General features: G+C 63.5%; 47 protein-coding genes (1 of these 47 running past the window's edge). 15 read left to right on the forward strand and 32 right to left on the reverse strand.

From position 1 onward, the window contains the following. Positions 1-26: 26 nt before the first annotated feature. From nirD to BN1132_RS15740, 8 genes are all read right to left on the reverse strand, one after another. Positions 27-344 carry a nitrite reductase small subunit NirD gene (gene nirD, locus BN1132_RS15705; RefSeq protein ID WP_042078725.1) on the reverse strand — a complete coding sequence of 106 codons (318 nt, stop codon included), beginning with the start codon at positions 342-344 and terminating at the stop codon, positions 27-29. Then, a complete protein-coding gene (gene nirB / locus BN1132_RS15710; protein ID WP_042078726.1) occupies positions 344-2,890 on the reverse strand; it encodes a nitrite reductase large subunit NirB in 2,547 nt (848 codons plus the stop codon). The genes nirD and nirB overlap by 1 nt, the downstream gene beginning before the upstream one ends. A gap of 291 nt (positions 2,891-3,181) precedes the next feature. After that, positions 3,182-4,270 carry an ABC transporter permease gene (locus BN1132_RS15715; RefSeq protein ID WP_042078727.1) on the reverse strand — a complete coding sequence of 363 codons (1,089 nt, stop codon included), beginning with the start codon at positions 4,268-4,270 and terminating at the stop codon, positions 3,182-3,184. Between the two features lie 2 nt (positions 4,271-4,272). After that, the gene (locus BN1132_RS15720) at positions 4,273-5,388 is read right to left on the reverse strand and encodes an ABC transporter permease (RefSeq protein ID WP_042078728.1); all 1,116 of its coding nucleotides are present in this window, start codon (positions 5,386-5,388) and stop codon (positions 4,273-4,275) included. Continuing rightward, complete coding sequence (locus tag BN1132_RS15725) at positions 5,385-7,124, reverse strand: ATP-binding cassette domain-containing protein (protein WP_042078729.1); 1,740 nt, start codon at positions 7,122-7,124, stop codon at positions 5,385-5,387. Before BN1132_RS15725 ends, BN1132_RS15720 begins: the two co-directional genes overlap by 4 nt. Continuing rightward, positions 7,121-8,089 carry a secretion protein HlyD gene (gene hlyD, locus BN1132_RS15730; protein WP_042078730.1) on the reverse strand — a complete coding sequence of 323 codons (969 nt, stop codon included), beginning with the start codon at positions 8,087-8,089 and terminating at the stop codon, positions 7,121-7,123. Before hlyD ends, BN1132_RS15725 begins: the two co-directional genes overlap by 4 nt. Then, positions 8,086-8,718, reverse strand: coding sequence for a TetR/AcrR family transcriptional regulator (locus BN1132_RS15735; RefSeq protein ID WP_042078731.1), 633 nt, complete (start codon positions 8,716-8,718; stop codon positions 8,086-8,088). The genes hlyD and BN1132_RS15735 overlap by 4 nt, the downstream gene beginning before the upstream one ends. A 257-nt stretch (positions 8,719-8,975) precedes the next feature. Then, positions 8,976-9,899, reverse strand: coding sequence for a LysR family transcriptional regulator (locus tag BN1132_RS15740; RefSeq protein WP_042078814.1), 924 nt, complete (start codon positions 9,897-9,899; stop codon positions 8,976-8,978). Positions 9,900-10,063: 164 nt separating this feature from the next. Between BN1132_RS15740 and BN1132_RS15745 the strand changes: the two genes are divergently transcribed. Further along, positions 10,064-11,488: an MFS transporter gene (locus BN1132_RS15745; protein ID WP_042078732.1), complete on the forward strand. Its 1,425-nt coding sequence runs from the start codon at positions 10,064-10,066 to the stop codon at positions 11,486-11,488. 144 nt (positions 11,489-11,632) lie between these two features. Here BN1132_RS15745 and hslU read toward each other — a convergent pair whose 3' ends face one another. The 4 genes from hslU to argS all read right to left on the reverse strand — a co-directional run bounded on the left by hslU (position 11,633) and on the right by argS (position 16,332). Beyond that, entirely contained in the window at positions 11,633-12,961 is a 1,329-nt protein-coding gene (gene hslU, locus BN1132_RS15750) for an HslU--HslV peptidase ATPase subunit (protein WP_042078733.1), read from the reverse strand. Positions 12,962-13,014: 53 nt separating this feature from the next. After that, positions 13,015-13,548, reverse strand: coding sequence for an ATP-dependent protease subunit HslV (hslV, locus tag BN1132_RS15755; RefSeq protein ID WP_042078734.1), 534 nt, complete (start codon positions 13,546-13,548; stop codon positions 13,015-13,017). 186 nt (positions 13,549-13,734) lie between these two features. Then, on the reverse strand, positions 13,735-14,583 hold the full coding sequence (locus tag BN1132_RS15760; protein WP_042078735.1) for an SPOR domain-containing protein: 849 nt from the start codon (positions 14,581-14,583) through the stop codon (positions 13,735-13,737). Between the two features lie 3 nt (positions 14,584-14,586). Continuing rightward, positions 14,587-16,332, reverse strand: a complete 1,746-nt coding sequence (gene argS, locus BN1132_RS15765; protein ID WP_042078736.1) for an arginine--tRNA ligase — start codon at positions 16,330-16,332, stop codon at positions 14,587-14,589. Between the two features lie 314 nt (positions 16,333-16,646). On the opposite strand from argS, the gene BN1132_RS15770 reads away from it, so the two are divergent. The 3 genes from BN1132_RS15770 (at position 16,647) to BN1132_RS15780 (ending at position 18,561) form a co-directional block, all read left to right on the forward strand. Then, positions 16,647-17,213 carry an LON peptidase substrate-binding domain-containing protein gene (locus BN1132_RS15770; protein ID WP_042078737.1) on the forward strand — a complete coding sequence of 189 codons (567 nt, stop codon included), beginning with the start codon at positions 16,647-16,649 and terminating at the stop codon, positions 17,211-17,213. A gap of 120 nt (positions 17,214-17,333) precedes the next feature. Next, entirely contained in the window at positions 17,334-17,903 is a 570-nt protein-coding gene (locus BN1132_RS15775; RefSeq protein ID WP_042078738.1) for a sigma-70 family RNA polymerase sigma factor, read from the forward strand. Continuing rightward, the gene (locus BN1132_RS15780) at positions 17,896-18,561 is read left to right on the forward strand and encodes a ChrR family anti-sigma-E factor (protein WP_042078739.1); all 666 of its coding nucleotides are present in this window, start codon (positions 17,896-17,898) and stop codon (positions 18,559-18,561) included. Before BN1132_RS15775 ends, BN1132_RS15780 begins: the two co-directional genes overlap by 8 nt. 61 nt (positions 18,562-18,622) lie before the next feature. Here BN1132_RS15780 and bacA read toward each other — a convergent pair whose 3' ends face one another. The 9 genes from bacA to BN1132_RS15825 all read right to left on the reverse strand — a co-directional run bounded on the left by bacA (position 18,623) and on the right by BN1132_RS15825 (position 29,675). Continuing rightward, complete coding sequence (gene bacA, locus BN1132_RS15785) at positions 18,623-19,438, reverse strand: undecaprenyl-diphosphate phosphatase (protein ID WP_042078741.1); 816 nt, start codon at positions 19,436-19,438, stop codon at positions 18,623-18,625. Positions 19,439-19,688: 250 nt separating this feature from the next. Further along, on the reverse strand, positions 19,689-20,684 hold the full coding sequence (locus BN1132_RS15790; protein ID WP_042078742.1) for an aldo/keto reductase: 996 nt from the start codon (positions 20,682-20,684) through the stop codon (positions 19,689-19,691). Between the two features lie 294 nt (positions 20,685-20,978). Next, positions 20,979-22,265, reverse strand: a complete 1,287-nt coding sequence (locus BN1132_RS15795; RefSeq protein ID WP_042078743.1) for a carbohydrate porin — start codon at positions 22,263-22,265, stop codon at positions 20,979-20,981. 1,061 nt (positions 22,266-23,326) lie between these two features. Then, a complete protein-coding gene (locus BN1132_RS15800; protein WP_052447038.1) occupies positions 23,327-24,334 on the reverse strand; it encodes a glycoside hydrolase family 43 protein in 1,008 nt (335 codons plus the stop codon). A 43-nt stretch (positions 24,335-24,377) separates the two neighbouring features. After that, complete coding sequence (locus BN1132_RS15805; RefSeq protein ID WP_042078744.1) at positions 24,378-25,478, reverse strand: ABC transporter ATP-binding protein; 1,101 nt, start codon at positions 25,476-25,478, stop codon at positions 24,378-24,380. Between the two features lie 71 nt (positions 25,479-25,549). Next, positions 25,550-26,377, reverse strand: a complete 828-nt coding sequence (locus BN1132_RS15810) for a carbohydrate ABC transporter permease (protein ID WP_042078745.1) — start codon at positions 26,375-26,377, stop codon at positions 25,550-25,552. A gap of 1 nt (position 26,378) precedes the next feature. Further along, a complete protein-coding gene (locus BN1132_RS15815; protein WP_226989652.1) occupies positions 26,379-27,218 on the reverse strand; it encodes a carbohydrate ABC transporter permease in 840 nt (279 codons plus the stop codon). A gap of 116 nt (positions 27,219-27,334) precedes the next feature. Then, positions 27,335-28,621 carry an extracellular solute-binding protein gene (locus tag BN1132_RS15820; RefSeq protein WP_244462955.1) on the reverse strand — a complete coding sequence of 429 codons (1,287 nt, stop codon included), beginning with the start codon at positions 28,619-28,621 and terminating at the stop codon, positions 27,335-27,337. A 55-nt stretch (positions 28,622-28,676) separates the two neighbouring features. After that, positions 28,677-29,675: a cellulase family glycosylhydrolase gene (locus tag BN1132_RS15825; protein WP_244462956.1), complete on the reverse strand. Its 999-nt coding sequence runs from the start codon at positions 29,673-29,675 to the stop codon at positions 28,677-28,679. Between the two features lie 397 nt (positions 29,676-30,072). On the opposite strand from BN1132_RS15825, the gene BN1132_RS15830 reads away from it, so the two are divergent. Beyond that, positions 30,073-31,110 (forward strand): LacI family DNA-binding transcriptional regulator, encoded by a 1,038-nt coding sequence (locus BN1132_RS15830; protein WP_042078747.1) that lies wholly within the window; start codon positions 30,073-30,075, stop codon positions 31,108-31,110. A gap of 301 nt (positions 31,111-31,411) precedes the next feature. Here BN1132_RS15830 and BN1132_RS15835 read toward each other — a convergent pair whose 3' ends face one another. The 7 genes from BN1132_RS15835 to galE all read right to left on the reverse strand — a co-directional run bounded on the left by BN1132_RS15835 (position 31,412) and on the right by galE (position 38,865). Next, positions 31,412-31,738 carry a SemiSWEET family sugar transporter gene (locus BN1132_RS15835; RefSeq protein WP_084203018.1) on the reverse strand — a complete coding sequence of 109 codons (327 nt, stop codon included), beginning with the start codon at positions 31,736-31,738 and terminating at the stop codon, positions 31,412-31,414. Between the two features lie 89 nt (positions 31,739-31,827). After that, positions 31,828-33,174, reverse strand: a complete 1,347-nt coding sequence (locus tag BN1132_RS15840; RefSeq protein WP_052447039.1) for an MFS transporter — start codon at positions 33,172-33,174, stop codon at positions 31,828-31,830. Positions 33,175-33,237: 63 nt separating this feature from the next. Beyond that, entirely contained in the window at positions 33,238-34,332 is a 1,095-nt protein-coding gene (locus tag BN1132_RS15845) for a cellulase family glycosylhydrolase (protein WP_042078749.1), read from the reverse strand. 306 nt (positions 34,333-34,638) lie between these two features. Then, positions 34,639-35,610, reverse strand: coding sequence for an aldose epimerase family protein (locus BN1132_RS15850; RefSeq protein WP_042078750.1), 972 nt, complete (start codon positions 35,608-35,610; stop codon positions 34,639-34,641). Further along, positions 35,610-36,758, reverse strand: coding sequence for a galactokinase (gene galK, locus BN1132_RS15855; protein WP_042078752.1), 1,149 nt, complete (start codon positions 36,756-36,758; stop codon positions 35,610-35,612). The genes BN1132_RS15850 and galK overlap by 1 nt, the downstream gene beginning before the upstream one ends. Further along, positions 36,755-37,801 (reverse strand): UDP-glucose--hexose-1-phosphate uridylyltransferase, encoded by a 1,047-nt coding sequence (locus BN1132_RS15860; protein ID WP_042078753.1) that lies wholly within the window; start codon positions 37,799-37,801, stop codon positions 36,755-36,757. Before BN1132_RS15860 ends, galK begins: the two co-directional genes overlap by 4 nt. Before the next feature lie 50 nt (positions 37,802-37,851). Then, entirely contained in the window at positions 37,852-38,865 is a 1,014-nt protein-coding gene (galE, locus tag BN1132_RS15865) for a UDP-glucose 4-epimerase GalE (RefSeq protein WP_042078754.1), read from the reverse strand. Positions 38,866-39,080: 215 nt separating this feature from the next. On the opposite strand from galE, the gene BN1132_RS15870 reads away from it, so the two are divergent. The 6 genes from BN1132_RS15870 (at position 39,081) to BN1132_RS15895 (ending at position 49,276) form a co-directional block, all read left to right on the forward strand. Next, on the forward strand, positions 39,081-40,085 hold the full coding sequence (locus tag BN1132_RS15870; RefSeq protein ID WP_042078755.1) for a substrate-binding domain-containing protein: 1,005 nt from the start codon (positions 39,081-39,083) through the stop codon (positions 40,083-40,085). A 520-nt stretch (positions 40,086-40,605) separates the two neighbouring features. After that, positions 40,606-43,680, forward strand: coding sequence for a beta-galactosidase (locus BN1132_RS15875; RefSeq protein WP_042078756.1), 3,075 nt, complete (start codon positions 40,606-40,608; stop codon positions 43,678-43,680). 218 nt (positions 43,681-43,898) lie between these two features. Then, a complete protein-coding gene (mglB, locus tag BN1132_RS15880) occupies positions 43,899-44,885 on the forward strand; it encodes a galactose/glucose ABC transporter substrate-binding protein MglB (RefSeq protein ID WP_042078757.1) in 987 nt (328 codons plus the stop codon). Positions 44,886-44,937: 52 nt separating this feature from the next. Continuing rightward, a complete protein-coding gene (gene mglA / locus BN1132_RS15885) occupies positions 44,938-46,458 on the forward strand; it encodes a galactose/methyl galactoside ABC transporter ATP-binding protein MglA (protein WP_042078758.1) in 1,521 nt (506 codons plus the stop codon). 15 nt (positions 46,459-46,473) lie between these two features. Continuing rightward, positions 46,474-47,484, forward strand: coding sequence for a galactose/methyl galactoside ABC transporter permease MglC (gene mglC / locus BN1132_RS15890; RefSeq protein ID WP_042078760.1), 1,011 nt, complete (start codon positions 46,474-46,476; stop codon positions 47,482-47,484). Between the two features lie 58 nt (positions 47,485-47,542). Further along, positions 47,543-49,276, forward strand: coding sequence for a methyl-accepting chemotaxis protein (locus BN1132_RS15895; RefSeq protein WP_042078762.1), 1,734 nt, complete (start codon positions 47,543-47,545; stop codon positions 49,274-49,276). A 779-nt stretch (positions 49,277-50,055) separates the two neighbouring features. On the opposite strand, the gene BN1132_RS20060 is transcribed toward BN1132_RS15895, so the two are convergent. Then, complete coding sequence (locus BN1132_RS20060; protein WP_152551730.1) at positions 50,056-50,232, reverse strand: hypothetical protein; 177 nt, start codon at positions 50,230-50,232, stop codon at positions 50,056-50,058. Between the two features lie 746 nt (positions 50,233-50,978). Here BN1132_RS20060 and arcA point away from each other — a divergent pair. The 4 genes from arcA to BN1132_RS15915 all read left to right on the forward strand — a co-directional run bounded on the left by arcA (position 50,979) and on the right by BN1132_RS15915 (position 55,801). Continuing rightward, positions 50,979-52,199, forward strand: coding sequence for an arginine deiminase (arcA, locus tag BN1132_RS15900; protein WP_042078763.1), 1,221 nt, complete (start codon positions 50,979-50,981; stop codon positions 52,197-52,199). A 61-nt stretch (positions 52,200-52,260) separates the two neighbouring features. Then, positions 52,261-53,187 carry a carbamate kinase gene (gene arcC, locus BN1132_RS15905; protein WP_042078764.1) on the forward strand — a complete coding sequence of 309 codons (927 nt, stop codon included), beginning with the start codon at positions 52,261-52,263 and terminating at the stop codon, positions 53,185-53,187. Positions 53,188-53,266: 79 nt separating this feature from the next. Continuing rightward, positions 53,267-54,271, forward strand: coding sequence for an ornithine carbamoyltransferase (gene argF, locus BN1132_RS15910; RefSeq protein WP_033114793.1), 1,005 nt, complete (start codon positions 53,267-53,269; stop codon positions 54,269-54,271). A 123-nt stretch (positions 54,272-54,394) separates the two neighbouring features. Continuing rightward, positions 54,395-55,801 carry a YfcC family protein gene (locus BN1132_RS15915; RefSeq protein ID WP_042078765.1) on the forward strand — a complete coding sequence of 469 codons (1,407 nt, stop codon included), beginning with the start codon at positions 54,395-54,397 and terminating at the stop codon, positions 55,799-55,801. 129 nt (positions 55,802-55,930) lie between these two features. On the opposite strand, the gene BN1132_RS15920 is transcribed toward BN1132_RS15915, so the two are convergent. The 3 genes from BN1132_RS15920 to pyrB form a co-directional block, all read right to left on the reverse strand. Next, a complete protein-coding gene (locus BN1132_RS15920; RefSeq protein WP_042078766.1) occupies positions 55,931-56,422 on the reverse strand; it encodes an arginine repressor in 492 nt (163 codons plus the stop codon). 220 nt (positions 56,423-56,642) lie between these two features. Further along, the gene (gene pyrI / locus BN1132_RS15925; RefSeq protein WP_042078768.1) at positions 56,643-57,107 is read right to left on the reverse strand and encodes an aspartate carbamoyltransferase regulatory subunit; all 465 of its coding nucleotides are present in this window, start codon (positions 57,105-57,107) and stop codon (positions 56,643-56,645) included. Positions 57,108-57,123: 16 nt separating this feature from the next. Further along, positions 57,124-57,671, reverse strand: partial view of an aspartate carbamoyltransferase gene (gene pyrB, locus BN1132_RS15930; RefSeq protein ID WP_042078770.1) — the 3' portion only. It continues 373 nt past the right edge of the window; only the last 548 of its 921 coding nucleotides appear in the window; the start codon falls outside the window, past its right edge; it ends in the stop codon at positions 57,124-57,126.

Raw genomic sequence — 57,671 nt, forward strand, 5'->3', positions numbered from 1 at the left:
GGGGAGGGCCGGGGTGGGGTCTGCTGTTAGACGGCGACCCAGACCTGCTGATCGCGCACTTCGACGGGGTAGCCCTGCACCGACATGGCTGCATTTTCGAGGCAGTGGCCGTCGCGCAGACGGAAGTGCTGCTTCTTGAGCGGGCTGGCGACCCAGAGCTCGCCCTCGTGCTCGCAGATGATGCCCCGCGACAGCACGTTGGCGGCGAAGAAGGGGTCCCGGTTGTCGATGGCGAACACCTCGGCCGCCGCGCTCGGGCGGAACAGGGCGATCTGACGCCCCTCGAGCAGAGCGCAGACGCCGGTGCCTGGCAGGATGTCGTTGAGTTGGCAGGCGAATTTCATCACTTTGCCTCCATATCGATTTGGTAGACGGGGATGCGCTCGGCCGGGGTCGCCGGTCGGTGCTGCGCGCGTTCACTGACGAACTGAACGTCCGGGTCGCGCTTGTCGCTGTTGATGAAGTGGCTGAAGCGCTGCAACGCCTGCTCTTCATTGAGGGTGCGCGACCATTCGCACTCGTAGCTGTCGATAAGGGTCTGGATATCGCGCTCCAGCGTCTCGGCCAGTCCCAGCTTGTCGTCGACGATCACCTCGCGCAGGTAGTCGACGCCCCCTTCCAGATTGCCGAGCCAGACCGAGGTGCGCTGCAGTTTGTCGGCGCTGGTGACGTAGAACATCATAAAGCGGTCGATCAGCTTGATGAGGGTCTCGCGGTCGAGGTCAGACGCCAGCAGGTCGGCGTGGCGCGGTTTCATGCCGCCGTTGCCGCCCACATAGAGGTTCCAGCCCGCGTCGGTGGCGATGATGCCGACATCCTTACCTTGGGCTTCCGCACATTCGCGGGTACAGCCGGAGACGCCGAACTTCATCTTGTGGGGGGTGCGAATACCCTTGTAGCGGTTCTCGAGGAAGACCCCGAGGCCGACGCTGTCCTGCACGCCGAAGCGGCACCAGGTGCTGCCGACGCAGGTCTTGGCCATGCGCAGCGCCTTGGCGTAGGCCTGACCGGTCTCGAAACCCGCCGCCAGCAGCTTGCGCCAGATGGCGGGCAGATCATCCTTCTGGGCCCCGAACAGGCCGATGCGCTGGGCGCCGGTGATCTTGGTGTAGAGCTGGTAGTCGCGGGCCACTTCGGCCACTGCCAGCAGCCCTTCCGGGGTCACCTCGCCACCGGCCATGCGCGGGATGACGGAGTAGGTGCCGTCCTTTTGCATGTTGCCGAGGAAGATGTCGTTGGTGTCCTGCAGCTGGGTATTGAGCGGGCTCAGCACATAGTCGTTCCAGCAGGAGGCGAGGATGGAGCCGACAGTCGGTTTGCACACCTCGCAGCCATGGCCGTGACCGTGCTTGGCCAGCAGCTCGTCGAAGCTCTTGATCCCCTCCACCTTGACCAGGTGGAACAGCTCCTGGCGGGTGTGGGGGAAGTGGCCGCAGAGGTGGTTGTTGACCTCGATCCCCTGCTTCACCAATTCTGCGTTGAGCACCTGGCTGATGAGCGGCACGCAGCCGCCGCAGCCGGTACCGGCCTTGGTGTGCTGCTTGATGGCGGCCAGCGTGGTGTGACCTTCGGCCACCGCCTTGGCGATGTCGCCCTTGGAGACGTCGAAGCAGGAGCAGATCTGGGCGCTCTCAGGCAGGGCATCCACCCCCAGGGTCGGCTTGGCCCCGGCGTAGGCGGGCAGGATCAGGGTGTCCGGGTGGCTCGGCAGGGGCAGGGCGTTGAGCATCATCTGCAGCAGGTTGCCGTAATCTTCCACGTCACCCACCAGCACGGCGCCGAGCAATCGGCTGTTGTCTTCGCTCACCACGATCTTCTTGTAGACGCCGGCCTGGTCATCCTGGAACACATAGCTGTGGCTGCCCGGGGTGCGGCCATGGGCATCGCCGATGGAGCCGACGGAGACGCCGAGCAGCTTGAGCTTGGCGCTCATGTCCGCCCCCTCGAAACGGCTGTCGCCGCCGAGCAGATGGTCGACGGTGATCTGGGCCATCTTGTAGCCCGGTGCCACCAGCCCGAAGAAGCGGCCCTGCCAGGCGGCGCACTCGCCGATGGCGTAGATGTCGGGGTCGGAGGTGAGGCAGTGATCGTCGATCAGCACGCCGCCACGGTCGGCAATGGCCAGTTCACAATAACGGCCCAGGGTATCCTGCGGGCGGATGCCGGTGGAGAAGACCACCACGTCTACTTCAAGCTGGCTGCCATCGGCGAAGGCGAGGCGGTGCTGGGCGTCGCGGCCGCCGTGCATCAGGATCTCGCTGGTGCTCTTGCTGGTGTGCACCTGCACGCCCATGGATTCAATCTTGCGGCGCAGCAGCTGGCCGCCCTGACCGTCGAGCTGCTCGGCCATCAGCACGGGGGCAAACTCCACCACGTGGGTCTCGAGACCCAGTGCCTTGAGGGCACCGGCGGCTTCGAGGCCAAGCAGACCGCCCCCGATCACCACCCCGCTCTTGCCGCTCTTGGCGGCGCTGCGGATGGCTTTCAGATCCTCGATGGTGCGATAGACGAAGCACTCGTGGTGCTGACTGCCCGCAATGGGCGGCACCCAGGGGTAGGAGCCGGTGGCCAGCACCAGCTTGTCGTACCCGACCACAGTGCCCTTGTTGGAGTGCACTTCGCGGTTGGCCCTGTCGATTTTTTTCACCGCTTCGCCGAGCAGCAGGCGGATGCCGTGCTTGTCGTAGAAGCCGGGTTTGACGAGGGAGAGATCTTCGCTGGTGTGATGGGAGAAGTAGGAGGAGAGATGGACGCGATCGTAGGCGGGGCGGGGTTCTGCACCGAAGACGGTGATCTCGTAGCGGCCCGGGTCGGCCCGCTCGATCAGCTCTTCGATGAAGCGGTGCCCCACCATGCCGTTGCCCACAACGACCAGTCTGACTTTGCTCATAGTTGCCTCAAGTTTGGAGTAATAAAACATCATTCTGAGGCTAGGCTACCCAGTTGGAGGGGGCGGCCAATTGATGCAAATCAAGTGTCCATTTATATATCTCATCAGGGGTAATTCGAGAAAATTCAGTGCTATACAAAAATAGGTATACCAGTTGATGATTTGTGGGCTTGGCCGGAGGGAGGCAATCGGGGGAAGAGTGATTTGCTGTATGGAGGGAGATGAAAACATCTACCGCCAACACGCCGGTCTCGCACTGGGTGAGACCGGCATCGCAAGTCGGGTGGCGCGTCAGGCGATATGGCGGCGGAACAGGGCGAGCGCGAGGGAAAGGCTGACGCCGCCGATGGCGATCAGGGGCCAGAGCAGGGGCCAGGCGGCCGACCAGCCCAGCCCCTTCAGGAAGACCCCCTTGAGCAGCACGATGAAGTGGGTCAGGGGGTCGATGGCGGCCAGCCACTGGAACAGGGTCGGCATGTTCTCCACCGGCGAGACATAGCCAGAGAGGATCACCGCCGGCACCATAAAGCAGAAGACCCCGAGAAACGCCTGCTGCTGGGTGGTGCAGAGGGAGGAGATGAAGAGACCGATCCCGGCGAGCGCCAGGCCGTAGCAGACCATGCCGGCCAGCAGCAGGGTCAGGCTGCCGGAAAAGGGCACCTGATAGACGAAGCGGGCAGCCAGCGCGACTATGGTGCCCTGTCCCACCGCCACCAGGATGCCGGGCACCGCCTTGCCCGCCATGATCCAGCCCGGGGTGAGGGGGGAGACCAGCAGCTGGTCGAAGGTGCCCTCCTCCCGCTCCCGCGCCACCGAGAGCGCGGTGACGATGAGGCAGCCTATGGTGGTGATGATGGCCACCAGGGAGGGGAGCACGTGCCAACGAAACTCGATGTTGGGGTTGTAGAGGTGGCGCACCGGCAGCTCGGGGGCGCCGCGCCCCTCGCTCTGCCAGCGGGCGATCACCTGGTTGATGTAGCCCGCCGCCACCTGGCCGCCGTTGGAGCGACGCCCATCGATGACAAGCTGCAGCGGGGCTGTGTCGCCGCGGGCCAGCCGGCGGGAGAAGTCGGGGGGGATGATCAGCCCGAGCAGCGCCTGCTGCCCGGTGATGGCCTCGGTCATTCCCGCCTCGCCTTGCACCGGAATGATGGTGGTGAAGGCGGGCATATGGGTGAGGCGCTCGATCAGCTCGCGGCTCTCGGCGCCGCCGTCCTGGTTGTAGACGGCCAGCGTGTTGCCGGTCACCTCCAGGGTGGCGGCGAAGGGGAAGAGGGCGGTCTGCAGCAGCACCGGCATGATCAGCAGGAAGCGCCCCTGGGTGTTGCCCAGCAGGATGGCGAGCTCTTTTCGCACCAGCCACCAGAGTCGAGTCAGCATGCTTACTCCAGGGTGCGCCGCGTCTTGCGGGCGGTGAGGGCGAGCCAGAAGAGCGCCAGCAGCAGCAGGCTGAGGGCGTTGACCAGCAGGATCGACAGCACGTTGCCCGCCTGATAGAGGGTCTGCAAGGAGCTGGCAAAGTAGCGGGCCGGAATGAGGTGAGTGATGGCCCGAAGCCAAGGCGGCATGCTGGCGATCTCGAACACGAAGCCCGAGAGCATCATGGCCGGCAGGAAGGCCGCCGTCAGGGCCGCCTGGGCGGCGTTGAACTGGCTGCGCATCAGGGTGGAGAGAAACAGCCCCAGCCCCAGGGCGCTGCCGAGAAACAGGCTGGTGACCAGGAACAGGACGACCAGGGAGCCGCGCCAGGGTACCCCCATCACCACCACGGAGAAGAGCAGGCAGATGAGCATGGCGGCGATGCCGAGCCCGTAATAGGGCAAGAGCTTGGAGAGCAGCAGCTCGGTCCTGGTCACCGGGGTGGCGAGCAGGGCCTCCATGGTGCCGCGCTCCCACTCCCTGGCCACCACCATGGAGGTGAGCAGGGCGCCTATGATGGTCATCACCACGGCGATGGAGCCCGGCACCAGGAAGTTGCGGCTCACTAGCGCCGGATTGAACCAGGCCCGGGTGCGCAGCTCCACCGGCTGGCTCTGGGGCTTGCCCTCACCGAGAAGCCAGCCTTGCCAGATCCCCTGCACATAGTGGGTGACGAAGTTCGCCGTGTTGGGCTCGGTGCCGTCGGTGAGCAGGACGATGGACGCCGTCCCCCCTCCCTGGCCGGCCAGGGCGCGGGAGAAGCCCTCGTCGATCACCAGCAGCCCCCGGATCTCGCCGTGCTCAAGGCTCCCCAGCAGTGCCTCCTTGCTCGGGCCACCCTGCACCTCCAGGGCGGTGGAGCCGCGCAGAGCCTGCTCTAAGCGGATCGCCGGCGCCCCGCCGTCGGCACGCCAGACCCCGAGGCACAGGTGGTCCACGTCCAGGTTGATGGCGTACCCCATCACCACCAGCAGCACCACCGGCATGATGAAGGCGACCAGTATGCTGCTCGGGTCGCGCACGATCTGCAGCGACTCCTTGCGGCAGAGGGCCAGCAGGCGGCGACGGCTGATGCTCATGGGGTTTCCTCGTCGGCCCGCTCGACCAAAGTGATAAAGGCCTCTTCCATGGTTGGCAAGGCGGTGCTGGTGTCCTTGGCGGCCAGCCCCTTGAGCTCGTCCGGGGTGCCGAGGGCCAGCAGCTTGCCGCGGTAGATGAGGGCGATGCGGTCGCAATACTCCGCCTCGTCCATGAAGTGGGTGGTGACCAGCACGGTCACCCCGTGATCGGCCAGGGCGTTGATGTGGGACCAGAACTCGCGCCGGGTGACAGGGTCGACTCCGGAGGTGGGCTCGTCGAGAAACAGCAGCGGCGGCGCGTGCAGCAGGGCGCAGGCCAGCGATAAGCGCTGGCGCAGCCCCAGTGGCAGGGACTCCGCCTTCTGATCGAGCCAGGGGGCGAGGGCGAAGGCCGTCACCATGGCGTCGATGCGTGCCTGCTGGGCACGACCGAACAGGCCGTAGATGCCGGCGAAGAAGGCGAGGTTCTGGGCCACGGTGAGCTGCTTGTAGAGGGAGAACTTCTGGGCCATGTAGCCGAGGTGCTGGCGCGCCGCCGAGGGGCTGCGGGCCAGATCGATGCCGGTCACCAGGGCCTGGCCACCGCTTGGGCGCAGCAGGCCGCACTCCATCTTGAAGGTGGTGGACTTGCCGGCGCCGTTGGGGCCGAGCAGGCCGAAGATCTCGCCCCGGCGCACCGCGAAGCTGACGTCGTCGGTGGCCGCGAAGTCGCCGAAACGCTTGGTGAGGTGGCGCGCCTCGATCACCGCTTCGGGGGAGACCCCTGCCGGCAGCGCGGCCTCGCGCATCCCGGCCGCCAGGCTCGACTCTCCGCCGGGGCCGCCGCCGAGCAGGTCGATGAAGGCGTCCTCCAGTCGGGCCGGGGTCGGTACGAAGGCCCCCTCAGAGAGCCCCAGCTCCGCCAGCGAGGGGGTTGCCACGCCGGCGTGCAGCAGCAGGCGCACCCGCTCTCCGGCCACGGCGCCATCCATCACGGCAGGATGGGCCAGCGCCCGGCGCAGCAGGGCGCGCCGCTCCCGGCCATCCAGCTGACCCGCCTCCAGCAGCCAGCAGCGGTGCGCCATGGCCCCCATGAGTTCCGCCGGGGTGCCGCTGGTGCGCAGCTCGCCGTCCGCCATCAGCAGCACGTGATCGCAGAGCTCAGCTTCATCGAGATAGGCGGTGCTCCAGAGCACCGTCATGCCTCCCTGGGCGAGCTCGCGCACCATCTTCCACAGGGCGCGGCGGGAGATGGGGTCGACCCCGACCCCGGGCTCGTCCAGCAGCAGCACATCCGGGGTGCCGAGCAGGGCGCAGGCCAGCCCGAGTTTCTGCTTCATGCCCCCCGAGAGCTTGCCCGCCGGCCTGGCGGTGAAGCGGGCGAGATCGGTGAAGGCGAGCAGCCGGGCAAACGTCGTGCTGCGCTCGGGCTCCACCACGCCGCGCAAGTCGGCGTAGAGGGCGAGGTTCTCCAGCACGCTGAGATCTTCATAGAGCCCGAACTGCTGGGGCATATAACCGAGGCGCTGGCGCAAGGCATCGCCTTCCTGCACCGGATCCAGCCCCAGCACCCGGCTCTGCCCCGCCTCCGGCACCAGCAGGCCGGCGAGCAGGCGCAGCAGGGTGCTCTTGCCCGCCCCGTCCGGTCCCACCAGGCCCGTGATGCCGCCGCTCGGTATGGTGGCCGAGATGGCATCCAGCGCCACGCGCTCGCCAAAGCGCTTGGTCAACCCCTCGAGCCGGATGGCGGCGCTCATGGGGCCAGCCTGACGGTGACCGGCATCCCCTGACGCAGGGCCGGGTCGGGATCCTGCACCACGATGCGCAGCCGGTAGACCAGGTGGGTGCGAAGATCCGGCGTCTCCACCGATTTCGGGGTGAACTCGGCGGTGGGCGAGACAAAGCCCACCACCCCCTGATAGGGCTTGTCCGGCCGCGAGTCGGTGGTGAGCTGCACCCTGGCACCGCTCGGGAAGTGGCCAAGCCAGGGCTCCTCCACATAGGCGCGCACCCAGACCGGCGCGGTCAGGGAGAGGTTGAAGGCGGTGGCCCCCGGTTGCACCAGGGTGCCTGGCTCGATGGCGCGGGTCAGAATGATGCCGTCGCTCGGGGCGGTCAGCACGGCGTCGGCGAGCGCCAGCTCGGCGCTGGCCAGCGCCGCCTTGGCGCCGTCCAGTTGGGCGTCGGACTGGGCGATCTCCTCGGGGCGATAGCCGGTTTCGAGCTGGGCGAGCTGCTCGCGGGCGGCGCGCACCCTGGCCTGGGTCTGATCCCGCTGGGAGCGGGCGCTGTCGAGCTGGCCGCGGGAGATGGCACCGGTGGCCGCCAGGGCGCTCTGGCGGCGCCACTGCTTGTCGGCCTCCAGCGCGGCGGCCTCGGCGGCCGCCAGCTCGGCCCGGGCACGGTCCGTCTCCTCGCTGCGATATCCCTTGTGCATCAAGGCGTTGGCGGCACTAATCGCGGCCAGATTGGCGCGGGCACTGTCGCGGCTGTGGGTGAGGGGCGCCGGATCCAGGCGTGCCAGCAGCTGGCCGGCTTTCACCCCGTCCCCCTCATCCACCAGCACCCGTTCGACGCGCCCCCCGACTCGAAAGGCCAGATTGACGTCGCGGATGTCGACGTTGCCGTAGAGGATGGCGCCGTCGGCGGGCCGCCCCTGCCACCAGAGGTAGCCGCCGATCAGGGCCAATACGAGGGCCACCAGCACAATGCGTTGTTTCATACCCGTTCTCCTTCGGTGGGGCGCAGGCCACGCAGGGCCCACGCCAGCCGCTGCCGGGCAGCCTCGGGGTTGTCGATCTGGGCGAGGAAGGGCGCGGCTTCCCTGGGCAGCCAGCCGAGCTGGCGCCCGCCACCGGCGATCACCAGGGGCAGGCCCACGGAACCCATGATAAAGATCATCAGCTGCAAGGGGTTGGCCGCCACCAGGGATCCTTCCGCCTGCGCTTTTTGCACCTGTTCGAGCAGCAGCAGGGGGTGGCGGCGCGGCAGGCTCAGCAGAAAGCGCTGGGCCGCGTTCTCGCCGGCCAGGGCGTCGCCAAACAGGTGGTTGATGAAGCCACGCTGGCGGGCCACTAGGGTGATCAGCGCCTCCATGGTGGCCTCGAAGGTTGCCAGGGCAGAGGGGTAGGCGCCGCGGGCCGCCACCGCCTTGAGCTCGTCGTAGAGGGGGGCGTACCAGAGCTCCACCAGCTCGTCGATATAGGCGTCGCGGTTGCCGAAGTGATAGACGAAGGTGCCGAGATTGACCTCGGCCGCCGTCGCCAGCTCGCGCACCGTGAGGCCGCGTAGCCCCTTGTCGGTGGCGATGGCAAGGCCGGTATCGAGCAGTTTCTGACGGGTCGGGTGCATCCTGCGATCGCTCCTGGTGTACAAACTTTGCACGTAATTATACGTGCGTATAAAAATAGCGGAAGCGGGTGACGGGATTTTTTTCAGCAGTGTGATCCGCGAGCGCTATGGGAGGTCGGCGATCGCCGTCCGATAAGAAGGAGGAGGGGGCTCACCGATCCAGGCCGCGCAGCCGGCGCTATGGGGTATCGGCGATCTCGGTCCGATAAGAAGGAGGGCGGGCGCAGGTCTCTCCGGTTCAGGCCGCGCTGCCGGTGTTATGGCGTGTCGGCGACCCTTGTTCGATAAGGCGGACGGGCGCAGGTCTCGCGTATCAGGGTGCGCAGCCAGCGGTGGGCCGGGTCCGCATCCTGGCTGGGGTGCCAGAGCAGGGCGACCCGGATCCCGGGCAGCGAGAAGGGCAGGGGCAGGGTGACCAGGTCGCCGAGCAGGCTGGCGCAGTGCAATCTGGGCACGGTCGCCACCAGATCGCTGCCGCGCACCAGGGCCAGCGCCGTGGCAAAACCGGGCACCAGGGTCGCAATGGTCCGCGTCAGTCCCTGCGTGGCGAGCACCTCGTCGACGGGGCCGTGGAGTTGACCCCGGCGGGACACCAGTACGTGGCGAGCGGCGGCATAGCGGGCCGCGGTCAGGGGGCCGTCGCAGAGCGGGTGATCCGGGCGTACCACGGCGACGAAGTGGTCCTGAAACAGGGCCTGGGTACGCAGCTCGGGCGCCGTCTGTGTACCTATCACCCCGGTTTCGAAGTCCAGCTCGCCGCGGCGCAAGGGGCCGCTCTCCTTGTCGGGCTTGGCCAGAAAATGGAGTCGCACTCCGGGGGCCTCGGCGGCGAGGCGGGCCAGCAGGGCGGGACCGACCGCCTCCACGAAGCCGTCGCTGGATCTCAGGCGAAAGGTGCGCACCAGGCTCGCCGGATCCACCGCTTGCTGGGGACGCAGCACGCTTCGGGCCTCCTGCACCAGCCGGCCGACTCGTTCGCCCAACTCCCGCGCCCTGGGGGTCGGTACCAGGCCACGGCCGGCCCGCACCAGCAGGGGATCCCCCGTGGTCTCCCGCAGCCTGGCCAGGGCCCGGCTCATGGCGGAGGGGCTCAGGGAGAGGCGTCTGGCGGCGCCGGCCACGCTGCCTTCCTCCAGCAGGGCCTCCAGGGTGAGCAGCAGGTTGAGATCGGGTGTGGTCATGGTCTTGCCCTCGCAGCCGGTACTTGTGAGTCTTCCCATCATACGCGAGCTGTGGCTCTTTGATATGGCGTCTGGTGCAGCTATACGCTGCAAGCCGTGCGTCTTCCGCCTTGTCAGCGTGCCCACTAGCCTTGTCGGCATCATCACTTGCCGGAGATACTGCCATGTCCACAAAGCCTCTCGTTTCCCCTCCCGTGACGCACCGCCTGGGGCTCGCGGGGCTCGGGCTCGCCACCCTGCTGCCCATGCTGGCGGGGAGCATGGCCAACCTGGTGCTGCCTGCCCTGGGGCCGGTATTTGCGGTGCCCTTTGCCAGCCTGCAGTGGGTGCTGGTGGCCTATCTGCTGGGGATCACCTGCCTGACGGTGGTGGCCGGTCGGCTCAGCGATCGTCTTGGCCGCCGTCGCCTGCTGCTCTGTGGCTCCGGGGTGTTCGTGCTGGCCTCCCTGCTGTGCGCCCTGGCGCCCTCCATCGGCTGGCTGATCGCGGCCCGTGCCCTGCAAGGGGCGGGAGCGGCCTGCATGCTGGTGCTCTCGCTGGCCATGGTGGGGCAGCTGGTGCCGCCGACCCGGCGCGGCTGGAGCATGGGGTTGCTCGGCACCCTGTCGGCCTGCGGCACGGCGCTCGGCCCCTCGTTCGGCGGTCTGCTGATCGCCGGATTTGGCTGGCAGGCCCCCTTCCTGCTGCTGCTTCCCCTCGGGCTGCTGGCGTCAGGGTGTCTCTGGGGCGGTCTGCCGCCGGATGACGGGCATTCGTCCCGGGACGGGCTCCCTCTCCCCGGCCTGCTGGCGCTGGTGGTTGCGCTGCTCTGCTACGGGCTGGCGCTGACGTGGGGTAGCCTGGCCGGGATCTGGGCTGGACTGGGGGCCCTGCTGGCGACCACGCTGTTTGTGCGCCTCGAGGCGCGCTCCCAGGCTCCCCTGTTGCCGCCTGGGCTGCCGGGGGATGCCGGGCGGCGCAACGGCATCGTCGCCAGCGCCCTGGTGGCCAGCGTCATGGTGGTGACCCTGCTCATCGGCCCCTTCTACCTGCACGGGGTCTTCGCCCTCGACATGGGCACCGTGGGTCTGATGATCTCGGGCGGCCCCCTGCTGGCGGCGCTGTCCGGCATGCCCGCCGGCTGGCTGGTGGACAGGGTCGGCGCGACCTTTGTGGTGCGGCTGGGGCTGCTGCTCATGGTGGGGGCCGTGACCTGTCTCGTCCTCCCGGGATCGGCCCTCGGCCCCCTCGGCTACTTGCTGCCCATCCTGCTGCTGACCGCCGGCTACGCCCTGTTCCAGACCGCCAACAACAGCGCCGTGGTGGGTGGTGTGGATGAGCGGAGCAGGGGGGCCGTGGCCGGCCTGCTGACCCTGTCGCGCAATCTGGGCCAGCTGACGGGGGCGGCGGGGCTGGGTGCCCTGTTCGCCACCCTGGTGGGGCGGCCCGATCTCGCCACGGCCACGGCGGACGAGCTGGTGTTCGCCACCCGGGTCACCTTTGCCCTGACGGCCTTGCTGCTGGTGACGGCATTCTGGCTGGCGGGAAGAGGGGAGTGTGTCGTGCAGGGTGACGCGACCCGGGACGGCCGCGAGTTGGGAGAGCGCTGAAAACGAAGACGCCTCCACAGGGGAGGCGTCTTGCTATGAGATTGAGTGGTTCGCTTACAGGCTATTAAACCACTCAGAACTTCGTCTTCGATCAGTCTGTTACAGGATACTGAACCGCTCAGACTCTCTTTTTCTATCAACCTGTTACAGGATAAAGCGGCTCAGGTCCTCGTCTTCAATCAGCTTGCCGAGGTGGGCGTTGACGTAGTCGGTGTCGATGACGAAGGTCGCGCCGGACTGCTCGGAGGCATCGAAGGAGATGTCTTCCATCAGGCGCTCCATCACGGTGTGCAGACGGCGGGCACCTATGTTCTCGGTGCGCTCGTTGACCTGCCAGGCCGCCTCGGCCAGACGGCGGATGCCGTCCTGGGTGAACTCGATCTTGACCCCTTCGGTGGCCATCAGCGCCTGGTACTGATCGGTCAGGGAGGCGTTCGGCTCGGTCAGGATGCGCTCGAAGTCTTCGGTGGTCAGCGCGGTCAGCTCGACCCGGATCGGCAGGCGCCCCTGCAGCTCGGGGATGAGGTCGGACGGCTTGGCGATCTGGAAGGCGCCGGAGGCGACGAACAGGATGTGGTCTGTCTTGACCATGCCGTGCTTGGTGTTGACGGTGCAGCCCTCGACCAGGGGCAGCAGGTCGCGCTGGACCCCTTCACGGGAGACGTCCGGGCCCGAACTCTCGCCGCGCTTGCAGATCTTGTCGATCTCGTCGAGGAAGACGATGCCGTTGTTCTCGACGGAGGCGATGGCCTTCTGCTTGAGCTCTTCCGGGTTGACCAGGCGGGCTGCTTCCTCTTCGATCAGCGCCTTCATGGCCTCCTTGACCTTGACCTTGCGCTTCTTCTTCTGGCCCTGGCCCAGGTTCTGGAACAGCCCCTGCAGCTGGTTCGCCATCTCTTCCATGCCCGGCGGGGTCATGATCTCTACGCCCATGGGGGTGGCGGCCAGATCCAGCTCGATCTCCTTGTCATCCAGCTGGCCTTCCCGCAGCTTCTTGCGGAAGATCTGGCGGGTGTTGGAGTTGTCGGCTTTCTCCTCCTCGCCCCAGCTGTTGCGCGGGTTTGGCAGCAGGGCGTCGAGGATGCGCTCCTCGGCGGCCTCCTCGGCGCGGTATTTCATCTTCTCCATCTCGGTCTCGCGCACCAGCTTGATGGCGACGTCGGTCAGATCGCGGATGATGCTGTCCACTTCCTTGCCCACATAGCCCACCTCGGTGAACTTGGTCGCCTCCACCTTGATGAAGGGGGCGTTGGCCAGCTTGGCCAGGCGGCGGGCGATCTCGGTCTTGCCGACGCCGGTCGGGCCTATCATCAGGATGTTCTTCGGGGTCACCTCGTGGCGCATCTCCTCATTGAGTTGCATCCGGCGCCAGCGGTTGCGCAGGGCGACGGCGACCGCGCGTTTGGCATCGGCCTGACCAATGATGTGCCTGTCCAGCTCGTGGACGATTTCTCTCGGGGTCATCTCGGACATGATGGGATTCCTGTGTCGGGGGCGGCCTGGCCGCCCCTAAGAAGAGGGGGCGCTTACTTGGCGCTGTAGTCCAGCACTTCCACTGTGTGGTGCTGGTTGGTGAACACGCAGATGTCGCCCGCGATCTTGAGGGCCTTCTCGACGATGCTCTTGGCGTCGAGGTCCGTGTTCTCCAGCAGGGCGATGGCGGCGGACTGGGCGAAGTTGCCGCCGCTGCCGATGGCGATGAGATCGTGCTCCGGCTGCACCACGTCACCGTTGCCGGTGATGATGAAGGACTTGTGCTCGTCCGCGACCGCCAGCAGGGCCTCGAGGCGGCGCAGGGCGCGGTCGGTGCGCCAGTCCTTGGCCAGCGCCACGGCGGCGCGCTCCAGGTTGCCCTGGTGGGCCTGCAGCTTGGCTTCGAAGCGTTCGAGCAGGGTGAAGGCGTCGGCGGTGCCGCCGGCGAAACCTGCCAGCACCTTGCCGTTGTAGAGGCGATGAACCTTGCGGGCATTGCCCTTCATGACGGTGTTGCCAAGGGAGACCTGGCCATCGCCACCGATGACGACCTGACCGTTGCGGCGAACTGAAACTATGGTAGTCACTTCATTTACCTCGCTTGAGCCGAATGACGGCCTGACTGTGCATGGCAACAAAGATGGGGATGGCCAACCGGCTTTTCAAGCCTGTTCAGTGACCGGATCGGGGGAGGGACGAGGGGGGCTCAGGAAGGGGGTCGAAAGAAACAGGGCCGGGTGTTGTCACCCGGCCCTGTACCTGGCAAGCGGCGATCACCCCTTCTTGGGGATGCAGCCGCTGATGCCGGAGCCCTGCAGCTTGCGGTTGGCCGCGTCGGCCGCCGCCTTGCCGTTGAAGGGGCCCACCATCACCTTGTAGACGGCGCCACCGGCCCCGTTGACCACCTGCAGGCTGGAGGAGAGGCCGGCGGTGAAGGCGATGCGCGCCTTGAGCGACTCCGCGGAGTCCTGGGAGCGCAGGGCGGCGCACTGCATCATGTAGCGACCGCCGTCGGCGGCCGCCGTTTGCGTGCTCTGGGTCGCGGCCTTGGCCCTGGCGGCCTCGGCTCGTTCCCGTTCCAGCTCGGCGCGGATCTCCCGCTCCATCCGTTCACGCTCGGCCTTCTGGTCGATCACCTGTTCCCGGGCGCTGGCGACCGGGGCACCGGTGGCCGGCTTGGTCGGTTGCACCGGCTGCGGCTGGTAGGGCTTGGCCTGGCCGATGGGGGTCCCCGGCTGGGGGATCTCGGTCGGCACCGGTTGCGGCAGCTTCTCCGGCTGCAGGGTCAGGGTCTCGGCGGGCGGCGGCGGCAGCACGCCCGGCTGGGGCGGCGGCTCGATGACGTCCACCTGCTTGTTCTCCAGCCGCTCGATGTAGCTCCACTTCTCCTGGGGCAGGCCATTGCCCTGCGCCTTGGGCTTGTTGGCCTTCACCTGCTCCTCGATGGTGGGGGCGTCGGCCCCCTTGCCGTTGATGAGGTAGAGGAAGGCGCCGAAGCCGACCACCAGGGCCCCGGCCAGCAGTGCCGGGATAACAGGAAAGCGGCGAGGCGCCGCTTTCTTGATGTTACGGCCACCCGCCCGTCGTCTCGGGCTGTTGCCGACGTAATCCCGGGTCGCCATCTATTACATGCGCTCCAGGGTGTGGATGCCCAGCACGCCCAGGCCCAGCTTGAGCACCTTGGCGGTGGCGGCACACAGCAGCAGACGGCTCTGGCGGGTCGCCTCGTCCACGCCGTCCTTGTTGATCGGGCAGGCTTCGTAGAAGGTCATAAAGTTGCCAGACAATTCATAGAGATATGTACACAGAAGGTGCGGCATCCCCTTGTCAGCCACGCCGTTGATCGCGTCGGAGAACTGGATCAGCTTCTGGGCCAGGGTCTCTTCCGCCTCTTCGGCCAGGATCACCTTGCCGCTCAGGGTATCGGCATCGACGCCGGCCTTGCGGAAGATGGACTGGATACGGGTGTAGGCGTACTGCAGGTAGGGCGCCGTGTTGCCCTCGAACGACAGCATCAGATCCCAGTCGAAGATGTAGTCCGTGGTGCGGTTCTTGGAGAGATCCGCATACTTGACCGCGCCCATGGCGATGGCGTGGACCACCTCGGCCTTCTCTTCGGCGGAGAGGTCGCTGTTGCGGCTCTCCAGCAGGGCGCTCGCGCGCTCTTCCGCCTCGTTCAGCAGGTCGACCAGCTTGACGGTGCCGCCGGAGCGGGTCTTGTAGGGGCGGCCATCCTTGCCCAGCATCATGCCGAAGGCGTGGTGCTCGAGGGGCACGGACTCCGGCACATAGCCCGCCTTGCGGGTGATGGTCCAGGCCTGCATCAGGTGCTGGTGCTGACGGGAGTCGATGAAGTACATCACCCGGTCGGCGCCCAGGGTCTCGTAACGGTACTTGGCACAGGCGATGTCGGTGGTGGTGTAGAGGAAGCCGCCGTCGCTCTTCTGGATGATGACCCCCATGGGCTCGCCATCCTTGTTCTTGAATTCGTCCAGGAAGACGACGGTGGCGCCTTCGCTCTCGACCGCGAGGCCCTTGGCCTTCAGGTCGGCGACGATCTGGGGCAGCATGTCGTTGTACATGGACTCGCCCATGATGTCCTTGTTGGTCAGGGAGACCTTCAGGCGGTCGTAGTTGCGCTGGTTCTGCTCCATGGTCATGTCGACCAGCTTCTTCCACATGGTACGGCAGTACTCATCGCCACCCTGCAGCTTGACCACGTAGTTGCGCGCGCGCTCGGCGAAGGCTTCGTCTTCGTCGTAGTGACGCTTGGCCTGGGTGTAGAAGGCCTCCAGATCGCGCAGCTCCATGTCGGAGGCGTGCTCGTTGGCCATCTTCTCCAGGTAGGCGATCAGCATGCCGAACTGGGTACCCCAGTCGCCGATGTGGTTGGCGCGGATCACCTTGTGGCCGAGGAACTCCAGGGCGCGGGCGGCCACGTCACCGAGTACGGTGGAACGGATGTGGTGCACCGCCATCTCCTTGGCCACGTTGGGGGCGGAGTAGTCCACCACCACGGTCTGCGGCGCGGGCAGGCGCACGTTGGCGTTGGCGCTGGTCACCATGGCCTCCACCTGGCCGGCCAGCCAGCTCGTGTCGAAGAAGAAGTTGATGAAGCCGGGGCCGGCGATCTCGACCTTGGCGATCAGATCGGAGGCGGGCAGGTGCTCGATGATGGCGGCGGCCAGCTCGCGGGGATTCTTGCGGGCCGGTTTGGCCAGCAGCATGGCCAGGTTGGTGGCCAGGTCACCGTGAGCCTTCTCCTTGCATCGGTCTACTTGCACGCGAGCTTCCAGGTCCGCCGGCAGGACGCCCGCAGACTTGAGATTGGCTACCGTTTGTTCAAGTAGATGATGAATATGCTCTTTCATAACTGACCACCGAGGTTGCGCGTCGAAAAATGACTGACTGGATAAGGGCGTGAATTTTACCCGCATCGGGCCGAGAAAACTATAGGAACGGCCCGTACCCGTGGGTGCGACGGATATTTCACTGCGTTTTCCACCACATGGCAGGATATTGATTTGAATAAGTGGTGGTTATCCATTTCTACTGCATATCGAAGCGGCTTGTCCAGGCTATTTTCCCCTGATTATTGCGGGGCTATTTATACCGTTTCGGTCTGAATGATCTCGCTGCCTACGGCGGTCGTATCCTTAGAGGAAGCCGCTGGAGGACGATTCCCATGACACTGGTACTGTTTCCACTCTCCGCTCACCTGTTGCCCGGCGGCATCATGCCGCTGCGCATCTTCGAGCCCAGATACCAGCGCATGATCGCCGAGTCCCGGGAGCGGGAGTTCGCGCTCTGCATGCTGGATCCCCGCCAGCCCGATGCGCTGCGCAACATGTATCCCATCGCCACCCGGGTGCGGATCATCGACTTCGATCTGCTGCCTGACGGCCTGCTCGGCATCACAGTGCTCGGGGTGGAGCGGGTCAGGATCACCGATCTGTGGCAGGAGCAGGACGGCCTGCGGGTCGGCGAGGTGGAGCCGCTGCCCCCCTGGCAGAGCGGCCGGCTCAAGGCCGACCAGCACTCCCTGGCCAAGGCGTTGCAGGACGTGTTCAACGACTACCCCGAATACGCGGCCCTCTATCCCGAGCCGGACTGGGAGGACGCGAGCTGGGTGGCCCAGCGCTGGCTGGAGGTGCTGCCCATCCCGGTGGAGCAGAAGCAGTGGCTGGTCGCGGCCAAGGACAACCAGCCCGCCCTCTCCCTGCTGAGCGGCCTGCTGGTCGCCAGCCACTGACAGTCCGGGGTGATCCTTTTTCCTTCCCGCACGTACTGGTGAAGACCACGACACGCGAGGGATGGCGCAATGGCATATACTGGCCAACCACAATCGGCTCCACGCAGGACATCGCCCCCCATGGACAACCCAGATGGCGATCTGACATCTCTACTCATCCGGGTGGCCGAGCAGGCCGACAAGGCTGCCTTCGCCACCCTGTTTCACCACTTCGCCCCGCGCATCCGCAGCTACGGGCTGCGCCACCTCGGCAGCGAGGCCAACGCCATGGAGCTGGTCCAGGAGACCATGCTGCTGGTGTGGCAGAAGGCGCGCCTCTACCACCCCGACAAGGGGGCGCCGACCACCTGGATCTATACGGTGATGCGCAACCAGAGCTTCGACATGCTGCGCCGCCGCCGAGCCAGCAAGGAGGAGCTGTGCGCCGAGGAGATCTGGCCCCTGCTGGAGTTCAGGGCGGAGGAGGAGCACCTGAGCGGGGGCGAGGACGCCGTGCTGACCCGCCAGATGGCCCACTATGTGGCCACCCTGCCGGAGCCGCAGCAGCAGGTGGTGCGCGGCATCTATCTGCAGGAGCTCTCCCAGCAGGAGCTGGCAGACCGGCTCGGCGTGCCGCTCGGTACCATCAAGTCCCGCCTCCGGCTGGCATTACAGAAACTGAAGGAACAAGTGGAGCAAGGCCATGATTAAGACCCATCCGACTGCACTCATGCTGCGCGCCTTCGCCGCCGACGAGCTGCCACTGCCGCTGGCCGTCGGCGTCTCCGCCCATTGCGAGCTCTGCCCGGACTGCGCCGCCCGGGTCAAGGATTGCGAAGAGGAGCTGGCCCGCGAGCACCTGGCGCCCGCCGAGCCGGACGAGGCGCTGCCGGCCGGGTTCGATGCCATGCTGGCCGGCATACTGCATCAGCCGGTGGCGACGGCGGCCGAGCGGGAGCCCCCGGCGAGCCCCCGGCCCGAGCTGCGGGTGGCGGGCCACAGCTACCGCCTGCCACGGGTGCTGGCCAGGTACCATGGCCCCAGGTGGCGCCACATCGGCGCCATTCGCCAGCACAGCCTGCCGCTCGACGAGATGGGGGCCCGCGCCAGCCTGCTCCACATCGAGGCGGGCGGCCGCATCCCCGAGCACACCCACAGGGGCTATGAGCTGACTCTGCTGCTGGCGGGCACCATAGAAGATGGCGACACCCGCTATCAGGCCGGGGATTTCATCTGGCGCGACGCCAGCCACGCCCACAGTCCGCACACCCCGGACGGCTGCCTCTGCTACACGGTGCAGGATGCGCCCGTGCAGTTCACCAAGGGGCTGTCGCGGCTGCTCAACGGCATCAGCCATCGCCTCTACTGAGCCCTCAATGGCAATAAAAAAGGGACCCACAGGGTCCCTTTCTCGTTCCATGGCATGGTGATCAGGCCACAAACACCAGGTAGACGGCGAAGGCCACCACGAAGCGGTAGATGGCGAACGGGATGAAATCGAGGCGACGGATCAACGCCAGGAAGGTCTTGATGGCGATCATGGCCACCACGAAGGCGGTGACGAAACCCACCGCAAACATGGGGAAGTCGGCCATGGAGAGGAAGTCACGGCTCTTGTAGAGATCCAGGCCGCTGGCCGCGATCATCATGGGCACCGCCATGATGAAGGAGAACTCGGCCGCCGCATGGCGGCTGATCCCCATCAGCATGCCGCCGCTGATGGTGGCGCCGGAGCGGGAGAAGCCGGGCCAGAGCGCCAGGCACTGGAACAGGCCGATGCCGAAGGCCTGCTTGTAGCTGATGTCGTCCAGCGTCTCGGCGCGAACCGCCGGACGGAACTTCTCGGCGATGATGAGCAGGATGCCGCCGGCCACCAGGGCATACATCACGGTCTGGGGGCCGAACAGATGGGCCTTGATCCAGCTGTGGATGACCAGCCCGATGACCACGGCGGGCAGCATGCCGAGGATGATGTGCACCAGCGACAGGGTGGCCTGGCCCTTCGGCGGCTTCTGGCCGAAGTGGATGCCGATGAGACCGAACAGGCGGCGCCAGAACATGACGACCACCGCCAGGATGGAGCCCAGCTGGATCACCACCTCGAAGGTGGCGGCCTTGGGCCCCTCAAAACCGAGCAGGTGGCCGACGATGATCATGTGGCCGGTGGAGGAAACGGGCAGAAACTCGGTCAGGCCTTCCACTATGCCCAGCACGAAGGCGACAAACAGGGCGTAGGATTCGGTCATGGTGCAGATCTCTTGGTTGATGGGTCTGGATAAAATCAGCCCCGAACAGGGTCGGGGCGGCCAATGATGGCGGAAAATCGCGCGGGCAACCAGAGATTATTGGGGGCCGTGTCAGCGAACCCGGCCGATCCGCCTTGTGGGAGAGGGGCTGGGCAGGCAGCTCCCCTGTTTTCCGGGGAACGGGGCCGGCGCCGCCATGGTCACGTCACCGTCTGACATGACCTCGGGTTCGGGCCGGCGGCTCATCCCGTCACGCCAGCACGGACAGGATCTGCTGCTGCAGCGTCTCCTCCAGGGGCGGCAGGGCCAGGGCGTCGACGGCGCTCGTTATCTGTTGCGGGTTGCTGGCGCCGATGAGGGCGCAGCTCACCACGGGGTCGCGCAGCACCCACTGCAGCGCGAGCTGTGACAGGGATTGTCCCCGCCGCAGTGCCAGATCGTGCAGGGCGCGGATTCGGGTCAGCCTGTCCGGGGTGATCTGTTCGGGCTTGAGGAAGGGGCTGGCGCTGGCGGCGCGGGAATCCGCCGGAATGCCGGCCAGATAGCGATCGCTCAGCAGTCCGCCCGCCAGGGGCGAGAAGGCGACCACCCCCACCCCCTGCTCCCGGCAGACCGGCAGGGTGTCGGCTTCGATATCGCGCTGGAACAGGGAGTACTTGAGCTGGTTGACCAGGCAGGGGGTGCCGAGTTCCGCCAGCCGGGTCGCCGCCTGGGCGGCAAGCGGGGCCGGGTAGTTGGAGAGGCCGACGTAGAGCGCCTTGCCCTGGCGCACCATGAGCGCCAGCGCCTGGCAGGTCTCCTCCAGCGGGGTGCGGGGATCCGGCCTGTGGTGATAGAAGATGTCCACGTAGTCGAGGCCGAGCCGGCGCAGGCTCTGGTGCAGGCTGGCAAACAGGTACTTGGCGCTGCCGCCGTCGCCGTAGGGGCCGTCCCACATCACGTAGCCCGCCTTGCTGGCGATGATCAGCTCGTCCCGGTAGGGAGCCAGGCTGCCCTTGAGCAGCTTGCCGAAGGTGGTCTCGGCGGCGCCCGGGGGCGGGCCGTAGTTGTTGGCGAGATCGAAGTGGGTGATGCCGAGATCGAACGCCCGGTGCACCATGGCCTTCACCCTGGCGGGATCGCTCCCTTCGCCGAAGTTGTGCCAGAGGCCGAGACCGATGCCGGGCAGGCGGAGGCCGTGGCGACCGGCGGGTCGGTAGGCCTGGCGCTGGTAACGATCCGGCGCGGCGAGGTAGGGATCATCCATGGGTACTCCTGAATCAGCTTTCATGTGCAGGACCTTAGGCCTCAAGCCGTTGGTGGCGCGGGCATCGGCACGCCGGGGGTGATGTCTGAATGCATCGCCATACAACGCCAGAAGCCATCGCGGTTGTCAACGGCAATGACGGGGGCAACCACGGCTTGGCCACACATTGTAAACTCAATATAAAACAACGGGTTGGCATAGTTTCTATGCCAACCCGTCGCGCCTCAATTCCTGCCGGTTCTCAGCCCCGTCCCTGTGGAACACGGGGATCGGCAGCGGATCCTGGCCGGGTGGTTACCACCATACGTTGGCTTGCAGGCCCACGGTCCAGGTGTCATCGGCGGTGCCGTTGTCGAAGGCGTGGGAGCCATCCCAGTCGGCGTTGTCGCTGTCGAGGTAGCTGGCGAACACGCGCAGCTCCGGCTCGCCACGGCCGAAGGAGAAGGCCTGGGCGATGGTGGTCTTGGAGCCACTGCGGGAGTCGACGTCACCGTTCTCGGTCTTCTCGTCCTCGAAGTAACCGGCTTCCACATAGGTGCGGGTGATGTCGGTCCAGTGGTAGGTCACCTTGGCGCTCACGGCGAAGGCGCTTGCGTCACCCTCGACGCCATCCCACTGCTTGATGTCGTTCGCTTCGGCGTAGTTGATGGCGTGGCTCAGATCCCAGTCTGCGGCCAGCGGGATGATGCCGTAGTTGCGGATGGCGAAGCCGTTGCCGCTCTCGACACGGCCGCTCAGGGTATCGGCAGAACCGAAGGTGACCCCTTGCAGGGCGGAGCCGTCGGCGTAGTACTGGAGGGTGGTCTTGTTCCAACCAGTTCCCAGGAGCGACTGATTCAGTTCCAGCATCACGGCATGGCCGTCGGCGTAGTCATGGTTGCCCAGATCGGCATCGATCTGCTCCGCGGTGGCATCGGCCTTCAGGAACTTGTAACCCATGGCCAGGGTGGCGCCATTCCACAGCGGCAGGTCGGTGTAGAGCAAGTCCAGCTGGTTGGAGTCGATCATGTCCTCTATCGGATCGCCGACGCTGTTGTTGTAGCTGTCTGCGATGTCGCGGTGCAGGGCGGCGACGGAGAGCTTGCCCTGGCCCAGCTGCATGTCTTCGATACCGCCACCTATGTTGGTCTGGTTCCAGTAGAAGAAATCATTCGAGTCGATGACGAAGCCCTTCTTGTACTGACGGATGCCAGCCCAGGAGGTCTCACCCAGGCCCATGAAGTTGCGCAGCTGCATGTTCATGTTTTCCCAGCCGAAGTTGGAATCCCCCATGTTGCTGTTGGTGTCGCCGTCGTACATGTTGAACATGGTCTGGATATAGACGGACTTGGTTTCGTCGCTCTTCAGCTCCTTGCCGAAACCCACCTCGGCATAGGTATCGAATTCGTTGCCCAGACGGCCGACCTTGTTCTTCTGGAAGCTGCCTCCCACGGCATCTTGCATGGAGCCGCTGTCGCCCGTTCCCATGCCGGAGCGGAAATAGCCGTAATAATCGAAGCCGGCCGCCTCGGCAGAAACGGCAGCTTGCGCGGAAAGCGCAGACACGACGGCGACGGCAACTGGAAGCCACTTGGTTTTCATGATCTCTTCCTTATAACAATGATGAATTGGGTAACGCCGAAAACAATCAGCATTCCACTGAGTCAATTCCCTGACCGATTTGAAACTCGACACTTCTCTGTGTTGAGCCTTGCAAACATAAATAATGGGAATAGCGGCGTGACGGCATGGGAGCCTGCCACAGGTGGCCGTTATTTTAGGAAGCCGTGTTATCCATTCTTTAATAAAAGAATGGAGCATTGTCAGGACATCATTGCCGGCGGCATGTCTTCGCAACTAGCTTTCATTGATCGCAATGGTTAACAACGAGGACGCGATAATGGCAAATCCGTTGACCGTTTTTCGAAATAGCATTGGGGCGACTCGCACATCTGCCTGCCCCTCGCCTGGCGAGCAGCCTGTCACAGGCAAGCATCACAGGTGCCTCGACCCTTAGCGTGGCGTTCAGGCGCTGAGCTGACGTCGCTGTTCTGGGGTGAGCTCAACCCTTGTCTGTCATGGGGCGAGCAGCCCTCATGGCACATCCAAAATAGATGGCACCTGTTCACGCATATTTTGACCTTGCCAGACAAGCGCATCAAAAAGGCATGCTTGTGGAGTCAGCCTGACTATAGCAAACAGACCAGGCAAGAACATCAGCAGCAATTTATTTTGCCATGCGCTTCACACAATTCTTTCTCTATTTAATTCAAGTGGACTCATTCCAGTTCATATTAATTTGATGATGTGTTTTGCCAGTATTTAGGCTGAACTGGAACTTAACTAAGAAAATAATAAAGACTGTTCAGCTTGCTTGATTAAAGCTGAATAAAACAAATTAATGTTCAATCCATGTCGCCACCATATTGACAATTATTGAGGTGTGGTGAGGCCGATATATGACCCGTACATCGCACCGAGTGAGGCGGTGAATTTTGTGGGTCAAATGACACTCTCCTGCATCAGGTTGCTGCCGACAACCACAAAAAGCCTCTCAGGAGGCGATGGCGCTGTCGCGGGCCGCATCCTGGCCTCTCTCACGGGCGGCGAGTGCAGGGTGCTCTCCTCCCACCATGTCGTTGAAGCCCCCATCGGGGTCTCCATCAGTGCGGGGCTGTCCGTGGGCGTCCGGCCCCCAGGGGGGAGCCAAACAGAGGCAGGCCCTGCTCGTCCCAGTGGAAGGGCTGCATGTGTATCTCGCGGTTCCAGCCTGCCCCCTTGAACTTGGCGGCGTGATAGATCAGCCAGGGCTGTCCCGCGCCATCGGTAAAGAAGCCGTTATGACCGGGACCGTAGACCTCCTTGCCTTCGTCTTTGCTAAACACTGGCTCGGGTTGCTTGCGCCAGTGTGCCGGGTTCATCGGATCCTCCCCCTCCAGCGTCAGCAGGCCGAGGCAATAATCGTCCGTCCAGCTGCCGCTGGCGGAGTAGACGAGGAAGAGGCGCCCTTCCGGGCCCAGCAGGACTTGCGGGGCCTCATTGACCTGGGGCGTACCGATGCGCTCCCACGCCAGCTCGGGGCGGGAAATCTCGACCCGCGCTCCTGCCAGTCGCCAGGGGGAGCTCATCCTGGCGATGTAGATGCGCTGCTGCTCGTTGACGTCCCCCTCCCAGCCCGACCAGATGAAATAGCGCTGGCCCTCGTATTCCAGCACTGTGCCATCGATGGCCCACTTGTCGCTGGCATCGGAGATCTTGCCGGCGTCGGTATCTTGCGGGAAGGCGTAGCTGCCGAACGGGTCGTCCTCCTCGGATTGCAGCACGTACATGCGCTGCCGGGTCATATCCCCTGCCGAGGCGGCGAAATAGATGTACCAGCGGCCATCCAACCGGTGCAGCTCGGGCGCCCAGATGTGGGAGCCGTTGACGGCGCCCTGAGGCGGCATCCAGACCACCTTGCGCTCGGCATGCTCAAGGTCGGCGATATCTCTGGTTCGCCATAGGGTGATGTCGTTGCCGGTTGTCTGGGTGTAGTAGTAAAAGCCGTCGTCATGGCGCACGACCCAGGGGTCTGCGCCATCACTCAGGATGGGATTGGTAAACGTCAAACCGGCCTGTGCTGGCATGATGGCTCCCACCAGGATGAAGAGAGTGAACAGGATGCGAAACATGACTGATGCTCCATGAAGGGGCGAGGCTTGCCCGCCCCTCGGCTCAACGCCGCAGGCTCTGTCCCTGCTCGCCGAAGAGGTGGACGTATTCGAGGGCGACGGTGAGGGAGACGGCCTCGTCGCACGCGGGTACCCGCCGATCCGTGTTGACCTTGGCCAGCAGCAGTCGCTCCAGACCCTCGCACTTGATGTGCAGGATGGCGGAATCGCCGAGGTTCTCTACCAGAGAGACCCGGCCCTGGAGATGGGCGCCCGACGCCCCCTCTGCACCGACCAGCAGATGTTCGGGGCGGATCCCCAGCTTGATGCTGCGCTGGCCGGTGCAGTCGAACGAGGACTCAGGCACGGCCAGCGCGATCCCTCTGCCCGCTGTCAGCTGCCAGTGTTGCCCCTCTGCTCCCGCCAGTTTGCAGGTCAGCAGGTTCATTTTTGGCATGCCGAGGAAGGTGGCCACGAACTCGGTGGCGGGGCGCTGGTAGAGCTCCAGCGGTGAACCCACCTGCTCGATGTGTCCCTTGTTGAAGACCACGATCCTGTCCCCCAGGGTCATCGCCTCCACCTGATCGTGCGTCACGTAAATCATGGTGGTGCCGAGCTTCTGGTGCAGGCGCGCCAGCTCGGTGCGCATCTGTCCGCGCAGGGCCGCATCCAGGTTGGAGAGCGGCTCGTCGAACAGGAAGACGTCGGGTTCGCGCACTATGGCGCGACCGATGGCAACCCGCTGACGCTGGCCCCCCGAGAGCTCGGCGGGCTTGCGATCCAGCAGGTGGGCCAGTTGCAGGGTCTCCGCCACCCGGTTCACCTTGGTGGCGATCTCCGCCTTTGGCGTGCCGTTGAACAGCAGGGAGAAGCCCATGTTCTCGGCCACCGTCAGGTGGGGGTAGAGCGCATAGGACTGGAACACCATGGCGACCCCCCGCCTGGCGGCATCCAGATCGTTGGCGCGCTTGTTGCCGATGTGCAGATCCCCTTCGGAGATCGCCTCCAGCCCGGCGATCATGCGCAGCAGGGTGGATTTGCCGCAGCCGGAGGGGCCGACGAAGACGACGAATTCCCCCTGCTTTATTTCCAGATCCACGCCGTGGATGACGGCATTGCCGTTGGGATAGGTCTTCTTGATGTTGTTAAGCAATACGCAGGACATATGAATGTTCTCTCACGAGGGCCCGTGCTGGCCGTAAAACAAGGGGCTCGCCTCGGCGGGCCCGTGAATGGTCAACCCTTGAGACCGGTGGCAGCGAGGAAGCCCGATGCGACTCGTTTCTGGAATATGACGTAGAGGATGGCGACCGGCAGGCCACCTATCAGGGCGGAGGCCATGTTCTGGGCATAGCGCACCCCGTAGGTGTCGTTGAGCTGGGTCAGGCCGATGGGGATGGTCATGTTCTCGGTGGAGCTCACCACCAGGAACGGCCAGAGGAAGTTGTTCCAGGCCCCCATGAAGGTGATGATCGCCATGGCATAGATGATGTTTCGAGACAGGGGCAGATAAACGCGCAGCAGCACCTGCCACTCCCGAGCGCCATCCAGGATGGCCGCCTCGCGAAAGTCCTTGGGGATCTGATCGAAGAAGCGCTTGAGCACGAACAGCACCATGGGCGACACCACCTGGGGCAGGATCACGCCCCCGAGGGAGTCGGCCAGTCCGAGGTGATAAATCTGGCGGAAGAGCGGGATCACCAGGGCCTCGAACGGGAAGATGATGCCGAACATGCAGCACCAGAACAGCAGGTTTGCCCCCCGAAAGCGGAGCTGGGAGAAGCTGTAGGCGGCCAGCACTGTGACGGACAGCGTCAGCACTGTGACCGCCAGCGAGGTGAACACGCTGTTCATGAAGAAGATGGGCAGATCCCCCAGGGTCAGCACCTTGATGAAGGCATCGAGGGTGACGGGGTCGGGCAACCACTGCAGCCCGGCGACGGTCTGCTCCTCCGGGCGCAGCGCAGTGCTGATGGCCCACAGCAGCGGGGCGCCCCACAACAGGCAGAGCAGCAGGGTCAATGAGATGGCCAGCAAGGCGGTAAATGTCAGTTTGCTCTTCATCTTAGCCTCGACGATTGATGAATCTATTAGCCAGGGATTGCAGCACCAGAATGAGCAAGACGATCAGCACGAAGACCACGGCGATGGCCGAGGCATAGCCGGCGTTCTGGTTGACGAACCCGGTCTCGTACATGTAGTGCAGAACGACCTTGGTGCTGTCGAAGGGGCCGCCGCCAGTCAGCAGGTAGGTCTGGCCGAAGATCTTCAGGGAGGCCACCAGTTGCAGGCCGAAGACCATGACGGTCACGGGGCGCAGCTGGCGCCAGGTGATGTAACGGAAGATGCCCCACTCCGAGGCGCCGTCGAGCCGGGCCGCCTCGTAGAGGTCCTGCGGGATGTTCTTGAGCGCAGCGAGGAACAACAGCACGTTGAAGCCGACGGTCCACCAGATGGTCGCCATCGCGACCATGGGCATGGCGAAGTCCGGGTCGTTGAACCAGGCGATCTCGGTGCCCGCGATCAGGTTGACCACCCCAAAGGTGGGGTGCAGCATCCATCCGCCTATCATCGCCATGACGGCGATAGGCAAGATATTGGGGATGAAGAAGATGGCCTGCACCAGGCCGGCGAAGCGGGTGAGCCGGTTGATCAGCATCGCCATCACCAGCCCCAGGGCGGTCAGGGGGATCACGGTGAGCAGGGCGAAGTAGGCGGTTTGCAGCAGCGAATCCCAGAAGCTCGGGTCTTGCAGCAGCTCAACATAGTTGGCAAGGCCCACATAGCCGTGGGTCTCGGTCAGCCCGCTGTCGGTAAAGCTCAACTGCAACGTTTGCAGGGCCGGAATGACAAAGAAGAGCAAAAAGGCGAGCAGGAAGGGGGCCAGCATGAGCCAGGGCGTCATGAGGGCCCCCAAGCTGCCGGCGGGGGTTCTGGTAGTGTCTTTATGATCCATGTCTGCGATCGAGCCTGGAATGGGAGAAACGGAGGGGCAGGGGGTGACCCTCTGCCCCGGGGTCATTAACGGGCCGGGCGGCTCATGAACTTGCCCGCGTCGCGCTCGAACATCTGCAGTGCCTTTTCGGTGGGCAGCTGACCGGTCAGGGCGGCAGGGAAGTACTTGGAGGCGGTGGCCTGCAGGGGGCCTGCGGCTCCGCTGTACCAGCCGTCCGGGTCATAGACGATGTGGCTGGCGGTGTCGCTGACATAGTCGGCGAGCAGCGGCATCTCCTTGAATTCCTTGGTCTCCACTACCGGTTCATAGGCCGGAATATGGCCGCCCTCGGCCCAGGTGATGGCCTGCTGGTTGATGTAGGTGGCGAACCGGGCGACCCCTTTCATCTTCTCGGCCGAGATGGGTTTGCCCTTGTTGTTCGGAATGGCGAGCGCATGGGAGTCGGCCCAGGCCGCCTGCACGCCGTTGAAGAAGGAGGGCAGCGAGGCAACCCCCACCTCGAAGCCGAGCCTGCCGCCCTTCATGCCGTCGGTGACGGAGGGCAGCTCCCAGACGCCGTTGAGCATGAAGGCGGATTTGCCCGTCATGAATTCGGTGGTGGAAGAGGCGTAATCCAGCCCCTTGGTGGCGTAGCCGTCGGCATACCACCTGGCCATGGCCTCCATGGCCTTCTGGCCTGCCTCACCGTAGACGAACTTGTTGTTCTCTATGGTCTTGCCCCCCTGCTGGGTGATCATGGAGAGCCAGAGGCGGTACGGCATATAGGACATGGGAGAGGTCTCCATGCTCAGCCCCATGGCGCCCTGATCTTTGACGCTCTTGAGCGCCGCGTCGAACTGTGCCAGCGAGGTGATGGGCTTGAGCTTGCCCTGCTCGTCCAGCAGGCCGGCCTTGGCCGCGATGGACTTGTTGTAGTAGATCACCAGGGCATGGGTATCGATGGGCAGCGCATAGGTCTTGCCATCGACGTTCGATTGTTTCCAGAGCAGCGGGAACAGCTTGCCGCTGTCATAGCCGGCGGCCTGCATCGCCTGTGCCGTGATGGGCTCCAGGCCCTGGGTCTGGGTGAAACCGGAGATCTTGGAGAGGTGGATGGTGGCCATGTCCGGACCGCTACCCATGGCGGAGGCGGTCTTGAGCTTGGTGTAGAAGGGTTCGCCCCAGTTCAGGGTGGTGGTCTCTATTCTGTAGTCGCCCTGGCTGGCGTTGAAACCGTCGACCAGCTGTTTCATGCGGGCGCCGTCGCCGCCGTTGAGCAGGGTCCAGTATTGCAGTGTGGTCTGCGCCAGGGTGACGGGAGAGAGCGTCGCGCCCGCGACCAGCAATGCCAGCAGCTTCATCTTTTTCATCATGTGACCTCTATGCGTAGGGTGAGGCGATGCCTGGTGGATCGCCCCGGAGGGTTTTTTATTCGTCGGTCAGGGACCGGATCAGGGCAACTTCGCGTCCGTCATAAGGGGAGCCATCCGCCTCGAGCAGGTCGTGGAACCAGGTGTCCGCATACTCTGGGAGTTCGCGCTGGATATTGGGCCAGGGCAGATGGGTCTGGGTTTTCCCCTTGACCAGCCCCCACTGGTAGCAGGCGATTTTCCGTTCCTTGAAGAGGGGCAGTTGTTCATGCATGAAGGACTGGGCGTGGCGAGCGAGCCATTCGGTGCAGAGCAGGGGGCGCTCATAGGCCGCGACTATTGCCAGGCTCTTTTCCAGCAGCGCCAGGGGCTGATAGGCATGGAAACTGATCACGTCTGACAGCTCCATGGCCCGGATGTCGGTGGGATGGGCAAAGATGGGCTCATCCGGGCTGAAGTGGTTGGCGGCATGCCAGGCACAGACGGTGAGCGGCTGGCTGGGATCCGCTTCGCGTGCCCAGGTGAAGGCCAGCTCCATCAGGTGGTGGCTGTAGGGCTCCATGGCCGGATCGAACTCTTCAGACAGACCGGGGCCGCGGAAGATGCCGCGATTGGTCGGCTCGTTGTAGAGGTCCCACACCAGGATGCGATCGTCCTTGGCAAAGGTGCCGACGATGTCCTTGATATAACGCCCAATCTCATGCCACTGCGTAATATCCATGACGACGTTGCGCCCTGGGCTTGCCGCTGCCTGGCTGTTGTGCAGCTGCTCGACAGGCCCTTTCTGCGGGCCAAGGTAGGGGTGATCGCCGGAGAAACCGCAATCATCCATGGGGGTCAGCATGACGCCGATCCCTTCTGCGGCCGCTGTCGCGAGAAAATGATCGATGCGGGCGATCAGACCATCCCTGTCTGCCTGCCAGACGATGAAGGGCAGGTTGGTGCGCAGGGTGTTGTAGCCCACCTCTCTGGCCCAGGCCAGCTCCTGCCTGATGGTCGGGAGATCGAAGGTGTCCCGCTGCCACATCTCCGTCCAGTTGACGGCGGTTCTGGGCAAGTAATTGAACCCTCTCAACCAGGGTTGCCTGCTCCACCATTGCCAGGCCCGGTCTGTGGACCACTGTTGTACCGCCATCGAGACTCCCCATTGCTAATCTTTGTTTTTGATTAGCTAATTTTTATTAGCTAATCATGCTGATGGCAAAGGATGAAGGGTGAAATTTGGTGGCTGGTCACAAAATGAGCCTGATCAGGGCTCATTCCAATCTCGGGTTTCGCCGTCGCGGTTCACCGCACGGCACCTGTCGAGTGAACGGTGCAAGCCGAATGACGCCATGGTGAGGGCGATAACTTGGCTGGCTCCCCCCTGTTCCCTGGGTTATGATTGGCGAGAAAAAAATAACTAATAATATTACCTGGGCGACAGGGACAGCCCGTAATCAATGGCCATATCGATGAACAAGAAACGCATAACCATGAGTGCCATCGCCGCCGCGGCAGGCGTCTCCCAATCCACCGTCTCCTTGGTGCTCAATGGCTCTACCGCGGTGAAGCTCTCCGAAGAGACGAGGCGTCGGGTGATCGAGAAGGCGTCCGAGTTGGGCTACCAGCACAAGCGGGTGGAGCATCAGCCCAAGGGTCCGGCTCCTCGCAAGATTGCCTTTGTATTCAACGGGCTCACCCTCTATGACCCCTTCCTGGATGCGATCAATGCCTGCAATGAACGCGCCTGGGAGGCCGATCGCATGCTGGTGACCTTCGATTATCGCAACAGCCGGGATCTCACCGAGCTGATCGAGCAGGAGATCAATCAGGGAGACTATATGGGGATGATCTTTGCTTCCTCGATGACGCGGCAGCTCCCCGAGATGGAGCTTTCTCCCCAGGTTCCCACCGTCCTGCTCAACTGCTATCTGGAGGCATCAGGCTCACCCGATCGCCCCTCCATCCTGCCTGCCGACAAGCTCGGGGGATACAAGATGACGGCACACCTGTTGGCGCAGGGCTGCCGGCGGATCGCGCTGATTCAGGGAGAACCCTGGATGGAGGCCAACAACCTGCGGCTGGAGGGGTATCGCCAGGCGCTGATCAATCATGACGTGATCCCGGACCCACAACTGGTGCGCGTCGCTAACTGGTCCTTGCACGAGGCCTATGAGCAGACGCGGCAGTTGCTGGCACTCCCCCAGGCACCCGACGGTATCTTCTGCTGCAGCGACTACATGGCGCAGGGCTGTTATCAGGCCATTGCGGAGGCAGGGTTACGCATTCCGGAAGATATCCTGGTGGCTGGTCACGATAATCAGATGCTGGCCAACGAGATGGTCCCCCCGCTGAGCTCCATCGAGCTGCCCTACGACGAAATGGGCAAGCTGGCGGTGGAGACCCTGATGCAGCTGGCGCAGGGGGAGAGACCGATTGCCCCCGTGATGAAGCTGGAGGGGGAGCTCTTTATCCGGACATCCAGCCAGCGGTTGGTGCATGAGTCGTGAGAGGGGGCGTGGCGTTTGTCTGGGATTGGCACCACGGCATGGGATTGAGATAAAAACATTTTTCTCTCTCTTCTAAAGCACGTCGTCGCCCTTCTGAGTCTGCGTCAGTGTTTATCTGACATCGGCCCGCTGCAACCGGATGCTCGGCGTCTCGCTGGAGGCCTGCTGGACAGTTGCTGGCGCCCGGAACAGCCAGTCGTCAAGGCGGCCTGTTCGCAGGCGGGAAGCGGCTGGTCGGCTTGAGCTTCACATTCCGGATGGTGGGCGCGACCAGATGAGCCCGTTCTTTTCCATCGGAACCTCAGGTACGCGACTCGTTGCGCAGCTTGAGCAGCAGCACGGTGCTGGCCAGCGCCAGCGTGATGCTGTTTGCGATGGTGACCGGTCTATCGCCAATCTTCAGACCGTACACCAGCCACAGCAGCACGCCACAGCCGAAGGCGAGATACATGCCGAGGGAGATGGCCTTGGTCTCCCGGGTTTTCAGGATGTGGACAACTTGCAGGGCAAAGGAGCCTGTGGTGAGAAAGGCGGCGCACAGGCCGAGATAGGCATCATCCAGCCAGAGCACCAGACCCCCCAGGGAGAGTGACAGGGCGATGGCTCCGGGCCAGAACAGGGGCGGCATAATCAGGTTCCTCGATAGCGATGGGGGCGGTGATGGCCGGAGGGCGGGCCAGATGATGATCCGGCCCGCCGCATCTTTGTATTGTCCGGTTAAATAGCGTTGGTGGAGCGCCACTTCAGCAGGGCATGACGGACCTTCGCATGCTTTTCTTCGGTGAAGTTGTAACGGGTCATGATGATGACGCGCATGACGCTGCCCACGATCGGCACCAGCGAGATGCAGATGAAGAGCCCGTCCATGGTGGCCTGAGTCTGCGCCATGTTCGGCTGATAGCCGAGCCAGATCAGCAGGGTGCCGGAGATGCCGCCCGCGATGGCCCAGGCCAGTTTGCCGGTAAAGGTCTGCCCGGAGAAGGCGATGGCGGCGCAGCGGCGGCCGGACTTGAGCTCGGCATATTCGATGGTCTCGCTCAGCATGGCGGAGATCAGCGGGTTGGTGATGACGTTGGCGGCGTGGATCAGGGCGAGGAAGCCGAACACCAGCATCAGGTTGTCGTAACCCGTCGTGTAGAAGCCGACGCGCAGGGCGATCTCCAGCATGGTGAGCATCAGGAAGAGATCGCGCTTCCTGAAGCGCTTGGTCAATACCGGCACCAGCATGCAGGCCATGGAAGTGGCCACGCCTATGGTCCCCATCACAGAGAGCAGTCCGGCGTCACCCATGTTGTAGGTGAAGAAGAAGATGTAGAGCCCGGTCGCCAGGTTGAAGAAGACGTTGCAGAAGAAGGAGCCCAGCACATAGGCCAGCGGCTTGTTGGAGCGCAGGACGCGGAAGGAGTCCCGGATGGTGATCTTGTCATCCGGATTGGGCCTGACGCGCTCCTTCATCTGGCTGGCGCCGATCACCATCAGCGGCAGGGCGATCAGCATCAGGCAGATGGCGCCTTCCATGTAGCCCTTGGTGCTGCTGGTGGCGGCAAACAGCTCGGTGAGCTTGGGGAAGATGATGGAGGCCCCGCCGATGCCGATGTTGACCCCCAGCATGGCCACGGTCACGGCCTTGGCGCGTTCTTGCGGCTCCTGGCTCATGACAGACGACATGGTCCAGAACGGCACATCGGAGAGGGTGTAGATCATGCCCCAGGCGATATAGGTCACCGCCGCATAGGCCACCTTGGTCGCCATCGGCAGATCCAGCCCGATGAAGCTGAGGGCGGTGACGCCCGCGATCAGGAAGGGCACGAACAGCATGTAGGGAGTAAATTTGCCGCGCTTGAAATTCAGTGTGTCCATGTAGCCGGCGATCAGGGGATCGTTGATGGCATCCCAAATACGGGCGACGAGGAAAATGGCCCCGGCCGCAGCGGGCGATATTCCAAGGATATCGGTGTAAAAATAGAGAATGAAGGAGCCCACCAGGCCGAAGCTCAGGCATTGCCCGACGGCGTAGCTGAAATATCCCGCCAGCTCTCTATTTTGTATCTTCTGGTCTGTCATCTGCCAACCTCTACGACATGAATGGGTTGCGAAGGGCGCCACCTCTGTGGCGTCCTGTTGGTGTTATGCGCGGGTCAATGTGCGGATAAGCGCCGTCTCGCTGGCGGAGTAGGGGGTGCCGTCCTCTTCCAGCAGGTCATGGAACCAGACCCGGCGAAAATCGGGGTCGATATTGCGGACGAAGGGCCAGGGCAGGTGGGTCTGGGTCTTGCCTTTCACCAGGCCCCACTGATAGGCGCCAATCTTCAGCTCCTTGAACAGGGGCAACTGCTGCTCCACCACGCTGCCGACATGGCGTGCCAGCCACTCGGTGCAGAAGATCGGGCGGCGATAGCTGCCAACCACCTCCAGTGAGATCCTCAACCCCTCCATGCGCTGATAGGAGTGGAAGCTGATGACGTCAGACAGTTCCATGGCGCGCCGGTCGGTGGGGTGGGTGAAGGTGTTTTCCGGGGTAAATTCCGAGTCACCCTGACCGATGCTGTAGGGGGCGTGCCAGGCGCCGACGGTGAGCGGCTGGGTGGGGTTCTCCTCCCGCGCCCAGACGAACGCCAGCTCCATCAGATAGTGGGCGTAGGTCTCCAGCGCCTCGTCGAAGCGCACCTCCACATCGCCCTCCGCGAAGATGCCGCGGTTGGTCGGCTCGTTGTAGAGATCCCAGATGAAGATCCGTTCGTCATTGGCGAAGGTGCGCACCAGATCGCGGATGTAACGCTCCAGATCGCGCCATTGGGTCGGATCGATGACGACGTTGCGGCCTGGGCTCGCCGCCGCCTGGCTGTTGTGCACGTCGTCCCGCGGCGGTTTCTGGCTGCCCAGATAGGGGTGATCGCCGGAGAAGCCGCAGTCATCCATCAGGGTCATCATCACGCGGATGCCGTGCTTGGCGCACAGGCCGAGGAACTGCTCGATGCGGGCGATCAGGCCGTCGCGGTCGTGCTGCCAGACGATAAACGGCAGGTTGGTGCGCAGGGTGTTATAGCCCAGCTCGCTGGCCCAGCCCAGCTCCTGATCGATGGTGGCGGGATCGAAGGTCTCGGCCTGCCACATCTCGGTCCAGTTGACCGCTGTGCGGGGCAGATAGTTGAAGCCCAGCAGCCAGGGCTGCTCGTCATACCAGGCGTTGGCCTGCTCGATCGTCCATTGTTGTACCGCCATCGGAACCTCTCGCTAAAGTTTATTTTGATTAGCTAATTTTATTAGCTGGTTTTCGCGATGGCAAAGGAGGAAGGGCAGAAGTTGGTGCTCAGTCACAAAATGAGCTCCCCGGTTGCACTATCGCTTAGAGACGCGCGGTTCGCATCGATCCCGCGGTGATAAGCCACAGAAGTCGAGCACGAGGGGGATCACGCGGCGGGAGCCCCTGATCTTGCGGGTCATGACTGGTGAGAAAGAACCAACTAATAATATTAGCTGGCGGCAGGCTGCCAACGCCTGTGGGAGATGGCAGCCTGCTGAGGGGGGCTATTTGTTCGTCGGGATCAAGCGATACCGGGTCTGATGGCGATAGGTCTGACCGGGCAGCAGCCAGGGATCGCCGAGCTCGGGGCGGTTCGGGCTGTCCGGCAGTTGCTGCGCTTCCAGGCAGAGCCCCTGATAGTTCTGCCACTCGCCGCCACCACGGACCGGGGTGCCGGCCAGCCAGTTGCCGGTGTAGAGCTGCACGCCGGGCTGATCCGTGTACATCTCCAGGCAAAGGCGCTGGTCGCCCGAGATCAGGGTCACGGCGGGTTCATCCTGCGGCCCGTCCAGCAGGAAGCAGTGATCGTAGCCACGGCACCGTACCAGCTGTGGATGGTCCTGCCAGTCGGCGCCGATGCGGCGGGTCTGGCGCAGGTCGAAGGGGCCGTCCACCTCGGCCTTGCCGAGCGGGAGCGAGCGTTCGTCGGTCGGCAGGTAGCGATCGGCGGCGATACGAATGCTGTGGTCGCGCACGTCACCGCCATCCAGGTTGAAGTAGGCGTGGCTGGTGAGGTTGACCGGAGTCGGTGCATCCGTGGTGGCGCTGATCTCGATCACCAGATCGAGCGCCTCCAGCCGGTACTCCAGCTCGACGGCCAGGTTGCCGGGGAAGCCCTGCTCGCCGTCGGCCAGCAGGGTGCGCAGGCGCAGGCGATCCGCCGCGACCTCGGCCACCTGCCACTCCCGGTTGTGCAGGGAGTGGCGACCGCCGTGCAGGCAGGTGGTCCCTTCGTTGGCGTCGACCGGCCACTCCTGCCCATCCCGCTCCAGACGGGCGTTGCCGATGCGGTTCGCGAAACGGCCGACCATGGCGCCGAGATAGGCGCTCTGGTTGGCGTAGTCGGCGGGCTCGCAGGCCAGCAGCACGTTGCGACGCTCTTCGCCGACCGCTACCTCAAGGGCCGTCAGGGTCGCGCCGTAGTCGAGCACGCCGAGCCGCAGCCCGGCCTCGCTTTGCAGCCAGTATTCGGTCATCAGAGCACCCCCGCGCCAGCGCTGGCGCGGCAGACATAGCAGTCGGCCTGGAGCCCGAAGCGAGCCGGGTATTCGGCCTCGACCGTGGCGATCACCTCGTCCACCTGTTCCGGGCGCAGCAGGGCGACCACGCAGCCGCCGAAGCCGCCACCAGTCATGCGCACGCCGCCTTCGCTGCCGATCTTGGCCTTGATGATCTCCACCAGACCGTCGATGGCGGGCACGGTGATCTCGAAGTCGTCGCGCATGGCGGCGTGGGACTGGCCCATCAGCTCGCCGAGGCGCACCAGATCACCGCTGGCCAGCGCATCGGCGGCGGCCAGGGTGCGGGCATTCTCGCCCACCACGTGGCGGGCGCGGCGATAGCTCACCTCGTCCAGCCCGGTCTTGCCTGCCTCGAGGGCGGCCAGATCCAGATCCCGCAGCGCCTTGACCCCGTAGTGACGGGCGGCGTGCTCGCACTGCTGGCGACGGGTGTTGTATTCGCTGTCCACCAGGCCGCGACGCACGTTGGAGTTGACGATCAGCACCGCCAGATCGGTCGGCATGGGGATGAGGCGGGTCTCCAGGGAGCGGCAGTCCAGCAGCAGGGCGTGGTCGCGCTCGCCGCTGGCGGAGATCATCTGATCCATGATGCCGCAGTTGCAGCCGACGAACTGGTTCTCCGCCTGCTGGCCGTTGAGGGCGATCTCGGCCTGGCCGATGTCGAGCCCCAGCGCCTCCTTGAAGGCCTGGCCGATGGCCACCTCCAGCGAGGCGGAGGAGGAGAGCCCGGTACCCTGGGGCACGTTGCCGGAGACCACCAGATTGAGGCCGCGCAGGGCATAACCGCGCTCCTGCAGGCACTTCACCACGCCGCGGATGTAGTCGCTCCAGCGCTGATCCGGATGATGGGCGATGGGCCGGTCCAGATCGAACAGGTCGCGCTGGTTGCCGTAGTCGGCCGCCACCACCTGTACCAGGTTGTCGGCGCGGCGGCCGATGGCGACGCAGGTCTCGTAGTCGATGGCGCAGGGCAGCACGAAGCCGTCGTTGTAGTCGGTGTGCTCGCCGATGAGGTTGACGCGGCCTGGGGCGCGCACCAGCAGGTCGGGTTGCTGTTCAAACTGCTCGGCAAAAACGGCGCTGACGCGTTGGCTGGGGGTCATGGGGTTACCTCATTGGCTTTGTAATGAACGGGGGAGAGGGAACGCAGGCGCTCGGCGGCCTGTTCCGGGGTAAGGTCGCGCTGGGTCTCGGCCAGCATCTCGAAGCCCACCATAAACTTGCGCACGGTGGCGGAGCGCAGCAGGGGCGGGTAGAAGTGGGCGTGCAGCTGCCAGGCCTCGGGACAGTCCGAGCGCGGCGGGGCGAAGTGCCAGCCCATGGAGTAGGGGAAGCTGCATTCGAACAGGTTGTCGTAGCGGCTGGTGAGTTCCTTGAGCGCGATGGCCAGATCCTGCTGCAGCTCAGGGGTGAGGCCGAGCAGGGAGGGAACATGGCGCTTGGGCAGCAGCAGGGTCTCGAACGGCCAGGCGGCCCAAAACGGTACCACGGCCAGCCAGTGTTCGGTCTCCACCACGATGCGGGAGCGGTCTTGCAGCTCGCGCTCCACGTAGTCGACCAGCAGCGGGCGGCCGTGCTCGGCCAGCCAGGCGCGCTGGTGTTCCTCTTCCCGGGCGATCTCGTTGGGCAGGAAGTCGCTGCCCCAGAGCTGGCCGTGGGGATGGGGGTTGGAGCAGCCCATGACGGCGCCCTTGTTCTCGAACACCTGCACCCATTCCCACTGAGCCGACAGCTCGGCCACCTGATCCATCCAGGTGTGGATCACCGCCTCGATGGCGGGCAGTTCCAGTTCGGGGAGTGTCTTGCCGTGATCCGGCGAGAAGCAGATGACCCGGCTGGTGCCACGGGCCGCCTCCAGCTTCAGCAGGGGATCCTGCTCGCCGCTGGCGGCCGGAGTGTCCTGCATCAGGGCGGCGAAGTCGTTGGTGAAGACGAAGGTGCCCTGGTAATCGGGATTGATATCGCCGGTGACGCGCTTGTTGCCCGCGCAGAGGAAGCAGTCGGGATCGTGGGCCAGGCTCGGCGCCTGGCTCACCTTCTCGACCTGACCCTGCCAGGGGCGCTTGGCCCTGTGGGGGGAGACCAGCACATACTGGCCGGTCAGCGGGTTGAAGCGGCGGTGGGGGTGATCAACGGGGTTGAACATCATCACTCCAGTCAATGAGTTGGGAGAATCGTCATGGAGAGGCCGGGGGCCTACTCCTCGTAACCGTTCGGGTTGGCGGACTGCCAGCGCCAGCTGTCGGCGCACATGGCCGCGAGATCCCGGCTGGCGTGCCAGCCCAGCTCACGCTCGGCCTTGGCCGGGTCTGCCCAGCACTCGGCGATGTCGCCGGGGCGCCTTGGCTCGATGCGATAGGGCAGGGGGCGGCCGCTGGCCGCCTCGAACGCCGCCACCATCTGCAGCACGCTCTGGCCCTGGCCGGTGCCCAGGTTGTAGGCATGGACGCCGCCCTTGTGGGTGCAATGCTGCAGCGCCTTGACGTGGCCCTCGGCGAGATCCATCACGTGGATGTAGTCGCGTACCCCTGTGCCATCCGGGGTTTTGTAATCGTTTCCAAACACCGAGAGGCAGTCACGGCGACCGATGGCGACCTGGGTCAGAAAGGGCATGAGGTTGTTCGGGATGCCCTGGGGATCCTCTCCCAGGGTGCCGGACTCGTGGGCGCCGACCGGGTTGAAGTAGCGCAGCAGGGTCATGCTCCAGTGGGGCTCGGCAGCCTGCAGATCCTCGAGGATCTCCTCGATGATCAGCTTGGATCGCCCATAGGGATTGGTGGCGCTGCGGGGGAAGTCTTCGCGGATGGGCACGCTTGCCGGGTCACCGTAGACGGTGGCCGAGGAGCTGAACACCAGGTTGTGGACCCCGGCGCGTTTCATGGCCTGCAGCAGCACCAGGGTGCCGCCGAGGTTGTTGTCGTAGTAGTCGAGGGGAATGCGGGTCGACTCGCCGACCGCCTTGAGGGCGGCGAAGTGGATCACGGCCCCTATCTCCTGCTCGGCGAAGATGCGATCCAGCAGGGCCGGGTCGCGGATGTCCCCCTGGTAGAACGCGGGCGCCTGCCCGCTGATGGCGGCGATGCGTGTCAGCACGCCGGTCTTGCTGTTGCACAGGTTGTCCACCACCACGGGCTCCATGCCTGCGGCCTGCAAGGCCAGGCAGGTGTGGCTGCCGATATAGCCGCAACCGCCGGTGACCAGTACTTTCATCCTCTTCTCCACCCTTGGATCCTCACACAGGAAAGTCTGAGAAGGAGTCTAGCCGAGGGGTTGGAAGGTAAACTGTGATCCGGTTAACGGTTTTGTGTAAACGATTACACTTGTTTTTGTCGTCACGAATGCCGTGTGGTGACTTTTTCCCCTGTTATCAGGGACATTGCCCGGTATAATGCGTCATATCGAACCGTGAAATAAGTGAAAACAGCATGAGCACCATCAAGGATGTCGCCCGTTTGGCCAATGTGTCGGTGGCAACGGTTTCACGGGTGATGAACAATTCACCCAAGGCCAGCGCCGCCTCCCGCGAGGTGGTGCTGAAGGCCATGGCCGAACTGGGCTACACCCCCAACGCCAACGCCCGGGCCCTGGTCAGCCAGACCTGCGACACCATGGGCGTGGTGGTGGGCGACGTGGCCGATCCCTTCTTCGGTGCCCTGGTCAAGGGGGTGGCGACGGTGGCGGTCGAGCAGGGGTTGCACCTCCTGATGGGTAATGGTTTTCACCGAGCCCAGCAGGAGCGGGAAGCGATCGAGCTGCTGATCGGCAAGCGTTGCGAGGCGCTGGTGGTGCACAGCAAGGCGCTCGGCGACGAGGAACTCATCGACTATGCCCTGCGGGCCCCCGGCATGGTGCTGATCAACCGCGACATCCCGAGCCTGCGGGGGCGCTGCATCGCCCTCAACAACCGTCAGGGGGCCGCGACCGCGACCCGCCATCTGCTGGAGCTGGGGCACCGCCACATCGCCTTCCTGAGCTCGGATCACGCCATCGAGGATGCCTTGCTGCGCCATCAAGGCTATCAGGACGCCCTGGCCGAGGCGGGGTTGAGCGCCGATCCCGAGCTGGTGGAGAGCGGCATGCCCAATGAGGAGGGTGGGGAGCGCGCCATGCTCAACCTGCTGGCCAAGGGGCTGCCCATCACGGCTGTGGTGGCCTACAACGATGCCATGGCGGCGGGGGCCATCTCGGTGCTGGCGGACAACGGCTTCAAGGTGCCGGAGGAGGTCTCGGTGGTGGGGTTCGATGACATCATCTACGCCAGATACTTGCGGCCCAAGCTCTCCACCATGCGCTATCCCATCGAGCTGATGGCGGCGCAGGCGGCCAAGCTGGCATTGCAGCTCGCTGCGGGGGAGAGCGAGTCGGTGCAGAGCCGCATCTACACTCCGACCCTGATCAACCGTCACTCGGTCGCTCCCGTCAGGCCCTGATCCTTCCCGCCCATTTCACCTGCGACGGGGCCGTCCCCTGCGTCTGCACCAGCGCAGGCGGGGGCTGACTCCTCCATCCCGCGTCCATCGCTGCGTCCGGGCTGCGACAGCTCTCACCGCGGCGACAGCGCTTTGGCGCGCCTAAGATGGGGTCACAGCCGCCATCTACCCTAGTCTCTGCGCCATCATCAGCATCACTGCACCCTCAGGGCCGGGTGCGCTTCTATGCCGTCTCCGGCCCGTGGAACCGCGGCTGCATGGGCTTCCACCCCTGCCAGCCAGCGCCCTGGCCCCGCCGTGTGCCAGCGAAGCCTGTGCACCTGCGGTACGCCACTCGGCCCGACTGGCTGCCGACGCCCCGGTGTGGCGGCCCTTTACCCCTATTTATCCGATTTTTACTCCGCTTTACTTAACAAAATATGTGTAATCGTTTACATCTGTGTGAGCGAGATCGCCGATCGCCGGTCAAAACTTCCCTACACTGCAATGGTTTTCAGCGCTCGTGCAGGGAGAGAGAAGCATGCTCAGGGAGATAGTAGCCCGTCAGGACTGGCAGACCCAAGTGATTACGTCGGTGAATCGTCTGCCCACCCATACCCCCTTGTCCAGTTGGCGCAGCGAGGCCGAGGCGCGAGCCGGGCTTTCTTCGCCTTCCCGCATGCTGCTCGACGGCGAGTGGCGTTTTTCTTTCTTCGGTGCCCCCGAGCAGGTGCCCGAGCGCTGGGTGAACGAGGATCTGCCCGACGCGACGGCCATCCGGGTACCCGGCAACTGGCAGCTGGATGCGGCCTACCCAGGGTTGCGGCCTGCGACCGACGTGCCCATCTACACCAACATCAAATACCCCTTCCCCTGCGATCCGCCCTGGGTGCCCGCCGAGAATCCCACCGGCTGCTACTCTCGCGAGTTCGCACTGCCCACCGACTGGCTGGCCGGCGGCCAGACCCGAGTCATCTTCGACGGGGTGGACAGCGCCTTCCACCTGTTCTGCAACGGCCGCTGGGTCGGCTACTCCCAGGACAGCCGGCTGCCCGCCGAATTCGATCTGAGCCCCTTCCTTCAGGCCGGAGCCAACCGGCTCGCAGCCCTGGTGCTGCGCTGGTCCGACGGCTCCTATCTGGAAGATCAGGACATGTGGCGCATGAGCGGCATCTTCCGCTCCGTGAGCCTGCTGCACAAACCGGCCCGTCATCTGATGGATATCCGGGTGACGCCCGAGCTTGACGCCTGCTATCGGGATGCCCGCCTCAAGGTCGATCTGCAGGTCAATGAGGGCAGCGGCCTGGCGGTGGAGGCCAGGCTCTATTTCAGTGAGACGCTGATCGCCGAGCGACGCCAGCCGCTCGGCACCGGCGCCATCGACGAAAAAGGGGTTTACGACGACCGTGCCGAGCTGTGGCTGGCGGTGGCGGCGCCGCACAAGTGGAGCGCCGAGACGCCCCATCTTTATCGTCTGACCCTGACCCTGCTGGACGAGCAGGGGGCGCCCATCGAGAGCGAGGCTTATGACGTGGGCTTTCGTGCGGTGGAGATCCGTGGCGGCCTGCTGCGGGTCAACGGCCAACCCCTGCTGATCCGCGGCGCCAACCGCCACGAGCACCATCCCGCCACGGGACACGCGGTGGTGCCTGCCGACATGGAGCAGGATCTGCTGCTGATGAAGCGGCACAACTTCAACGCGGTGCGCTGCTCCCACTATCCCAACCACCCCGAGCTCTATCGCCTGTGCGACCGGCTGGGTCTCTACGTGGTGGACGAGGCGAACCTGGAGACCCACGGCATGACCCCCATGGGTCGGCTGGCGCGGGATCCCGCCTGGAGCACCGCCTTCCTCGAGCGGGTCACTCGCATGGTGGCCCGGGACTTCAACCACCCCAGCATCATCATCTGGTCCCTCGGCAACGAGTCCGGCTACGGCCCGGCCCACGACGCCATGTATCGCTGGGTCAAGGGGAGCGATCCGAGCCGCCCCGTGCAGTACGAGGGGGGCGGGGCCGACACCCCGGCCACCGACATCATCTGCCCCATGTATGCCCGCACCCACCAGGATCAACCCTTCCCTGCGGTGCCCAAGTGGGCGCTCGGCAAGTGGATCGGCCAGCCAGGAGAGACCCGGCCGCTGATCCTGTGCGAGTACGCCCACGCCATGGGCAACAGCCTGGGGGGCTATGCCCACTACTGGCAGGCGTTTCGCGATCATCCCCGCCTGCAGGGCGGCTTCGTCTGGGATTGGGTTGATCAGGGGCTGGACAAACAGACAGACGACGGTCGCCACTTCTGGGCCTACGGCGGCGACTTCGGCGACGCCCCGAACGATCGCCAGTTCTGCTGCAACGGCCTGCTGTTCCCGGATCGCACCCCCCATCCCTCCCTGGCCGAGGCCAAGCGGGCCCAGCAGCCGTTCGCGCTGACGCTGATCGAGCGGCAGCCGCTGACGGTGGCGATCCACAGCGAATATCTGTTCCGCCCCACGGACAACGAAGTCTTGCGGTGGCGGCTGTGCGAGGACGGCGTGGCGTTGAGCCAGGGGGAATGCCCGCTCAACCTGGCGCCCCAGGCCAGCGTGACGCTGACCCTGCTGGATCGGCTGCCGGCTTTCACGGCAGGCTCCCTCGCCTGGTTGGATCTGGCCATAGTGCAGCCGGCCGCCACCCCCTGGGCCGAGGCGGGGCACGAAGTGGCACGTCAGCAATTTATGCTGCCCACGCCGCTGGCGCTGCCCGGCCTCTCTGCCCCCGCCAGCTTGCAAGAGCAATCCGATCGATGGCTGGTCACGGCGGGTGGCACCGAATGGCGGCTGGACAAGGCCAGCGGCCGCATCCTGAGCTGGCGCAAGCGGGGACGCGAACAGTTGCGGGAGGCGATCTGCGATCACTTCTACCGGGCGCCGCTCGACAACGACATTGGCACCAGCGAGGCGGATCACGCCGATCCCAATGCCTGGATTGCCCGCTGGCAGGAGGCCGGACTGAACGATTTGAGCCATCGCTGCCTCGGCCTGGAGGCGAACCCGGCGCAGGGGCTAGTCACGGTACGCCACGGCTACTTCGTGGGCGACGAGCCGAAGGTGCTGACCCGCTGGCACCACAGGTTTGGTGATGATGGCGCCATGGCGCTGGAGATCGAGGTGGAGATCGCCGCCGACATGCCCTCCCTGCCCCGCATCGGGGCCAGGCTCTGGCTGGCCGACGAGGTCGCCGGGAATGGCGAGGTGAACTGGCTGGGGCGCGGCCCCCACGAGAACTACCCGGACCGCCTGCTGGCCGCCGACCTCGGTCGCTGGCAGTCGTCGCTCGATGCACTGCACACCGCGTATGTGTTCCCGACCGACAACGGCCTGCGCTGCGATACCCGCCAGCTGCGGCTGGGGGATCTGGAGGTGGAGGGGCACTTCCACTTCAGCGTCAGCCGTTACAGCCAGCAACAGCTCGCCCTGGCGCGTCACCAGACCGATCTGGTGGCCGAAGGGGGAGTGCACCTCTGCCTCGATGGCTTCCACATGGGGGTGGGAGGCGATGACTCCTGGAGCCAGAGCGTGCGGCCCGAATTCTGGTTGTTGCCGGGAAGTTACAGCTGGCACTGCATTTTGCGCTAGATGGGCTAGTCTTTCATGGAGAGGCCTCGAAAGAGGCCTTAACTTACATAACTATTTAATTTTTAACAATATTGCTTCTATGTAACAGAGTGTAAACGTTTTCATTTTGTTGCCATGATCACAGACCGTCACACAACAAACTGATTACATTAGGCTGGCGCCAGTTCACATGGTGTACAGCATTCCCTACAAAAACAGATAGAGATCGGAGCATAACAATGAAAAAACTCACGACAGTTGCCACCTTGCTGATGGGACTGATGGCGGGAGCCCAAGCCCAGGCCGATACCCGTATCGGTGTCACCGTCTACAAGTATGACGACAACTTCATGGCCGTGGTGCGCAAGGCCATCGAGAAGGAAGCGGCAGCCAATCCCGGCGTGGAGCTGCTGATGAACGACTCCCAGAATGACCAGTCCAAGCAGAACGACCAGATCGACGTATTGCTGGCCAAGGGCGTGAAGGCGCTGGCCATCAACCTGGTCGACCCGGCGGCGGCCCCTGTCGTGATCGAGAAAGCCCGTGCGGACGAGATCCCCGTGGTGTTCTACAACAAGGAACCGAGCGCAGCCGATCTGGCCAGCTACGACAAGGCCTACTACGTAGGGACCGACTCCAAGGAGTCCGGCATCATCCAGGGCGAGCTGATCGCCAAGCACTGGAAGGCCCATCCCGAGTGGGATCTGAACAAGGATGGCGTCATCCAGTTCGTGCTGCTCAAGGGAGAGCCGGGCCACCCGGATGCGGAAGCCCGTACCACCTACGTCGTCAAGACCCTGAACGACGGCGGCGTCAAGACCGAGCAGCTGCACATGGATACCGGTATGTGGGATACCGCCATGGCCAAGGACAAGATGGATGCCTGGATCTCCGGCCCCAACGCCAACAAGATCGAAGTGGTCATCGCCAACAACGACGGCATGGCAATGGGCGCTGTTGAATCCCTGAAGGCCCAGGGCAAGACTGCCATCCCGGTGTTCGGCGTCGACGCCCTGCCGGAAGCCCTGGCCATGGTCAAGAGCGGCGCCATGGCGGGCACAGTGCTGAACGATGCGGCCAACCAGGCCAAGGCCACCTTCGAGCTGACCAAGAACCTGGCGGAAGGCAAGCCGGCCGGTGAAGGCACCAACTGGAAGATCGACAACAAGGTCGTGCGTGTTGCCTACGTGGGCGTGGATAAAGACAACCTGTCCCAATTCGAGTAATTCCCACCTCCAGGGCAAGGGAGATCCCTTGCCCTTTTTTCAACCAGATGTGATGGCTGATATGACAACACGGCAACAATCAGAATGGCTGTTGGAGATGATTGACGTCAGTAAAAGCTTTCCCGGCGTCAAGGCACTCGATAATGTCAATTTACGGGTCCGTCCTCATTCTGTGCATGCGTTGATGGGCGAGAATGGCGCAGGGAAGTCCACGCTGCTCAAGTGCCTGTTCGGCATCTACGAGAAGGATCAGGGCAAGATCTTCTTCAAGGGCGAGGAGGTCAACTTCACCTCGTCCAAGGAGGCGCTGGAGAACGGTGTCTCCATGGTGCACCAGGAGCTGAACCTGGTACTGCAACGCACCGTGATGGACAACATGTGGCTCGGCCGCTATCCCACCAAGGGGTGGTTCATCGATCACGGCAAGATGTATGACGACACCAAGCGCATCTTCGAAGAGCTGGACATCGACATAGACCCGCGAGTCAAGGTCGGCACGCTGTCCGTCTCCCAGATGCAGATGATCGAGATCGCCAAGGCATTCTCCTATGACGCCAAGATCGTCATCATGGACGAACCCACCTCCTCCCTGACCGAGAAGGAGGTCAACCACCTCTTCAAGATCATCAACAAGCTCAAGGAGAAGGGGTGCGGCATCGTCTACATCTCCCACAAGATGGAAGAGATCTTCCAGCTCTGTGACGAGATCACCATATTGCGGGATGGCCAGTGGGTGGCGACCCAGTCCCTCGAAGGGCTCACCATGGACAAGATCATCGGCATGATGGTCGGCCGCGAGCTCACCCAGCGCTTCCCGGAAAAAACCAACCAGCCGAAAGAAGTGATCCTCGAGGTCGAACACCTGACGGCCAAGAACCAGCCTTCCATCAAGGACGTGACCTTCAACCTGCACAAGGGGGAGATCCTCGGCATCGCCGGTCTGGTGGGGGCCAAGCGCACCGACATCGTGGAGACCCTGTTCGGCATTCGCGAGCACAGCGAGGGGAGCATCAAGCTTCATGGCAAGGAGGTCGCCAACCGCAACGCCCACGAGGCGATCCAGAATGGCTTCGCCCTGGTCACCGAAGAGCGCCGCTCCACCGGGATTTACTCCCGTCTCGATATCGCCTTCAACTCCCTGATCGCCAACATGGACAACTACAAGGGATCCATGGGGCTGCTCAGCGACAACAAGATGAAGAGCGATACCCAGTGGGTCATCGACTCCATGCGGGTCAAGACGCCGACCCAGCAGACCCAGATCGGCTCCCTGTCCGGCGGCAACCAGCAGAAGGTGATCATCGGCCGCTGGCTGCTGACCCAGCCGGAGATACTGATGCTGGACGAACCGACCCGCGGCATCGACGTGGGGGCCAAGTTCGAGATCTACCAGCTCATCCTGGAGCTGGCGAAGAAGGACAAGGGCATCGTCATCATCTCGTCCGAGATGCCGGAACTGCTCGGGATCACCGATCGCATCCTGGTCATGAGCAATGGCCGGGTCGCCGGGATCGTCAACACCAAAGAAACTGACCAGAGCGAGATCCTGCGCCTGGCATCTCTGTACCTATAAAGACAGGAAGACATTATGGAGTCGGCTAAAAATTTCAACCTGATGCAGGCGCTTAAAGAGAACGGCATCTATGTGGTGCTGCTGGTGTTGCTCATGATCATCGTGATCAAGGAGCCCTCCTTCCTCAGCCTCACCAACCTCAGCAACATCCTGACCCAGTCCTCGGTGCGGGTCATCATCGCCCTCGGGGTGGCGGGCATCATCATCACCCAGGGCACCGACCTGTCGGCCGGTCGCCAGGTCGGCCTGGCGGCGCTGATCGCGGCCACCATGCTGCAGGCCCTGACCAACGTCAACAAGGTATTCCCGACCCTGGGTGAAGTGCCCATCCCCGCAGTGATCCTGCTGGTGTGCGTGGTGGGGGCCCTGATCGGCCTGGTCAACGGCCTGATCGTGGCCTACCTGAACGTGACGCCCTTCATCACCACCCTGGGCACCATGATCATCGTCTACGGCATCAACTCGCTGTACTTCGACTCCGTGGGCGCCTCCCCGGTGGCCGGCTTCGATCCCCGCTTCTCCAACTTTGCCCAGGGGTTCATCCGGATTGGCGGGTTCAAGCTCTCCTACCTGACCTTCTATGCGGCCATCGCCAGCGTCTTCGTCTGGGTGCTGTGGAACAAGACCCGCTTCGGCAAGAACATCTTCGCCATCGGCGGCAACCCGGAGGCGGCCAAGGTGTCCGGCGTCAACGTCGCCGTCAACCTGGTGATCATCTACGCCCTGGCCGGTGTCTTCTATGCCTTCGGCGGCATGCTGGAAGCGGGCCGCATCGGCAGCGCCACCAACAACCTCGGCTTCATGTATGAACTCGACGCCATCGCGGCCTGCGTGGTGGGTGGGGTGTCGTTCGCCGGCGGTGTGGGCACTGTCGCCGGTGTGATCACCGGCGTACTTATCTTCACGCTGATCAACTATGGTTTGACCTACATAGGGGTCAGCCCTTACTGGCAGTTCATCATCAAGGGTGGCATCATCATTCTGGCGGTCGCGCTGGACTCCATGAAGTACGCCAAGAAGAAGTAAGCATTGGCAGAGAGGGCTGGAGCAATTCCGGCCCTTTCTCTCTGGAGGGACCCATCCCATGCCATTCAAAGTCAAGATCAACGTCCTCCTGCTGCTCGCCATCCTGGCCACCATCGGCACCGCCTGGTTCAGCGTCAACCATTTCATCAGCGGGTACATCCGCACCCAGGCCACCCAGAACATCAACGAGCAGATAACCCTGGTCAGGGAGAAGCTGGCGGGGGACATCAACCAGAGGGTGTTGCTGGCGGCCAACCTCAATCTCGGGGTGACCAGCGTCAAGAAAGCCCTCCAGGAGACCGGCTTTCACAACATCGTCAAGATCATCGGCGACATGGCATTCGACGTGAACGGGGTGATCGACGACAAGGCCAGGGTCGAGGCCCTGCGCAAACAGATCCCGGCCGCCAACAACCAGATCACCGTCAGCCCGCTGGAGCAGCTGGACGGCAAGCCGGTGATCTCCATCCTGGTACCCCGTGGTGCCGATTCCGCCTACCTCTACTACCTCGACATGAGCGAGTTCAAGACGCTGCTGGCGAAGGTGAGCGGGGAGGGGCGCTACTTCTCCCTCACCGACAGCCAGGGCCGGGAGCTCTACAGCAGCAAGCCCGGGGGAGAGACGGAGAGCCGTCCCAACACGCTGGATATCCGGGGCAGCAGCTGGACCCTGACCGGCTATATCGACCTCGATTACATCCGGGCCATGACCCAGGCGCTCAACCGCAAGATCACCCTGGCCCTGCTCGGGGTCGCGGCCCTGGTGCTGGTGATCTCCATGATGGCGCTCAACCTGGCCTATAGACCCATCCTCTCCCTGCGGGATCTGGTGCAGGAGTTGTCCCAGGGCAACGGCGATCTGACTCGCCGGCTCACGGTGACCAGCAAGGACGATCTCGGCCAGATCTCGGCGGGTATCAACCGCTTCATCGAGCAGTTGCAGGAGATGATGGGGGAGGTACGGCAGGCCAGTGGCCAGCTCAACGAGGGGATTTCGGATCTCGCCAGGCAGACGGGCTCGGCACAGGGGCTGCTGGCCGAGCATGTGCGAGAGACGGAGCAGGTGGTCACCGCCATCAACGAGATGAGCCGCACCGCCGTCTCGGTGTCGGAGAGTGCGGCCAGCACGGCCCAGCTCACCGGCCAGAGCCAGCAGCTGGCCAACCAGTCGCGTCAGGTGGTGGATCAGGCCATGGCCAGCGTGACCGCCCTGGTGACCGAGGTGGAAGCCACGGCACGTTCCATCGAGGCCATGCAGCAGGACGTGCAGCAGATCGGCTCCATCCTCGGGGTCATCGGCGGCATCGCGGAACAGACCAACCTGCTGGCCCTCAACGCCGCCATCGAGGCGGCCAGGGCCGGGGAGCAGGGGCGCGGTTTTGCGGTGGTGGCGGACGAGGTGCGCTCCCTGGCGGGACGTACCCAGAAGAGCACAGCCGAGATCCAGACCATGCTGACCCGGTTGCAGAGGGGCACCCAGACAGTGGTGACCGCCATGGGCAACACCCGGCAGAGCTGTCAGGATGCGGCGGAAAACACCAGCAAGGTGAATGCGTCGCTGGATCTGATGGCGGGGGAAGTGGTGGAGATCAACGATCTCATCAGCCATATCGCCACGGCTGCGGAGCAGCAGAGTGCCGTCGCCGAGGAGATCAACCGCAACATGAGCGCCATCGCCGAGGTGATCACCCAGCTCAAGGGCAATGGGGAGCGGACCGCGCACAGCTCGACCGCCATGCAGCGCACCTATGACAGGCTGAGGGAGATAGTGGGGCACTTCCGGCTGGAATAAGGTCTGGTCGTGGACACCCTGGCCGACAGCGCCGTGGCCGGGGTGACCCACCAGCGGGCAGGAGTGAAAAATGCCCAAAAAAGATGGGGGCGACTCGCGTCGCCCCCGATAGTCTTATCGCTCAGATCCTTGAACGAAGTTGCTCCCTGCAATCCCTGACTATACCTCTTCCTTTAGGTTTCCCCTTCCCAATCCTTTGGGGTGTCCTTTAGCCATCATGGCCTGACGAGTCATCCTTTCCCGTCGCACTTTCTCCGTCCTGGGAGGTGTCCTTTACCACATCCTGTGGTGAGTCCATTTGCCCAACCCTGGCAGCCAGTCTTCCTGACCGACTTCATTGCGTCCGTGCAGGAGTAACTATAAGGATTTCGCGCAGGGCGACAACGGCATGTTGAAAAACGTTTTTTCTCAACTCGTTTCTCGCGAAATGATATAGAGATTATTTTGTTATTAATCATTGTGTTGTCGGTGTTGCTTGTGGTTTTTTCACGCTTATCTTCCGACTATGGCGAGAATTTTTATGGCGTTTTACTCACTCATGTAATGGCGAATGTCTCACAGGCCGTTTACCTGGGGTTCAGAAATGTCGGCGCTACCGGTGTCGATCGCAGATGGGCGCATGCGGGAGCCGACATCCAGGGGCGTGATGTCGGCCCAATGGCAATCCCGGGGGATTGAAGCGACGGGTCTGGATGGGGGCGAGGGCGAACGAGGGAGGGGAATGGCATCACCCAAGAGGAGTGCATCCCCCCTTGGGTGAGAGGACGTGGGTGGGAGGATCAGTGGTGCTGGCTGCCGCCATACCATTGGCAAAGGTAGGCGGGCACCAGCATCTGGGGTGCCTGGTCGACATGGCATACCACCAGCGGCATGGCGGGGGCGCCCTGGGCGTGGACCAGGGCCGGGGCCATGGGCAGGACCAGGGCGACGAGCAGAAACAGCGACTTGATCTTCATGGTTATCTCCTTGATGACAGAAAAGCGTGTGATCCCGATCACTTTCTGAGTTAAGGCGAACCACGGGTTGGTGCAAGGCGCTGCAATAAATTCAACTAATGAAAAAACTTTGAATCCCGGCTGCAATGGCGCTGATGAGAATACTCCCGCCGGGATGCGTCCAAAATGCATATCCATATAAAAGACATGGCGTGAAAGCCGTGGGCGCGAAGCCTGCCGTGCGACCTGGCGCAAATGCCATGATCTGGAACAAAAGATGGATTATTCAACCGGAATGGCGAAAGTGACTATTTATGTGGTGAACTCAAGGGGAGTGAATGACGATAAATTCATGGAGAGATATAAAAAATTCAAAAACTGAAATGGATTATTTTATATTGCTGATTTCCAAGTGATTTTAAAACAATGGCTATCTCTTTATGGATAATGAAAATGAATGAAAACGCTATCTTGCCGGGATTTTACGGGCGTTTTTTGCTTGTTTATGCCATGACGACCCTGGGGCAAATATCGTTTATGTACACTCCGTCATAAATTAACTCCGGAATTTATGCAGTCTGAGTTGAATGTGATCAATGTCTAAGTTTGATGTGACCTCCAGTCCTAATCTCTGCGTCGAAAGGCAAGGGCAGGATAGAACATAAGCCGAATACCCTACATAAAGAATATCCCGCCTTAGCCACGAGCCTGAATAGAAGGAATCTATTCAATCACTCGCAGGGACCACTGCTAGACGGAATATAATCATGAGCAAATTTTATGTAGGTTCTGAAGTTGGCCAGTTGCGCCGCGTCATGTTGCACCGCCCCAACCTCAGTCTGAAGCGTCTGACCCCCTCCAACTGCCAGGATCTGCTGTTCGATGACGTCTTGTCCGTTGAGCGCGCCGGTCAGGAGCACGACAAATTCGCTCAGGTGCTGCGCGATCAGAATGTCGAAGTCTTCCTGCTGACCAACCTGCTGGCGGAAACCCTGGATGTACCGGAAGCCAAAACCTGGCTGCTGCAGCATCAGGTCTCCGATTATCGCCTCGGCACCGCGCTGGCCAACGACGTGCGCTGCTTCCTGGCCGACATGCCGCACCGCGAGCTGGCCCGCATCCTCTCCGGCGGCCTGACCTACTCCGAGATGCCCTACAGCGGCGTCAACATGGTGGTCGGCATGCACGCCCCGACCGATTTCATCATAGAGCCGCTGCCCAACCACCTCTTCACCCGCGACACCTCCTGCTGGGTCTACGGCGGCGTCTCCATCAACCCCATGGCCAAGGCCGCCCGTCGCCGCGAGACCAACCATGTGAAGGCCATCTACCGCTGGCACCCGCAGTTCGCCGGCCAGGACTTCATCAAGTACTTCGGTGACGAAGACCGCGACTACGACAACTCCACCATCGAGGGGGGCGACGTCCTGGTCATCGGCCGCGGCGCCGTGCTCATCGGCATGTCCGAGCGCACCACGCCGCAAGGGGTCGAACACCTGGCCCGCGGCCTGTTCAAACACGGCCAGGCCAAGCAGGTCATCGCCATGCAGTTGCCGAAACACCGCAGCTGCATGCACCTCGACACCGTCATGACCCACATGGACATAGACACCTTCTCCGTCTATCCGGAAGTCATCCGCAAGGACGTGAACTGCTGGAGCCTGACCCCGGGTGGCGCCACCGGCATGAACATCAAGGAGGAGGGTTACTTCGTCACCGCCATCGAGAAGGCGCTGGGGGTGGATCAGCTCAAGCTCATCACCACGGGCGGCGACAGCTTCGAGGCCGAGCGCGAGCAGTGGAACGACGCCAACAACGTGCTGACCGTACGCCCCGGCGTGGTGGTGGGTTACGAGCGCAACACCTACACCAACGAGAAGTACGACAAGGCCGGCATCACTGTGCTGCCCATCCCGGGTGAAGAGCTGGGACGTGGTCGCGGCGGCGCCCGCTGCATGAGCTGCCCGATGGAACGTGACGGCATCTGACAAGACGGCGTGGCGCCGGCAGAGGCTGACGCCACAGATACCAAGACTCGAGAGTAACACCATGAAAAAACCAACTGTCGTCGTCGCCCTGGGTGGCAATGCCCTGCTCCGTCGTGGCGAGCCGCTTGAAGCTGACATCCAGCGCAAGAACATCGCCACCGCCGCCAAGACCATCGCCCTGATCGCCCAGGAGTACAACGTTGTGCTGGTGCACGGCAACGGCCCGCAAGTCGGCCTGCTGGCCCTGCAGAACAGCGCCTACACCAAGGTCTCCCCCTATCCTCTGGATGTGCTGGGCGCCGAGTCCCAGGGCATGATCGGCTACATGCTGATCCAGGAGCTGAAGAACCTGATGCCGAGCCGCAACGTCACCGCGCTGCTGACCCAGGTGCAGGTCGACCCCCAGGATCCGGCGTTTGCCAATCCGACCAAGTTTATCGGCCCGGTTTATGAAGAAGTGGAGGCCCGCGCCCTAGCTGCAGAGAAGCACTGGTCGGTCAAGGCTGACGGCAAGTTCTTCCGCCGCGTGGTGCCGTCCCCGCTGCCTCAGCGCATCGTCGAAGGCGACGCCATCGAAACCCTGATCGCCCAGGGCCACCTCATCATCTGTACCGGTGGTGGCGGCATTCCGGTGACCTGGGATGGCCAGAGCCTGACCGGTATAGAGGCCGTCATCGACAAGGACATGTCTGCCGCCTACCTGGCCAAGCAGATCAAGGCCGACGCCCTGCTGATCCTGACCGACGCCGATGCCGTCTACCTGGATTGGGGCAAGCCGACCCAGCGTCCGCTGCGGGTCACCAGCCCGGACGAGCTGGCCGGGGTCAAGTTCGATGCAGGCTCCATGGGGCCCAAGGTCGAGGCCTCCTGCGAATTCGTCAAGGCGACCGGCGGCATGGTCGGGATCGGTTCCCTGGAAGATGGTCTGGCCATCCTCAGGGGCGAAGCCGGCACCAATATCGTTGCCACTAATACCGTCAATGCCTGAGCCAATGCTCTGGCCTGAACAACTGCGTAGTTAACAACACTGCCCAAATTGGTCTGAACAAATATAGAGAGAACTCATCATGGCTTTTAATCTGCGTAACCGTAACTTCCTGAAACTGCTGGACTTCACCCCGCGCGAAATCCAATACATGATCGATCTGGCCATCGACCTGAAGAAGGCCAAATACGGTGGCTATGAGCGCAAGCATCTGGTCGGCAAGAACATCGCCCTGATCTTCGAGAAGACCTCCACCCGCACCCGCTGTGCGTTTGAAGTGGCGGCCTTCGACCAGGGCGCGCAAGTCTCCTACCTCGGCCCGAGCGGTTCCCAGATCGGCCACAAGGAGTCCATGAAGGACACCGCCCGCGTACTGGGCCGCATGTATGACGGCATCGAATACCGTGGCTACGGCCAGGAGATCGTGGAAGAGCTGGGTGCCTACGCCGGTGTCCCGGTCTGGAACGGCCTGACCAACGAATTCCACCCGACCCAGATCCTGGCCGACTTCATGACCATGCTGGAGCACGGCAAGGGCAAGCGTCTGGATCAAATCAAGTTCGCCTACCTGGGTGATGCCCGCAACAACATGGGCAACTCCCTGATGGTCGGCGCCGCCAAGATGGGCATGGACATTCGCCTGGTGGCGCCGAAAGCCTTCTGGCCGGAAGAGGAGCTGGTCGCCAAGTGCCGCCTGATCGCCGAAGAGACAGGCGCACGCATCACCCTGACCGAAGATGTCAAAGAGGGTGTGCTGGGTACCGACTTCCTCTACACAGACGTCTGGGTCTCCATGGGTGAGGCGAAAGAGGCCTGGGATCAGCGCGTGAAACTGATGACTCCGTATCAGGTCAACATGGACGTCATCAACGCCACCAAGAACCCGGATGTGAAGTTCATGCACTGCCTGCCGGCCTTCCACAACGACGAGACCACCATGGGCAAGGAAGTGGCCGACAAATATGGCATGAAGGGCCTGGAAGTGACCGAGGACGTGTTCGAATCCGAGCACAGCATCGTATTCGACGAGGCCGAAAACCGGATGCACACCATCAAGGCAGTGATGGTTGCTACGCTGGGCGACTGAGGTCGCAGTAGTGGTGCCGGGGGGTGACCCCCGGCTTTTCGACCATGTGACAGCGGAACAACACCTCTAACCCTACAACCCGCAGCCTGCATGGATACCACACCCACAGAAGGAAGCTGGACCATGACCAAATTCAAGTTCCCGTCAGCCTACACCATATTGTTTGTGCTGATCGCCCTGGTGGCCGCCCTGAGCTGGATAGTGCCCGCCGGCAAATATGAAATGACCATGAACGAAGCCCTCGGTAAGGAAGTGCCGGTGGCTGGTACCTACAAACTGGTGGATGCCAATCCCCAGGGGATCGTCGACGTGCTGCTGGCCCCCATCGACGGCCTCTACAACCACGACACCTATGAGGCGGGCGCCATCGACGTCTCCCTCTTCATCCTGATCATCGGCGGCTTCCTTGGCATAGTGACCAAGACCGGGGCCATCGATGCCGGGATCGAGCGCGTCACCGACCGCCTGCGCGGCCGCGAGGAGTGGATGATCCCGATCCTGATGGCGCTGTTTGCCGCGGGTGGCACCATCTACGGCATGGCGGAAGAATCGCTGCCCTTCTACACCCTGCTGGTGCCGGTGATGATGGCCGCCCGCTTCGACCCGGTCGTGGCTGCTGCAACCGTATTGCTGGGGGCCGGTATCGGTACCCTGGGTTCCACCATCAACCCGTTCGCCACCGTGATTGCCGCCAACGCCGCCGGCATCTCCTTTACCGATGGCATCTGGTTGCGTGTCGCCATGCTGGGGGCCGGCTGGCTGCTGTGCGTGGCCTACGTGATGCGCTACGCCAAGATGGTGCGCAACGACCCCAGCAAGTCCCTGGTGGCCGACAAGTGGGAAGAGAACCGAGCCCACTTCCTCGGCAACAAGAGCGACCAGATGCTGGAGTTCACCCTGACCCGCAAGATAGTGCTGGGTATCTTCGTCGCCGCCTTCGCCGTGATGATCTACGGGGTGGCCGTGCTGGGCTGGTGGATGGCGCAGATCTCCGGCGTCTTCCTGGCCGCCGCCATCATAGTGGGCGTCATCTCCCGCATGAGCGAGGAGGAGCTGACCTCCAACTTCATCGACGGTGCCCGCGATCTGCTCGGCGTGGCCCTCATCATAGGTATCGCCCGCGGTATAGTCGTGGTGATGGACAACGGCATGATCACCCACACCATCTTGCACAGCGCGGAAGGCATAGTGACCGGCCTCTCCACAGTGGTGTTCATCAACGTGATGTTCGCGCTGGAAGTGGTGCTCTCCTTCCTGGTGCCCTCCTCCTCCGGTCTGGCCGTGCTGACCATGCCGATCATGGCGCCACTGGCCGACTTCGCCAACGTGGGCCGCGAGCTGGTGGTCACCGCCTACCAGTCCGCCTCCGGGCTGGTGAACCTGGTGACCCCGACCTCCGCCGTGGTCATGGGGGGCCTGGCCATCGCCAAGGTGCCCTATGTGCGCTACCTGAAGTGGGTGGCCCCGCTGCTCGGCCTGCTGACCGTGCTGATCGTGGCCTGCCTGAGTCTTGGCGCCATGCTGGCCTGACGAAGAGATCGACACCGCACACGGGAGCCAGTGGTTCCCGTTTTTTTTATAGTGGGGGGCTGATCCCCGGCGAACCGCAGGCAACAAAAAGGCGACCCAAGGGTCGCCTCGCTGCGTCGAAGGGAGGTGCTAGCGCGCCTGCTCCAGGGTGCGCACCACGGCGGCGTGGGCCTGGCGGGTGCGGCTGATGTGGCGCGGGGCGATCAGCACCACGTCGTTGCCGGCCACGGCCCCCAGGATCTCCGGGTCGGCGTGGCGATCCAGCAGGCGGGCGACCACGGTGGCGGCCCCCGGGGTGGTGTGCACCAGCACCATCTGCTGGTTGTGGACCACGGCGCGCACCATGTCGTGTACCGAACGGGTGCTACCGGCGGGCTCCAGCTGCTCGTCCACCAGGGTGTAGACCTTCTTGCCGTTGGCGTTCTGGGCCTTGGCCACGCCGAGGCGGCGCAGCAGGCGGGAGATGGTGGACTGGCTGATGTCGGCGAAGCCGCGCTCCGACAGCTCGCGGCGGATCTCTTCCTGGGTGCTGTAGCAGTGCTGGCCGATGATCTGGCGGCAGGCATCCAGCTGAGCCTGGTCGGACTCTGGTTCCTGGGGACGAGTGAGGGTCTTGACCATGGCGACTTTCCTTTGATGATGACCGATGGCTATCCTCGCTCAGTCTGTCATTCCGGTTTTTCATAGCAAAAAACACTGATGACGAGCGTTCAAGCAGGTGATGAGCAATGCCTAGCCGTTCTGAGATGGCAAATTATAACCAAAGGGGGAATAAGTGATGTGACAGGGTTCAAAAATGGGCCCGATGGGGCCCACATGGATATCTGTTGCAGGCGAGAAATCAGTAGCGCTCGCTGACGATCTCCTGGGTGAAGGACTTTTCGCAGTACTTGCACTTCATGCGCACCGCACCTTTCACCTCGCGCACCCGGAAGTAGCTGTCCACCGGCTCGTTGTGGGAGATGCAGTTGGAGTTGGGGCAGTGGAACACCCCGGCGATGAACTCCGGCAGCGCCAGCTGGTGCTTCTTCACCACCACGAAGTCTTCGATGATGTTGACGGTGGCCTTGGGGGCGAACAGCGCGAGCTGGTTCGCCTGCTGCTCGGTCAATCGGGTGTTCTCGATCTTGATGAGATCCTTCTTGCCCAGGGCGCCGGATTTCAGGTTGAAGCCGACGGTGATCCGCTCCTGGGTCTCGATCAGCTGGAACAGCTTGAGGATCTTGATGCCCTGGCCGGCGGGGACGTGGTCGATGACGGAGCCGTGACGGATGGCTTCGACTTGCAGTTGGTTCTTCTCGGACATGATGTTCCCCTTTCCCTTAGACGGTTTCGTTCAGTACCAGTGCCAGCAGTGCCTGGCGCGCATAGACCCCGTTCTCCGCCTGCTGGAAGTAGTAGGCGTGGGGGGTCTTGTCGACGGCCACGTCGATCTCGTCGACCCGGGGCAGGGGATGCAGGATCTTCATGGTCGGCTTGGCCCCTTCCAGGGTGGCCAGTTCCAGCACGAACTTGGCGGCCATGTGCTTGTACTCGGTCTCGTCGAAGCGCTCCTTCTGGACGCGGGTCATGTAGAGGATGTCGAGCTCCGGCATCACCTCTTCCATGGTCTCGTGCACGCTGAACTGGATGCCCTTCTCCTCCAGCTCCTCGCACAGGTAGTCCGGCATGGCCAGCGCCTCGGGGGAGATGAAGAAGAAGCGGCAGTTGAACAGGCTCAGGGCCTGGGCCAGGGAGTGGACGGTGCGGCCGTATTTCAGGTCGCCGACGAAGGCGACGTTGAGGCCGTCCAGGCGCCCTTGCGTCTCGTGGATGGAGAAGAGATCGAGCAGGGTCTGGGTCGGATGCTGGTTGGAACCGTCACCGCCGT

The organism is Aeromonas sanarellii (genome assembly GCF_000820085.1).
Taxonomy (GTDB): domain Bacteria; phylum Pseudomonadota; class Gammaproteobacteria; order Enterobacterales; family Aeromonadaceae; genus Aeromonas; species Aeromonas sanarellii.

Bases quoted from the DNA above. Each gene is read 5' to 3' on its own strand.
- nirD (WP_042078725.1), bottom strand. From the start codon at position 344: ATGAAATTCGCCTGCCAACTCAACGACATCCTGCCAGGCACCGGCGTC.
- nirB (WP_042078726.1), bottom strand. From the start codon at position 2,890: ATGAGCAAAGTCAGACTGGTCGTTGTGGGCAACGGCATGGTGGGGCAC.
- BN1132_RS15715 (WP_042078727.1), bottom strand. From the start codon at position 4,270: ATGCTGACTCGACTCTGGTGGCTGGTGCGAAAAGAGCTCGCCATCCTG.
- BN1132_RS15720 (WP_042078728.1), bottom strand. From the start codon at position 5,388: ATGAGCATCAGCCGTCGCCGCCTGCTGGCCCTCTGCCGCAAGGAGTCG.
- BN1132_RS15725 (WP_042078729.1), bottom strand. From the start codon at position 7,124: ATGAGCGCCGCCATCCGGCTCGAGGGGTTGACCAAGCGCTTTGGCGAG.
- hlyD (WP_042078730.1), bottom strand. From the start codon at position 8,089: ATGAAACAACGCATTGTGCTGGTGGCCCTCGTATTGGCCCTGATCGGC.
- BN1132_RS15735 (WP_042078731.1), bottom strand. From the start codon at position 8,718: ATGCACCCGACCCGTCAGAAACTGCTCGATACCGGCCTTGCCATCGCC.
- BN1132_RS15740 (WP_042078814.1), bottom strand. From the start codon at position 9,899: ATGACCACACCCGATCTCAACCTGCTGCTCACCCTGGAGGCCCTGCTG.
- BN1132_RS15745 (WP_042078732.1), top strand. From the start codon at position 10,064: ATGTCCACAAAGCCTCTCGTTTCCCCTCCCGTGACGCACCGCCTGGGG.
- hslU (WP_042078733.1), bottom strand. From the start codon at position 12,961: ATGTCCGAGATGACCCCGAGAGAAATCGTCCACGAGCTGGACAGGCAC.
- BN1132_RS15760 (WP_042078735.1), bottom strand. From the start codon at position 14,583: ATGGCGACCCGGGATTACGTCGGCAACAGCCCGAGACGACGGGCGGGT.
- argS (WP_042078736.1), bottom strand. From the start codon at position 16,332: ATGAAAGAGCATATTCATCATCTACTTGAACAAACGGTAGCCAATCTC.
- BN1132_RS15770 (WP_042078737.1), top strand. From the start codon at position 16,647: ATGACACTGGTACTGTTTCCACTCTCCGCTCACCTGTTGCCCGGCGGC.
- BN1132_RS15775 (WP_042078738.1), top strand. From the start codon at position 17,334: ATGGACAACCCAGATGGCGATCTGACATCTCTACTCATCCGGGTGGCC.
- BN1132_RS15780 (WP_042078739.1), top strand. From the start codon at position 17,896: ATGATTAAGACCCATCCGACTGCACTCATGCTGCGCGCCTTCGCCGCC.
- bacA (WP_042078741.1), bottom strand. From the start codon at position 19,438: ATGACCGAATCCTACGCCCTGTTTGTCGCCTTCGTGCTGGGCATAGTG.
- BN1132_RS15790 (WP_042078742.1), bottom strand. From the start codon at position 20,684: ATGGATGATCCCTACCTCGCCGCGCCGGATCGTTACCAGCGCCAGGCC.
- BN1132_RS15795 (WP_042078743.1), bottom strand. From the start codon at position 22,265: ATGAAAACCAAGTGGCTTCCAGTTGCCGTCGCCGTCGTGTCTGCGCTT.
- BN1132_RS15800 (WP_052447038.1), bottom strand. From the start codon at position 24,334: ATGTTTCGCATCCTGTTCACTCTCTTCATCCTGGTGGGAGCCATCATG.
- BN1132_RS15805 (WP_042078744.1), bottom strand. From the start codon at position 25,478: ATGTCCTGCGTATTGCTTAACAACATCAAGAAGACCTATCCCAACGGC.
- BN1132_RS15810 (WP_042078745.1), bottom strand. From the start codon at position 26,377: ATGAAGAGCAAACTGACATTTACCGCCTTGCTGGCCATCTCATTGACC.
- BN1132_RS15815 (WP_226989652.1), bottom strand. From the start codon at position 27,218: ATGACGCCCTGGCTCATGCTGGCCCCCTTCCTGCTCGCCTTTTTGCTC.
- BN1132_RS15820 (WP_244462955.1), bottom strand. From the start codon at position 28,621: ATGATGAAAAAGATGAAGCTGCTGGCATTGCTGGTCGCGGGCGCGACG.
- BN1132_RS15830 (WP_042078747.1), top strand. From the start codon at position 30,073: ATGAACAAGAAACGCATAACCATGAGTGCCATCGCCGCCGCGGCAGGC.
- BN1132_RS15835 (WP_084203018.1), bottom strand. From the start codon at position 31,738: ATGCCGCCCCTGTTCTGGCCCGGAGCCATCGCCCTGTCACTCTCCCTG.
- BN1132_RS15840 (WP_052447039.1), bottom strand. From the start codon at position 33,174: ATGACAGACCAGAAGATACAAAATAGAGAGCTGGCGGGATATTTCAGC.
- BN1132_RS15845 (WP_042078749.1), bottom strand. From the start codon at position 34,332: ATGGCGGTACAACAATGGACGATCGAGCAGGCCAACGCCTGGTATGAC.
- BN1132_RS15850 (WP_042078750.1), bottom strand. From the start codon at position 35,610: ATGACCGAATACTGGCTGCAAAGCGAGGCCGGGCTGCGGCTCGGCGTG.
- galK (WP_042078752.1), bottom strand. From the start codon at position 36,758: ATGACCCCCAGCCAACGCGTCAGCGCCGTTTTTGCCGAGCAGTTTGAA.
- BN1132_RS15860 (WP_042078753.1), bottom strand. From the start codon at position 37,801: ATGTTCAACCCCGTTGATCACCCCCACCGCCGCTTCAACCCGCTGACC.
- galE (WP_042078754.1), bottom strand. From the start codon at position 38,865: ATGAAAGTACTGGTCACCGGCGGTTGCGGCTATATCGGCAGCCACACC.
- BN1132_RS15870 (WP_042078755.1), top strand. From the start codon at position 39,081: ATGAGCACCATCAAGGATGTCGCCCGTTTGGCCAATGTGTCGGTGGCA.
- BN1132_RS15875 (WP_042078756.1), top strand. From the start codon at position 40,606: ATGCTCAGGGAGATAGTAGCCCGTCAGGACTGGCAGACCCAAGTGATT.
- mglB (WP_042078757.1), top strand. From the start codon at position 43,899: ATGAAAAAACTCACGACAGTTGCCACCTTGCTGATGGGACTGATGGCG.
- mglA (WP_042078758.1), top strand. From the start codon at position 44,938: ATGGCTGATATGACAACACGGCAACAATCAGAATGGCTGTTGGAGATG.
- mglC (WP_042078760.1), top strand. From the start codon at position 46,474: ATGGAGTCGGCTAAAAATTTCAACCTGATGCAGGCGCTTAAAGAGAAC.
- BN1132_RS15895 (WP_042078762.1), top strand. From the start codon at position 47,543: ATGCCATTCAAAGTCAAGATCAACGTCCTCCTGCTGCTCGCCATCCTG.
- BN1132_RS20060 (WP_152551730.1), bottom strand. From the start codon at position 50,232: ATGAAGATCAAGTCGCTGTTTCTGCTCGTCGCCCTGGTCCTGCCCATG.
- arcA (WP_042078763.1), top strand. From the start codon at position 50,979: ATGAGCAAATTTTATGTAGGTTCTGAAGTTGGCCAGTTGCGCCGCGTC.
- arcC (WP_042078764.1), top strand. From the start codon at position 52,261: ATGAAAAAACCAACTGTCGTCGTCGCCCTGGGTGGCAATGCCCTGCTC.
- argF (WP_033114793.1), top strand. From the start codon at position 53,267: ATGGCTTTTAATCTGCGTAACCGTAACTTCCTGAAACTGCTGGACTTC.
- BN1132_RS15915 (WP_042078765.1), top strand. From the start codon at position 54,395: ATGACCAAATTCAAGTTCCCGTCAGCCTACACCATATTGTTTGTGCTG.
- BN1132_RS15920 (WP_042078766.1), bottom strand. From the start codon at position 56,422: ATGGTCAAGACCCTCACTCGTCCCCAGGAACCAGAGTCCGACCAGGCT.
- pyrI (WP_042078768.1), bottom strand. From the start codon at position 57,107: ATGTCCGAGAAGAACCAACTGCAAGTCGAAGCCATCCGTCACGGCTCC.